Annotated in this window: 45 protein-coding genes, 1 tRNA gene, 1 pseudogene and 1 riboswitch (1 of these 48 running past the window's edge); of the genes and pseudogenes, 15 read left to right on the plus strand and 32 right to left on the minus strand. The window is 46.0% G+C overall.

What is annotated here, in order from left to right; translation table 11 throughout:
• From M3N64_RS03760 to M3N64_RS03780, 5 genes and pseudogenes are all read right to left on the minus strand, one after another.
• Positions 1 to 1,572, minus strand: partial view of an efflux RND transporter permease subunit gene (locus M3N64_RS03760; protein WP_249098249.1) — the start only. 1,641 nt of this gene lie to the left of the window's left edge; only the first 1,572 of its 3,213 coding nucleotides appear in the window; it begins with the start codon at positions 1,570 to 1,572; the stop codon falls past the left edge of the window.
• Positions 1,573 to 2,237: 665 nt separating this feature from the next.
• Positions 2,238 to 5,801 (minus strand): annotated as a pseudogene (gene nifJ, locus M3N64_RS03765) (pyruvate:ferredoxin (flavodoxin) oxidoreductase); the annotation flags it as partial.
• A 190-nt stretch (positions 5,802 to 5,991) separates the two neighbouring features.
• Positions 5,992 to 7,161: an ABC transporter permease gene (locus M3N64_RS03770; RefSeq protein WP_249098254.1), complete on the minus strand. Its 1,170-nt coding sequence runs from the start codon at positions 7,159 to 7,161 to the stop codon at positions 5,992 to 5,994.
• On the minus strand, positions 7,148 to 8,290 hold the full coding sequence (locus M3N64_RS03775) for an ABC transporter permease (protein WP_249098256.1): 1,143 nt from the start codon (positions 8,288 to 8,290) through the stop codon (positions 7,148 to 7,150). Before M3N64_RS03775 ends, M3N64_RS03770 begins: the two co-directional genes overlap by 14 nt.
• Before the next feature lie 13 nt (positions 8,291 to 8,303).
• Positions 8,304 to 9,233: an ABC transporter ATP-binding protein gene (locus tag M3N64_RS03780; RefSeq protein WP_249098259.1), complete on the minus strand. Its 930-nt coding sequence runs from the start codon at positions 9,231 to 9,233 to the stop codon at positions 8,304 to 8,306.
• Between the two features lie 175 nt (positions 9,234 to 9,408).
• Here M3N64_RS03780 and M3N64_RS03785 point away from each other — a divergent pair, with 175 nt between their 5' ends.
• Positions 9,409 to 10,479, plus strand: coding sequence for a sensor histidine kinase (locus M3N64_RS03785; protein ID WP_249098262.1), 1,071 nt, complete (start codon positions 9,409 to 9,411; stop codon positions 10,477 to 10,479).
• Positions 10,476 to 11,099, plus strand: a complete 624-nt coding sequence (locus M3N64_RS03790) for a response regulator transcription factor (RefSeq protein WP_249098266.1) — start codon at positions 10,476 to 10,478, stop codon at positions 11,097 to 11,099. The genes M3N64_RS03785 and M3N64_RS03790 overlap by 4 nt, the downstream gene beginning before the upstream one ends.
• 552 nt (positions 11,100 to 11,651) lie before the next feature.
• Here M3N64_RS03790 and M3N64_RS03795 read toward each other — a convergent pair.
• From M3N64_RS03795 to M3N64_RS03825, 7 genes are all read right to left on the minus strand, one after another.
• Positions 11,652 to 15,053: an AAA family ATPase gene (locus M3N64_RS03795; protein ID WP_249098269.1), complete on the minus strand. Its 3,402-nt coding sequence runs from the start codon at positions 15,051 to 15,053 to the stop codon at positions 11,652 to 11,654.
• A complete protein-coding gene (locus tag M3N64_RS03800; protein WP_249098576.1) occupies positions 15,040 to 16,245 on the minus strand; it encodes an exonuclease SbcCD subunit D in 1,206 nt (401 codons plus the stop codon). Before M3N64_RS03800 ends, M3N64_RS03795 begins: the two co-directional genes overlap by 14 nt.
• Positions 16,245 to 19,988: a helicase-exonuclease AddAB subunit AddA gene (addA, locus tag M3N64_RS03805; RefSeq protein ID WP_249098270.1), complete on the minus strand. Its 3,744-nt coding sequence runs from the start codon at positions 19,986 to 19,988 to the stop codon at positions 16,245 to 16,247. The genes M3N64_RS03800 and addA overlap by 1 nt, the downstream gene beginning before the upstream one ends.
• Positions 19,969 to 23,475 (minus strand): helicase-exonuclease AddAB subunit AddB, encoded by a 3,507-nt coding sequence (addB, locus tag M3N64_RS03810; RefSeq protein ID WP_249098273.1) that lies wholly within the window; start codon positions 23,473 to 23,475, stop codon positions 19,969 to 19,971. The genes addA and addB overlap by 20 nt, the downstream gene beginning before the upstream one ends.
• Positions 23,476 to 23,639: 164 nt before the next feature.
• On the minus strand, positions 23,640 to 23,930 hold the full coding sequence (locus tag M3N64_RS03815; protein WP_249098275.1) for a thiamine-binding protein: 291 nt from the start codon (positions 23,928 to 23,930) through the stop codon (positions 23,640 to 23,642).
• A gap of 18 nt (positions 23,931 to 23,948) precedes the next feature.
• Positions 23,949 to 24,386, minus strand: coding sequence for a peptidylprolyl isomerase (locus M3N64_RS03820; protein WP_249098279.1), 438 nt, complete (start codon positions 24,384 to 24,386; stop codon positions 23,949 to 23,951).
• Between the two features lie 38 nt (positions 24,387 to 24,424).
• Complete coding sequence (locus tag M3N64_RS03825; protein WP_249098281.1) at positions 24,425 to 25,069, minus strand: phosphatase PAP2 family protein; 645 nt, start codon at positions 25,067 to 25,069, stop codon at positions 24,425 to 24,427.
• A 114-nt stretch (positions 25,070 to 25,183) separates the two neighbouring features.
• Between M3N64_RS03825 and M3N64_RS03830 the strand changes: the two genes are divergently transcribed.
• The gene (locus M3N64_RS03830) at positions 25,184 to 25,630 is read left to right on the plus strand and encodes an OsmC family protein (protein ID WP_249098283.1); all 447 of its coding nucleotides are present in this window, start codon (positions 25,184 to 25,186) and stop codon (positions 25,628 to 25,630) included.
• Here M3N64_RS03830 and M3N64_RS03835 read toward each other — a convergent pair.
• Positions 25,627 to 25,944 carry a hypothetical protein gene (locus M3N64_RS03835; protein ID WP_249098285.1) on the minus strand — a complete coding sequence of 106 codons (318 nt, stop codon included), beginning with the start codon at positions 25,942 to 25,944 and terminating at the stop codon, positions 25,627 to 25,629. The two genes, M3N64_RS03830 and M3N64_RS03835, sit on opposite strands and share 4 nt — an antisense overlap.
• 158 nt (positions 25,945 to 26,102) lie before the next feature.
• Here M3N64_RS03835 and fabL point away from each other — a divergent pair, with 158 nt between their 5' ends.
• Positions 26,103 to 26,858: an enoyl-[acyl-carrier-protein] reductase FabL gene (gene fabL, locus M3N64_RS03840; RefSeq protein WP_249098287.1), complete on the plus strand. Its 756-nt coding sequence runs from the start codon at positions 26,103 to 26,105 to the stop codon at positions 26,856 to 26,858.
• A 67-nt stretch (positions 26,859 to 26,925) separates the two neighbouring features.
• On the opposite strand, the gene M3N64_RS03845 is transcribed toward fabL, so the two are convergent.
• Complete coding sequence (locus tag M3N64_RS03845) at positions 26,926 to 27,480, minus strand: superoxide dismutase family protein (protein WP_249098289.1); 555 nt, start codon at positions 27,478 to 27,480, stop codon at positions 26,926 to 26,928.
• Between the two features lie 128 nt (positions 27,481 to 27,608).
• Between M3N64_RS03845 and mscL the strand changes: the two genes are divergently transcribed.
• On the plus strand, positions 27,609 to 28,076 hold the full coding sequence (gene mscL, locus M3N64_RS03850; RefSeq protein WP_249098292.1) for a large conductance mechanosensitive channel protein MscL: 468 nt from the start codon (positions 27,609 to 27,611) through the stop codon (positions 28,074 to 28,076).
• A 391-nt stretch (positions 28,077 to 28,467) separates the two neighbouring features.
• A complete protein-coding gene (locus M3N64_RS03855; protein WP_249098293.1) occupies positions 28,468 to 28,746 on the plus strand; it encodes a hypothetical protein in 279 nt (92 codons plus the stop codon).
• Here the strand turns inward: M3N64_RS03855 and M3N64_RS03860 are convergent.
• A complete protein-coding gene (locus M3N64_RS03860) occupies positions 28,721 to 29,230 on the minus strand; it encodes an NUDIX hydrolase (RefSeq protein WP_249098295.1) in 510 nt (169 codons plus the stop codon). The genes M3N64_RS03855 and M3N64_RS03860 overlap by 26 nt on opposite strands.
• 322 nt (positions 29,231 to 29,552) lie before the next feature.
• Between M3N64_RS03860 and M3N64_RS03865 the strand changes: the two genes are divergently transcribed.
• From M3N64_RS03865 to M3N64_RS03875, 3 genes are all read left to right on the plus strand, one after another.
• Positions 29,553 to 29,879, plus strand: coding sequence for a YdbC family protein (locus M3N64_RS03865; protein ID WP_249098300.1), 327 nt, complete (start codon positions 29,553 to 29,555; stop codon positions 29,877 to 29,879).
• 277 nt (positions 29,880 to 30,156) lie between these two features.
• Positions 30,157 to 31,071 (plus strand): 1,4-dihydroxy-2-naphthoate polyprenyltransferase, encoded by a 915-nt coding sequence (locus tag M3N64_RS03870; RefSeq protein ID WP_249098302.1) that lies wholly within the window; start codon positions 30,157 to 30,159, stop codon positions 31,069 to 31,071.
• 264 nt (positions 31,072 to 31,335) lie between these two features.
• Positions 31,336 to 31,463, plus strand: a riboswitch (FMN riboswitch).
• Positions 31,464 to 31,668: 205 nt separating this feature from the next.
• On the plus strand, positions 31,669 to 32,271 hold the full coding sequence (locus M3N64_RS03875) for an ECF transporter S component (protein WP_249098305.1): 603 nt from the start codon (positions 31,669 to 31,671) through the stop codon (positions 32,269 to 32,271).
• A 151-nt stretch (positions 32,272 to 32,422) separates the two neighbouring features.
• On the opposite strand, the gene M3N64_RS03880 is transcribed toward M3N64_RS03875, so the two are convergent.
• Positions 32,423 to 32,518 carry a YjcZ family sporulation protein gene (locus M3N64_RS03880; protein ID WP_093673370.1) on the minus strand — a complete coding sequence of 32 codons (96 nt, stop codon included), beginning with the start codon at positions 32,516 to 32,518 and terminating at the stop codon, positions 32,423 to 32,425.
• A gap of 98 nt (positions 32,519 to 32,616) precedes the next feature.
• The gene (locus tag M3N64_RS03885) at positions 32,617 to 33,132 is read right to left on the minus strand and encodes an acyl-CoA thioesterase (protein WP_249098308.1); all 516 of its coding nucleotides are present in this window, start codon (positions 33,130 to 33,132) and stop codon (positions 32,617 to 32,619) included.
• Between the two features lie 380 nt (positions 33,133 to 33,512).
• Here M3N64_RS03885 and M3N64_RS03890 point away from each other — a divergent pair, with 380 nt between their 5' ends.
• Entirely contained in the window at positions 33,513 to 34,460 is a 948-nt protein-coding gene (locus M3N64_RS03890) for a 3D domain-containing protein (RefSeq protein WP_249098311.1), read from the plus strand.
• A gap of 186 nt (positions 34,461 to 34,646) precedes the next feature.
• Here M3N64_RS03890 and M3N64_RS03895 read toward each other — a convergent pair whose 3' ends face one another.
• From M3N64_RS03895 to lplA, 3 genes are all read right to left on the minus strand, one after another.
• Positions 34,647 to 35,744, minus strand: a complete 1,098-nt coding sequence (locus M3N64_RS03895) for a D-alanine--D-alanine ligase (protein WP_249098314.1) — start codon at positions 35,742 to 35,744, stop codon at positions 34,647 to 34,649.
• 301 nt (positions 35,745 to 36,045) lie between these two features.
• Positions 36,046 to 37,314 carry a M48 family metallopeptidase gene (locus tag M3N64_RS03900; RefSeq protein WP_249098318.1) on the minus strand — a complete coding sequence of 423 codons (1,269 nt, stop codon included), beginning with the start codon at positions 37,312 to 37,314 and terminating at the stop codon, positions 36,046 to 36,048.
• A 98-nt stretch (positions 37,315 to 37,412) separates the two neighbouring features.
• Complete coding sequence (gene lplA, locus M3N64_RS03905; RefSeq protein ID WP_249098322.1) at positions 37,413 to 38,402, minus strand: lipoate--protein ligase; 990 nt, start codon at positions 38,400 to 38,402, stop codon at positions 37,413 to 37,415.
• A gap of 227 nt (positions 38,403 to 38,629) precedes the next feature.
• Between lplA and M3N64_RS03910 the strand changes: the two genes are divergently transcribed.
• The gene (locus M3N64_RS03910) at positions 38,630 to 39,280 is read left to right on the plus strand and encodes a histidine phosphatase family protein (RefSeq protein WP_249098324.1); all 651 of its coding nucleotides are present in this window, start codon (positions 38,630 to 38,632) and stop codon (positions 39,278 to 39,280) included.
• A gap of 89 nt (positions 39,281 to 39,369) precedes the next feature.
• On the opposite strand, the gene hemH is transcribed toward M3N64_RS03910, so the two are convergent.
• The 3 genes from hemH to bcaP all read right to left on the minus strand — a co-directional run bounded on the left by hemH (position 39,370) and on the right by bcaP (position 44,462).
• The gene (hemH, locus tag M3N64_RS03915; RefSeq protein WP_249098327.1) at positions 39,370 to 40,320 is read right to left on the minus strand and encodes a ferrochelatase; all 951 of its coding nucleotides are present in this window, start codon (positions 40,318 to 40,320) and stop codon (positions 39,370 to 39,372) included.
• Between the two features lie 381 nt (positions 40,321 to 40,701).
• Positions 40,702 to 42,852 (minus strand): transglycosylase domain-containing protein, encoded by a 2,151-nt coding sequence (locus M3N64_RS03920; protein WP_249098330.1) that lies wholly within the window; start codon positions 42,850 to 42,852, stop codon positions 40,702 to 40,704.
• Between the two features lie 194 nt (positions 42,853 to 43,046).
• Positions 43,047 to 44,462, minus strand: coding sequence for a branched-chain amino acid transporter BcaP (gene bcaP / locus M3N64_RS03925; protein WP_368389888.1), 1,416 nt, complete (start codon positions 44,460 to 44,462; stop codon positions 43,047 to 43,049).
• A 273-nt stretch (positions 44,463 to 44,735) separates the two neighbouring features.
• Between bcaP and M3N64_RS03930 the strand changes: the two genes are divergently transcribed.
• A tRNA-Ala gene (locus M3N64_RS03930) sits at positions 44,736 to 44,808 on the plus strand.
• 413 nt (positions 44,809 to 45,221) lie between these two features.
• Complete coding sequence (locus M3N64_RS03935; protein WP_249098335.1) at positions 45,222 to 47,162, plus strand: ABC transporter ATP-binding protein/permease; 1,941 nt, start codon at positions 45,222 to 45,224, stop codon at positions 47,160 to 47,162.
• A 243-nt stretch (positions 47,163 to 47,405) separates the two neighbouring features.
• On the opposite strand, the gene M3N64_RS03940 is transcribed toward M3N64_RS03935, so the two are convergent.
• Both M3N64_RS03940 and M3N64_RS03945 read right to left on the minus strand, forming a co-directional pair.
• Positions 47,406 to 47,699 (minus strand): YggT family protein, encoded by a 294-nt coding sequence (locus M3N64_RS03940; RefSeq protein ID WP_249098338.1) that lies wholly within the window; start codon positions 47,697 to 47,699, stop codon positions 47,406 to 47,408.
• A 456-nt stretch (positions 47,700 to 48,155) separates the two neighbouring features.
• Entirely contained in the window at positions 48,156 to 49,511 is a 1,356-nt protein-coding gene (locus tag M3N64_RS03945) for a glucose-6-phosphate isomerase (protein ID WP_249098341.1), read from the minus strand.
• A 335-nt stretch (positions 49,512 to 49,846) separates the two neighbouring features.
• Here M3N64_RS03945 and M3N64_RS03950 point away from each other — a divergent pair, with 335 nt between their 5' ends.
• Complete coding sequence (locus M3N64_RS03950; RefSeq protein WP_249098345.1) at positions 49,847 to 50,077, plus strand: DUF378 domain-containing protein; 231 nt, start codon at positions 49,847 to 49,849, stop codon at positions 50,075 to 50,077.
• A 61-nt stretch (positions 50,078 to 50,138) separates the two neighbouring features.
• Here M3N64_RS03950 and asnB read toward each other — a convergent pair whose 3' ends face one another.
• Positions 50,139 to 52,025 carry an asparagine synthase (glutamine-hydrolyzing) gene (gene asnB / locus M3N64_RS03955; RefSeq protein WP_249098348.1) on the minus strand — a complete coding sequence of 629 codons (1,887 nt, stop codon included), beginning with the start codon at positions 52,023 to 52,025 and terminating at the stop codon, positions 50,139 to 50,141.
• 164 nt (positions 52,026 to 52,189) lie between these two features.
• On the minus strand, positions 52,190 to 52,393 hold the full coding sequence (locus tag M3N64_RS03960) for a helix-turn-helix domain-containing protein (RefSeq protein WP_249098351.1): 204 nt from the start codon (positions 52,391 to 52,393) through the stop codon (positions 52,190 to 52,192).
• A 171-nt stretch (positions 52,394 to 52,564) separates the two neighbouring features.
• On the opposite strand from M3N64_RS03960, the gene M3N64_RS03965 reads away from it, so the two are divergent.
• Entirely contained in the window at positions 52,565 to 52,927 is a 363-nt protein-coding gene (locus M3N64_RS03965) for a helix-turn-helix domain-containing protein (RefSeq protein WP_249098354.1), read from the plus strand.
• A 121-nt stretch (positions 52,928 to 53,048) separates the two neighbouring features.
• On the opposite strand, the gene M3N64_RS03970 is transcribed toward M3N64_RS03965, so the two are convergent.
• The 5 genes from M3N64_RS03970 to M3N64_RS03990 form a co-directional block, all read right to left on the minus strand.
• On the minus strand, positions 53,049 to 54,266 hold the full coding sequence (locus M3N64_RS03970; protein ID WP_249098358.1) for an NAD(P)/FAD-dependent oxidoreductase: 1,218 nt from the start codon (positions 54,264 to 54,266) through the stop codon (positions 53,049 to 53,051).
• Positions 54,267 to 55,559: 1,293 nt separating this feature from the next.
• Positions 55,560 to 55,925, minus strand: a complete 366-nt coding sequence (locus tag M3N64_RS03975) for a HesB/IscA family protein (RefSeq protein WP_249098363.1) — start codon at positions 55,923 to 55,925, stop codon at positions 55,560 to 55,562.
• Between the two features lie 69 nt (positions 55,926 to 55,994).
• The gene (gene dapF, locus M3N64_RS03980; RefSeq protein ID WP_249098581.1) at positions 55,995 to 56,867 is read right to left on the minus strand and encodes a diaminopimelate epimerase; all 873 of its coding nucleotides are present in this window, start codon (positions 56,865 to 56,867) and stop codon (positions 55,995 to 55,997) included.
• A 47-nt stretch (positions 56,868 to 56,914) separates the two neighbouring features.
• Entirely contained in the window at positions 56,915 to 57,145 is a 231-nt protein-coding gene (locus M3N64_RS03985; protein WP_249098366.1) for a hypothetical protein, read from the minus strand.
• A gap of 63 nt (positions 57,146 to 57,208) precedes the next feature.
• Entirely contained in the window at positions 57,209 to 57,538 is a 330-nt protein-coding gene (locus M3N64_RS03990; protein WP_249098369.1) for a DUF1462 family protein, read from the minus strand.
• Positions 57,539 to 57,671: the final 133 nt, after the last annotated feature.

The raw sequence follows: 57,671 nt of genomic DNA on the forward strand, positions 1-57,671 counted from the left end.
AATCGCGACAAGCAGTGAAGCAAGCAGCGAAAAGACAATGGTCAAAGCAAACGGAAGAAAAATCTGTCCGACAATTCCAGTTACAAGCGCCATCGGCAGGAATACGGCAATCGTTACAATCGTAGAAGACATGATCGGAATAAACATCTCATGGGTTGCCTCTCTGATCAACTCACTGCCGGACAATTTCTCTGTGCTGAGGGACATGCGTCGGTAAATATTTTCAATAACCACAATTGAATCATCAACAACGCGCCCGATCGCTATGGTCATCGCACCGAGCGTCATAATATTTAACGTGATGTTCATTTGTTTCAAAACAATGAGTGCGATGAGCAGCGAGAGCGGAATCGAGACAACCGAAATAAGCGTGGTTCGGATATTTCTTAAGAAAAGCAGAATAACCAGCATGGCAAATAAGGCGCCAAATATCGCTTTTTCAACCATTGTCTTTACAGATTGCTGAATCGGTTCTCCTTGATCCATCATGGATTCCGTATGAATGTTCGGGTAGGATTTCTCGAAAGAAGCAACTTTTTTCTTAACAGCATTGACTACATCGACCGTGTTAGCATCCTGTCCCTTGGTAATCGAAAGACCAATGGACTGTTCTCCGTTGGTTCTCGATATGGATTCGGCATCCTTCTGGAGTGCCACATCAGCCACATCTGAAAGCTGAACAGTTGGCAATGTCACAGATCTGGTCTGAGCGCCTTCTGCTCCGGATGCCGTGCTTTTTTGACCCGCAGTTGAGTTAATACCGGCATTGGAGGCTTGTTGAGTGTTCTGCTGAGACATCGACGCCTGTGCTCCGCCCTGTGCCGCTTGCGGCATATAGGGAATCCGAATCTTTCGCAAATCAGAAACGGAGTGAATATTTCCGCTGACCACTACGGACTTCTGGCTTTTATCTATGGTGTAGAGTCCAAGCGGTGCCGATACGTTATCTCCTTTAATCAGGTTAACAACCGCATCCTGATCCAATCCGTATTTTTTCAATTGTGCCGATTTGAAGGAAATCTGAACCTTTTCAACTTCCTGACCGGTCAGCGTCACTGATGAAACCCCGTCAATTCCCTGTACTTCGGGAAGCAGATCTTTTTTCACCCTGTCGCTGAGTTTGTTAAGCGACAGTTCTTTTCCAGAGACACTGACGCTATATACAGGCATCTCGTTCATACTGATACGTGCAACATTCGGTTTCTCTGCCTGATCCGGTAAAGTGATCTGATCGACGGCTTCTTTAATGTCACTAACCGCTTTATCCATATTCTGACTGTAATCATATTCCACAACAATCGACGACATACCCGTTGATGACGTCGAGCTTACATTCTGCACGCCCGGAAGCGCCTGGAGTTTCTGCTCAATCGGCTGCGTGATGCTGTTATCAATCTCATCCGGCGCTGCGCCCTGGTAGAACGTTGATACGCTTACCACCGGAATCGTGAAATTCGGCATTGTCTCCATTTTCATATTAGCGCCAGCATAAATGCCGCCGATAATAACAACGAGTGTCAGCAGCCAAACCGCCAACTTATTCTTCATTGAAAAAGAAATTATTTTTCGCACCAGATCAACTCCATTTTTTACTTTGTATCGCTTGCACTATTAATTAAAATACACGCGCCAAGGATTGCCAACGTGCTTAAGCCGTACCATCCATAGGACCTGGGGCTTATTCATCCTGACAAGCTTAACTGTTTAAAATGAACAGGGCATGAACAAGAAGAAAGCAGCAAAAAAATTTCAGCTAAGTAGAAAAGTCGAGCATTTGCCCGACCCTCATTTTCGCGTTGCGTGCAGGACGTACTTTCACAGGACGTATGCGTACTTAGCGAAAGTTTCTTTATAGTCAGCATAAATGCCTGTACTTTCAACCATGAAATATTGATTTATATCTTTTGATGTGCATCGTCGCTGCGGCTGCTCGCATCAACAGAGCCGACCACGGGCGCACCAGCTTGCTGAAAAGCAGATCTGGCGGCAGCGTGGCACTAATACCGGCTACAGGCTTACTTAAATGTATAAAATTTTCTATACAAAAAAGGGGTGCCTCAGAGTCAAAAAATTTCTGTGAGACACCCCTGTTTGTTAGAATCGCTGCAGACAGTAGATCATTAACCTTCCGCGCACCTTTTTGAAAATGTGCGCATTGCCTGCATTAGAAAGCCAGACCCGTAATGGGGCAAACTTTTATGACTGGCTTCTTACAAATCTTTAAGCACAGACCACTATGCTTTTAACGTTTCAATACCCGCTTTGATTTTTTCTTCCTGATCGGTTAAACGTGCATATCTGAAAAAACGAGTTTTCGCATCCTGCTTTGTTTTATTAAACAGCTGTTCTGCAATTTGCGGATTTATTCTCCTGAGTGCCGAAAAACGGGTCTGAGTCATCATGAATGCCGGAATATGGTCAAAATGCGGGCGCCTGAAATCAAGCTGCATCGGTGCCGCGCCTTTTTCCGACCGTTCGGGGTCATAGCGATACAGAGACCAATAGCCTGATTTGACCGCTTCATCAGCCTCCCGCAGCGCATGGCCCAATCCACCGCGCAAGCCATGAGAAATGCACGGAGTGTAAGCAATCACAAGAGAAGGACCCGGATAGCGTTCAGCTTCAATAAGTGCCTTAATCGTCTGCATCTTGTTTGCTCCGGATGCGATTTGAGCAACATAGACATTTCCGTAATTGATCGCCATCATGCCCAAATCCTTTTTCGCCGTTCGCTTTCCGGAAGCAGCAAACTGAGCAACGGCGGCGGCCGGCGTCCCTTTTGAAGACTGGCCCCCGGTATTAGCATACACTTCATTGTCGGTAACGAGAATATTGACATCCTCACCGCTGGCAAGCACATGGTCAAGCCCGCCGAAATCGATATCATACGCCCAGCCATCCCCGCCGATGATCCATTGGCTTGTTTTTATAAAGAGATCCCGCTGCTGATAAATCACTTCCAGAAGCGGATCGCTGTTCTTTTCCTTCAGTAACAGCTCCTCAAGCGTTTCGGCTCGCTGTCGTGTATTTTCGCCTTCATTCATATGCTCAAACCATTCACTCATCGCGTGCTTGAGCGGATCGCCAAGATCAAGTGTGAGCGCCTTCTCTATCTGCGCGGCAAGACGTTTGCGTCTTGTATCACGCGCAAGCTTCATACCGAGCCCAAATTCAGCATTATCTTCAAAGAGCGAATTGGACCATGCGGGACCATGCCCCTTCTCATCTGTCGTGTAGGGAACAACAGGACTTGACGCGCCCCAGATGGACGAACAGCCGGTTGCATTGGCGATCATCATTCGATCACCGAACAACTGAGTCAGCAGCTTGACATAAGGCGTCTCCCCGCAGCCAGAGCATGCCCCGGAAAACTCAAGCAGCGGTTTTTCAAACTGCGACCCTTGAATCGTCGCCTTTTTTACCGGGTTCGTTTTTGCCTTCAGAGTCATGGCAAACGCCCAATTCACCGACTGTTCCTGCTGTGCTTCCGCTGGTTTCATTCGAAGCGCTTCGCCAGCCTTCGGGCAGGCCTCAACGCATAATCCGCAACCGGTACAGTCTGCAACCGAAACCTGAATCCGGTACCTCAGACCGTCTGCCCCGCGCATGGTGCGAGTAATAAACCCTTCTGGGGCCCGTTCCATTTCCTCCGCGTCTGCCAAAAAAGGGCGAATCGCTGCATGAGGGCAGACAAACGCGCACTGATTGCAAAGAATGCACGTCTCCGCGTTCCATTCCGGTACTTGAAGTGCGACGTTCCGTTTCTCATAAACACTTGTACCAAGTGGAAGACTCCCATCTGCCATATTTTCTCTGATCAGTGTGCTGATCTTAATCGAGTCGCCTTCCTGACGATTCATCGGTTTTAAAATGTTAAGCACAAAATGAGCGTCCCGCGGTATCGAGGATACCGGAACAGAGCTCTTCGCATCGGCGGCGGATTCCCAATAATCCGGTACCGTGACTTCATGAAGCAAATGAACCGTCTGATTGATCGCAGCAACATTCAACTCGGCAACAGCCATCGATTTCCTTCCGTATGTATCGACTGCCGACTGTCTCAGCCACTCGATAGCCTGATCAAACGGTATGATGTTCGTCAGCCTGAAAAATGCCGTTTGCATAATGGTATTGATTCTGCGGCCAAGTCCGATTTTCCCGGCGAGCCCGATCGCATTGATCGTATAAAAACGGATTTTGTTTTTCGCCAGATAGACCTTCATATTATTAGGCAACCGCCGTTCAAGCTGCTGATCATTCCAGATCGTATTGAGCAGAAAAGTACCGCCTGGTTTCAATCCCTTTAATAAATCATACGTGCGCACATAGGATGCGGCATGACAGGCAATAAAATCAGCATGCGCCACTAAATAGGCAGATTTTACCGGCCTGCTGCCAAACCGCAAATGTGAAATCGTCAACCCGCCCGATTTTTTAGAGTCGTACGAAAAGTAACCTTGTACGTTGAGATCGGAATGATCACCAATTAATTTAATTGATGCTTTATTCGCACCTACAGTTCCGTCCGAGCCAAATCCCCAGAATTTTGCCTGAAATGTTCCTTCCGGTGTCAGATCCAGACTTGGAAAACTTTCCAGCGATAAATGGGTCACATCATCGTCGATGCCGATCGTGAAGCGTTGCTTCAGCGGTTTACTTTCCAGATGCGCATATACCGCCAGAATATCTGAAGGTGTCACATCCTTTGAACCGAGACCATAGCGTCCGCCAATAACACGTGGACGACGCTCACTGTCAAAAAAAGCGCTCTGCACATCGAGCAGCAGCGGCTCGCCCGATGATCCGGGTTCTTTCGTCCGATCGAGAACGGCAATAGATTTCACCGATACCGGAATCTTCTCAAGCAGCTTGTCTGTCGGAAACGGCCGGTATAAATGAATCGAAAGCAGCCCAACCTTCTCACCTTTTTCTGTAAGATAATCAACAGCCTGCTCAATGACTGACGTAACCGAACCCATGGCAACAATGACGCGTTCGGCATCCGGTGCTCCGTAATAGTTTACGAGATCATAATTCGTTCCCCGCAGCTTATTAATTTTACTCATATAATGGCTGACGATATCTGGAACTTTTTCATAGTAGCCATTGACTGCTTCGCGCTGCTGGAAAAACAGCTCCGGTCCCTGGCTTGATCCGGTTGCCGTCGGATGATTGGGACTCATGCCCCGCTCACGAAATGCGGCAACACGATCTTTATTCAGCATGTGTTTTATATCTTCATAATCAGGTACATCGATTTTCTGAATTTCATGACTGGTCCGGAATCCGTCAAAGAAATTCACAAAAGGAATAGAAGCGTCGATCGTCGAAAGATGGGCAACGATCGAAAGATCCATAACCTCCTGAACGCTTCCTTCCGCAAGCATTGCAAAACCGGTTCCGCGTGCCGCCATAACGTCCGAATGATCACCGAAAATACACAGTGCATTCGAGCTGACTGCACGCGCCGCTACATGAAAGACAGTCGGAAGCAGTTCACCTGCAATTTTATACATATTGGGAATCATAAGCAGCAAACCTTGCGATGACGTATAGGTCGATGTGAAGGTACCTGTTTTTAAGGACCCGTGGACCGTACCTGCCGCCCCCGCCTCAGATTGCAGCTCAACAACACGAACCGGTCCCCCGAAGATATTGTTCCGTCCTTCAGCTGCCCATTCGTCTACCAGCTCGGCCATAGGTGAGCTCGGCGTAATCGGATAGATTGCCGCCATTTCGGTGAACGCATAGGACACATAGGCGGCCGCGGTATTTCCATCCATTGTTTTTTTTCTAATCATTGATTCATTCCTCTCCATCCAGTGGCTGGCAGATTCTGATGTAGCAGCCAGCCGTTCCCATGTCTTGCCTCTTTTATTCTAGCTCCGTGAGAACATGGATGAACAGAAATGCTGTGATAAAAATCGCACAATTTATAAATTTAAGCCGTGTAAATCAACTTTAACAATCGGCATTTGAATGCGGCTGCATTTATTCCATTAATCGTTTTCGTTTGCCGACAACCAGTGACAGTGCCGCAAAAGCAGCGGTAAAAGTAAGTAAAATCAAAGTACTCGTAAATACCGGTCTGAGGTTTTGCCAATCAAAGTCCGTCAGTTTCGCAATTTTTGTATTTGCCTGGACATACCAGTAGGTTGGTGTAAAACTTGCAATTTTCAATACCGTGTCGTTTAAAAACTCCTGTGGTACAAAAACACCACTTATGAAACTCGGACCCAAAGTGAGAATATTGCAGACACCCGACATGGCACTCAGATTATTGAGCAAATTGCCGACAAGAAAACTGAGACTCGTAATACATGCAGTGAATGCTACAGCGTTCACCAGAAAATACGGCATATTCGGCGTTGTAAAACTTTTTGCATCCAGCAAAAAGCAAAAACCGACAAGCGCCACCAAGGCAACAGCAGCAAACAGCAGATCCGCCAAAATGATTTGCAGATTCACTTTCAGGGGACTGGATGGCGAACAGAAAATACGTCTCCGCAAATCCTGTTTATTGAATACGATCATCACCGTCGAGATACCCATGATCAGGATGGCAGACAGCGCGTAGGAAAGAAAATTGAAATAATACATGGAAAAACTGTCCTTCGTCTTCGCATGTTCATGTACATTCATGCGCACCGGTGTATCACCATCGAGGTTCTGTCTGAGTCGCTCTGTCAGCTGCTCCTGAGTCAGCCCGGGATCATGCCTCACATAAAGACGCGCCAGATTCCAATATTGCTGCACGTCAATATCGATGTACGCATTTTCCACCGATTCAGGCACAATCGTTTTCTCGATCTGCATCGTTCCGCCATCCAGAATGTTTTTCGTAAACCCTTTAGGAATACGCAGGACATAGGTAACCTGACGGAAAAACAAGGCATCCTGAAGCTGTTCTTTACTGTCTGGAATCGAAACAAAATCTGCATGCTTCGCCAGTTCCTGCCGGAAGCCCTCCGTTAAAGGCGTCTTCTCTTCGGAAATGAAGGCTATTTTCGCCTTTTGCTGCGTAAAACCATTGCCACTCGATTGATCATGCACACTGGTTATTGCGATCGTAACAGAAATAGCAACAAAAATGGCAACATAAATAAAAACCGCTAACCAATTTCTGCGAAAGATTTTCAGACAGAGATTAAAGACCGGCATATTTACGCCTCCTGACAATCAAGTAGGTTCCTGTGCAAAAGAGAAGGATGAAAATACACATCATGCCCATGGTCCGTACATAATGGCTAAGTGAATCATAGTAATAAAGCGCATAGAAAGCATCCGTGAGCAAATTGACCGGATTAAGCCATGCAAGAAATGGAACATATCTTGCAATCAGATATTTCATATCCATATACATCATGCCTGAGAGAAACGAACCAATCATTGTTGCAACAGTTAATATGGCAACTTTCATGCCCGCGCCTTTTTTAACAATCGCGCTGATCAGTGCTCCGAATGAGAGTCCGAGCACGCTTCCGGTCAGCGCCGTTAAGATAACCAGGCCTGCCCGGTTACCAAAACTGATATGAAGAGCGAAGTTAAGATAAGCCAGCAAAAGGAGCATTTCCGTAAAAAGAATAACCAGAGCAGCCGCGCTACCCGCGATAAATGCGAGAAGCTTATGCACAGGGGCGGTATTGACACGTGCCGCGCGATCCGAAATATCTGCCTGTATGTCCGTGACTTCTTTCATCCCCCAGAAGCTTCCATAAAAACAGGCCATGGCAATCAATGCATAAAAGTAATTCAGCATACTGTCCGGCTCCGAGTTGCCTCCGGCAGTTTCTTTAACATAGTTCCCCCGATTGCCAATATCTTTCAGTAATTCTTCCTTCAAGGAATCAGGATGATCCTGCGCGATCCGCTGTACGGCCAGCCGGCTCGAGCGATATTGATCTGCAAAGCTTTTCATAATACTTTGTTCAAGTTCTGAATCTTTAATAGTCAGTTTTACCGTTTCACCACTTGTAAAATAACCGGCTATTCTGCCTTTCTTCAACCATTGCTCGGCATCCGACTGACTCGTTGCATCTTTCAGATTGAAAAGCTTGTCTTTTCCTTTTGAAGCATCCTCGATCACAGCTTTAAACGGCGCGTCATACTGCTCTTCGCCTCCGTATACAACGGCTACATTAATCGGATGGAAGGCTTCATCCTTATTGATATTAAAAAAGGCCATGTAGAAGAAAGAAGCCAATATAACAGGAAAGACAAACGTCCAGAAAACAAGCTCCCGGTCACGGATCAGGTATTTGAATCGATAAACAAAGACATGTCGAAACATCCTATCATCCTCCTTAGTCGCGAAGCTGCTTCCCGGTAATCTCAAGAAAAACATCGTTAAGGGTCGGCAGTTCGGAATAGATGCGCCCGAACCCGATCTGCCTCTTCTTTAGAAAATCTAGCACGATCTCCAGATTATTGGACCCTTTGCCGGATTTGATATACAGCTGTCTGTCAATATGCTCGACAGAAACGATTCCGGGAAGCGTGCGTAGTTGCGACAGCTGTTCCTCATTAATGGAAAAGACTTCAACAGTGATCTTCTCTCCAAGCGTAATCATCGCTTTCAGTTCTTCCTTTGTTCCCGAAGCGATCACACGTCCCTTGTCCATAATGACAATTCGGGAACAAATCTGTTCAACTTCCTCCATGTAGTGAGAAGTATAGACAATGGTCACTCCCTGCTCGTTCAGCCGTTCAATCCCTTCCAGAATTTTATTGCGACTTTGCGGATCGACGGCAACCGTCGGTTCATCAAGGAAAATCAGCTTTGGCTTATGCGCAATACCGCAGGCGATATTCAAGCGGCGCAGCAGTCCGCCACTCAGCTTTTTCGGATAGAATTTACGGAAATCGTCAAGTTCAACAAAATGAATGGCTTCTTCCACAAGGTGTCTGCGTTCCTCCCTGTTTCGAATATAAAGGCCGCAAAAATAGTCAATATTCTCATAAACAGTCAGTTCCTCAAAAACGGCCACATTCTGCATGACGACACCAATCTTGCGCTTAAGGTCATAAGCGTCGGGAGCCATTGTTTTGCCAAAAATCTCAACTTCTCCCTTATCGAAGCTTAGTAATGATAAAATACAATTGATCGCCGTACTCTTGCCCGATCCGTTCGGACCCAGCAGGCCAAAAATCTCGCCTTCACGGACATCCAGAGAAAGATGATCTAATGCGACGAGCTCGCCGTACCTTTTCACAAGATTTTTCACGTGGATCATTGATTGACCAGCTCCTTTCCATCTGTACCCATTGTATCTTCTGTTGCAGGATACCATCAGTGCCGCCAATCATCGATTGACATGACAATTGTCATTATTTAAAGCCCTGATTGTCCAAAAGTTAAAAAAATGGTTAAATAAAAGCATCAATGCATTGAATCGGAGAGGGCTGGCTATGAGTCTGCTGATTGATAAATTTATTTTGCTGGTATGCTGTTCAGCCGTATACCTCACCGGTGAATCATTTACAAATCATGTCGTGCCCATACTGCTGGCAATCATTTTCACGTCCCTGCTGAGTTACTTTGAGCAGGAGCGCATGCGCATGCTTCTGGTCGGATTGTTTCTTATTCTGGGGATGTTTCTTCCGTGGTTGTGCATCTTTTTGCCGCTTATCTGCTATGAATTGTTTTTTTCTAAAAAACAATCGGTCAGCCTGCTCGGTCTGCTCCCACTGTCGCTGTTTTGGCCGAGTGCCGAGGTACAGGTCAAAGTTTCGATTTGTACACTGCTGCTGCTAAGCGCCTGTCTGAAATATCGAACACTGACTTTTGAGCACTTAAAACGTAAGTACTATCAATTAAGAGACACAACGAAAGAAATGGCGCTGCAATTGAAGCAACAGAATCAGAACCTGCTTATGCAGCAGGATGCGGAAATAAAGATGGCCACTTTAGGTGAGCGCAACCGCATTGCCAGAGAAATTCACGACAATGTCGGCCATCTGCTCTCACGTGCGCTGCTGCAGATCGGCGCGCTCGTCACCGTCAATCATCGGGGGCAAACCAGAGACGCGCTCGCCGCACTTAAAGATACACTTTCTGAAGCTATGGGCAGTATTCGTTCAAGTGTCCATGACCTTCATGATGATTCTATTGACCTTCATGCTCAGCTCACAGATCTTGTGCGTAAATTCACATTCTGCCCCGTCAGCTTCGATTATTCCATTGAGCATGCACCCCGGGGAAAATTAACTTACGCATTGATTTCAATTGTCAAAGAAGCCCTGTCCAATATTGCCCGGCATTCGGATGCTACGCTTGCGAAAGTTGTCCTGCGCGAACATCCGGCCTTTTATCAGCTGGTCATTGCTGATAACGGTCATGTCCGCAATCCAGATCTCGATCACGGAATTGGAATCAAAAATATGAAAGAGCGAACTGAGGCTTTTCACGGACATATAAATATCGAAATAAAAAATGGTTTTGAACTCTTCATCACGGTTCCTAAGGAGGGGTATAAATGATCAGCGTACTTATTGTCGATGATGACCGGCTTGTCTCTTCCTCATTAAAAACTATCCTTGAAGCCGATCCTTTGATTCATGTGGCAGGCACCGGAGAATCCGGACGGCAGGCGCTTGTGCTCTATCGAAAGCTCCGTCCGGATCTCCTGCTCATGGATATCCGCATGGACGCAATGACGGGCCTCGAAGCTGCGTCCATACTTCTTCCCGAGGATCCGCAGGCGAAAATCCTGTTCCTGACCACCTTCTCTGATGATGAATACATTATTGAGGCATTGAGAATTGGCGCAAAAGGATATATTTTAAAACAGAACTTTGAAAGTATTGTTCCTGCCTTAAAAGCCGTATACAGCGGACAGCGTGTTTTCGGTGATGCCATTGTCAGTAAAATTCCTGCGTTAATCAAACAGACAGGACAACCGAATTACGAACCGTTTGATCTCAGCAAACGTGAAATTACGATTATTGAACAGGTTGCGAGCGGCCGGTCGAATCGGGAAATTGCCCAACAGCTCTTTCTCAGCGAGGGAACGGTGCGTAATTATATCAGTTCGATTCTTGAGAAACTGGAGCTGCGTGATCGTACTCAGCTTGCCATTTTCTATTACAGGCATCAGTAAGCAGATTAGAAAGCTTGGCTTTGCCAAGCTTCTGGCGAAGGCAAAGACCGTAGTTGCACTTATACTATAATCTGCTGAATTTTAAACTTTCTTTATACGAAAAACCGGGCATTGCCCGGTCCTTACTTCCGCACGATGCAGTGGCTTCCACGTTGTGCACAGGACTTTCCACAGGATGTGATGGCTTTCGCGTTGCATACAGGACGTACTTTCACAGGACGTGATGGCTTTCGCGTTGCATACAGGACGTATGCGCCCTTAGCGAAAGTTCCTTATAGTTATTAAAAAAGTTCCTTACATTAGTGGAAGTTCCTTTTCAACCAGCGAAAGTTCCTTATAGTTATTGAAAATTCCCTTACATTAGTGGAAGTTCCTTTTACGCTGTAATCGAACTGGGTTCGTGTCTCTACAATACTGAATCGAGGCTTCAGTTGCTCGCCTGCCGCGGGCGGGCAGATCAGGATCGGGTCCGCATCAGCAACTGGAACAGTCACGCAGGAAGATGCTGAAATAACTCAAGGATTTAATGCCTTCTGCATGCCTGACTAGTTACTAAATCATTTCCATGTGTACCCTGCTTCCCCGTCCTGACGGAATTGCCGGAGTCACGATTAATTTGCGCGGCAACCGGTCACGCATCTCAGGAACATGGCTGATGACGCCGATCGCCAGTCGATGCATATGCAGTTTTTCGAGCGCTGTAACGACCATATCCAGAAGATCCGGGTCCAGAGATCCAAATCCCTCATCCAGAAAGAAAAATTGAAGCGGGACATGCCCACGCAGCTGAATCTGCTCCGAAAGGGACAGAGCCAGTGCGAGCGATGTTAGAAACGTTTCTCCTCCTGACAATGAGGAGACAGGACGTTTGATGCCGCCGTTCCCATTGTCTCGAATGATAAACCCGCCCTGCGCATCCACTTCGAGTACATAGCGGCCGTGCGTCAGTTCTCCAAGACGCTTGGAAGCTGCTGCACATACTTGCTGAAGCTGCTCCTGTGCGACAAATTCGACAAAAGCATTGCCACGAAAAATGCGCTGAAGTTTTTCAAACTGATCAAATGTTTTTTGATTTTTCTTGCGTTCGGACTCAAGCTGAAGAAATAATTGATGATTTTTCTCACGATTTTCCCGCTCTTTGACCGCAGCACCAAATGCCTCAGTCAGTGACTGAACCTTCATTTTCAGCGTTGTCCATTGTTGTGTTATTTTTTCCAGCACTTCCTGTGTCACTTGCCGTCCGGCAAGCTTTCCATCAAGCGAACGGATCTCAGAAGTTAATTTTTCTGTCTGTTCTTCATAGAGGCTGAGCGCACGCTTCATCGCATTTCGGCTACTCTCATCCAGATGAGCATGGGCAACCTGCTCACGCTCATCAAACTGAGATGTTTCCAATCGCTTTTCCCATTTTTCCAGTGCGATTTGCTGTGCATGCTCGGCACGTGATACACGATCAGAAGCATTGGCAAAACTTTTGTCAATCTGATGAAAGCGTTCAAGCAGTGCGTGTGCATGCTGATCGGCCTGCACATACTCGTTTTTCAGACGCTCCCTTTCCTGTTCTGTTTCGCGTACCCGTAGCTTCAACTCTTCTCGTTCATCTAATCCGAGTTTCTGCATCCGGAGACGCCATTGCTGTATCGATTTCTTTAATGAATCGGTTCGGCCGTGCAGCTCACTCAACTGACTGTCCAAGGTGCGCAGCTGCTCGCGATCTCGATCTGCCTTGAGTTCCAGCGGCTTCAATTGATCTTTCAAAGTCTGAATGCTTCGCTGCAGCAGCTCCGTTTTCTCATCGGATGCACGAATCACCTGGTCCTCCTGCGCCATCTGTTCAAAAGTCGGATAAAAAACTTCCTTCCATTGACGCAACCTTTTCTCAAATTCATGCTTTTTTTCCACCGCCTGAATCTGCAGCGCATTCATTTTTTCCTGATCCATGTCCGCCTGTGCCTTGACCTTCGAATACTCCGTTTCATTTTTCCTCATGTCTTCCAGCAATCGGCTGAGCTGCTCACCGATTCGCAGCTGTTCCTGCTTCTGTTCCTTCACCATTCGGTTAATGCGGCTGAGTGGCTCCTGAATGCCGGATGCTGCCCATTGAGTAAAATCGGCTGAGATCTCCTGATCTACTTTGCTTTCATTTTTTATATGCATTGCAGACTCTGGAAACATGCTGGCCTGCTGCTCCATCTGTGCAATCAGGAGACTCTCTTTTTGAATCTGGTCCAGCAAGGACTCAGAGGCATGCTGATAAGCATTCTGTCTGTCCTTTACTTCATTTTCAGTAATCGATAGATCGGCGGCAGCAGGATTCGGGTGGTCAAGCGCGCCACAAACCGGACACGGCTCACCGTCATGGAGTGCTTCAGCCAATTGCAAAGCAATTTTATGCCGGTTCATTTCTTCATACCGTTGATCCATTTTTTTATTTTGCATATCAATAAACGTCTGCAACGCGCCGCTCATACGGTTCGTTTCAATGGCCTGATTATAAATGAACTGATGTTGTCTGAAGAGTGTGCAGGCTTTTTCATTCATTGCCGTCCGCGCCTGCTCAAGCTCGTTTATTATCTGTTGGCAGCTTCGCCATGCATCACGAAGTGTCTTCCATTCTCCGCGCTTTTCTTCAAGATAACGCTCCAGAAGATCAATTTCTTTTTTCTCAGCAAGCGCTTGCTGAACACGCGCGCGATCCTGACTGTTTATACTGTACTGGGCCAGCATCCGTTCTTCATGCTCCAAATCCGCCTTCAGCTTGCCAAGCTGTGCCTGTTCCTGATCGGCCAACGCCAGAATGTGTTTCTGTTTCGCTGTTAACTCGGTTTGCTTCGCATTCTGCTCTATGAACAGCGCTTGTTCATTTTTCAACTGTGCCTGAATGGATATCCCCTGAATCAGACGCTGTTTTTCTGCCTCAAGTTCAGGTTCGCGTTGATCTCTGGCATGCTTCGCTTGTTCTCCTGCTTCCCGGGCGGCAGCCAGCTGCTCCTGCGCATGTGCCCGCTCGGTGATCTGCGCATTGTATGTATCTTTTGCTTCATGTGCTTCCTTTTCCGCATCAATCAGTGTCTCCATATATGGGATCAGCTTGTCAGCCGCTTCATCCAGTTTCAGCTTATCTTTTATAGCCTGGTATTTCATATCTTCCTGCTGCAGCTTTTGCAGTGCCCGCGCCTTCGCTTCCTTATCCTCAGTGAGCCCGCGGATCATTTCGTAATCGAGTTTTATTGTCTCGGTTTTCGCAAATGTTTCCCGGACGGAGCGGAGCTGACGTTCAATTTCCATACAATGCGCCCGCGCTTCCAGAACGGCCTGCTCTGATGCATCCCCAAGCATCGCCTGTTTTTCAGTAATGATCTCCAGTGCGTGTTTCCGTTCTTCAGCTGCCTCTTTCAGTTTTGTGCCAAGCTCATCTCCGTATTTTTCAAGATGAAACAGCCGCTGAAGCATTTGGCGGCGCTCACTGCCTTTCAAAGTCAGAAATTCAGCAAATTTCCCTTGCGGCAAAACAACCGCACGTGTGAAGTCATCATGGGTCAGTCCAAGGATCTCCTGAACTGAACGTGTCAGATCACGTTCTTTGTCCGCAATCACTTGGCGGCCTTTCCCAAATTTTAATAAACGGCAGCTGGCGAGGCGCAGACCGCCGTCCTTTGTTCTTTTATAGCTGCGTTCCGCGCGGTAACGTACAGGCTGGACACCGGAAAGTTCGAAGGTAAAACCAACTGACATCTGATCCTCAAGCTGATTCAGTATGCCATTTATATGATTTGCCGCACGCTCAACTGTTCCATACAGTGCCAGCGTGATCCCGTCAAGAACGGTTGATTTTCCGCTTCCCGTCGGCCCGAAAATACCAAACAGTCCGTCCGCGCACAGCGTTTCAAAATCAATGACCTGCTCCTCGCGAAAACTGTTCAACCCTTTTATTGTTAACTCAATCGGTTTCATGTTCTGCCCTCCCCGCCGCCGCTTCTCGTACCGATTCTTCTTCACTGATCAATCGCATAAACAAACGAACGAGTTCAGTGTCTGGTTCAGCGCCCGCGGTTTGTTTTTTGTAAAATCGAATGAAGAGCTCATCAATTGGCAAATGAGTTCGCATCGGCTCGACTGCCATATCATTATTTTCTTTGTAAACGGGCCGGATAGTAACAATACGCGGTCTCGCCTTGCGCAGCATCTGAATGTCATGCATGCTCATGGCATCATCAAGACGGATTTCAAGATCGATCCATGCCTCCGAATCACGTTGCTCATCGATCCACTGGCGGACCTGATTCATTCCACGATCCGCATGCCAGCGAACAAGCGGGCGACCGGATTTAAGCTCAATTTCACGAATTGAGCATTGCTGCTCCGGCGAAACATCGATAATCGTCACTGACTTGGACGAACCAGCTTCTGAAAAGCTGTAGGCAAGCGGAGAGCCAGCATAGCGTACCGGTACGGATGTGTTTTTTAATGTTTGCGGACGGTGAAGATGCCCAAGCGCAACATATTGAGCCTTGGGTGGAAAGATATTCGGATGAACGGTATAAGCGCCGCCTACCTGAATCGGCCGTTCGGAATCGGATTCTTTTCCCCCTGCGGCAAAAAGATGCGTCATTAATAGATTAACAGCCTCTTTTTCAAAAGAACGGGCATGCCAGTTGAAAAGTTCGGCGAGCCGGTCATTATATGCCAACTTGATCAGTTCCTCATCATTTACTGTACTCAGGCATTCGTTTAATCTGGATTCAGAAGGATAAGGAACACAGCTTAGTACAAGCTTTTCATTCTGACTCAAAACCGGTACGGTCACCGGCTGGCTGACAGGCTTGCCAATGATGGTGATCCCCTGTCTGCCGGCCAGCGGACCAGGCGCCTCCAGACGTTCGGGACTGTCATGGTTGCCGGCAATCACCAGCACTGGCCGCCTCCCGCCTGATGACAGTCGCTGTGCCGTCTCATAAAACAGCGCCTCACTGGATGCCGGTGGATTCACCGTGTCAAACACATCACCGGCCATTAAAATCACATCCACCCTTTCATCGTCGGCGATCGCGCAAAGTTCGTCCATCACCTGCTCCTGCTCTTCTTCACGTGAACGTCCTTCCAGTCTGCGCCCCAGATGCCAGTCAGCAGTATGAAGCAGTCGCATCATTCGTTTCCCCTTTCAGTCAGATCGACAAGACAGTCAATGTCAAAAGCATAGAGCAGAACACGTGCAATTTTTCGCTTCCATATTTTCTCGACGGCACGCCGATAAAGATTCAGCTGGATATGATACCGGCGTTTCAATTCAGCTGCCGCAGCTGCCTGATCTTGGAAGCGGCGGGACAGGCGGTCGGTTTTATAGTCAAGCAATATCAATCCTTCGGGATCTTCAATAATACAGTCAATGACCCCCTGCACAAGCACCATCTCGGATTGCTCCGCTTTATTCCATGACGGATAAACCTCGTTTGCCGAAAGCGCGAGACTGAACGGACATTCTCGAATCACCTTGCTCGCTGCCAGCATCTTTTGTCCGGCCGGTGATTGAAAAAATCGCATAACGGCCGGATAGTCAAGGCTTTCTTCCTGTGCGGCTGTGATGATTTCTTTTTCGACCAGAGTTACCCCCTGCTCCTTCAGCTGCCGTGCTGTGGCGGTTTTTTTCAAATCAAGATGCTGCATCAGTAAATGCAGCGCCGTACCGCGTTCAGCCGCCGAAAGTGAGCCATGCTGAAGAAACTGTGGTCGCTCACTGCCAATGAAATGCCAGCGTTCCGAATCGCGAAGCAATCGATCATCTGTTCCATCGCTGAAATAATCCTGCTGCACTTTTAACTCAGTAACTGTTTGCTTTGCCATTGATCCGGCAGCAGGCGCATACGGATACTGCCAGTTGAGCCGGGCAACCACTTCATCCTGCATTCCGGAATGTGAGGTAACCGGTTTTCCCTGCTTCACCTGAACGAACCGCCCATCATCGATCTTTCGCTTTGATTCGGTTGCACCCGCAAGCATGGAAGCCGCAATCCTTTGTACGGTCCACAACGAAGGATCGCCGGAAACCGCTGTCCGATCAGGCTTTTCCCCCAATAATTGATGAAGTGTATCGGATGAAGCGTGACGTGCAACAGACGGAAGCACCCAGTCGAAAAAACTGCTGGCGGAAGCGCGAAGATCATCGGGAAGCAGCCAGTCATGCTCGTGCAGCAGCATGCTGAATGGATTCATCTGTTTTTTCGCATCCTTAACCGTGCCGATCAGAATCAGTTTTTCTTTCGCGCGTGTCACGGCGACGTACAGAATACGCAGTTCTTCAGAGACCGCATCCGCCCTCATCCGCTCTTTAATCGCAAGATATGGCAGCGTCGGTACACTGGCTCTTAATTCCGAATTGATCCATTTCGTACCGAAGCCAAGATCTTTGTGGAGCAGTGCGGCTGCCGTTGTGTCACGCATATTGAAACGCCTGTTCATACCTGCAACAAACACAACCGGAAACTCCAGCCCCTTGCTCTTGTGAATGGTCATGATTCGAACGACATCCGCCTGCTCGCTCAATTCACGCGCTTCGCCCAAATCACCACCGTTCTCTCGCATACGCTCAATAAAGCGAAGAAAGCGGAACAGTCCTCGGAATGCGGTTTTCTCGTATTGCCTTGCACGGTCATAAAAAGCTTTGAGATTTGCCTGTCGCTGCGTACCACCGATCAGACCGCCAGCATAATCGTAGTAGCCGGTATCGCGATAAATTTGCCAGATGAGTTCAGCTACCGAATGAGTTCTGGAGAATTCACGCCATTCATTGATTTTCGAAAGAAATAAAGACAGTTTTTTCACGGATTCATGGTTGCCGTCCCGAACGAAGCGGTTCAGTGCCTGATAAAAGCTCGCTTCACGGTCGGCCATACGAATAGACGCGAGTGTATCCGCATGCACGCCAAGAATCGGTGAACGCAGCACAGCTGCAAGCGGTATATCCTGATCCGGGTTATCAATCACCTGAAGCAGTGCAAGCATGACCGAGACTTCTACCGTATCGAAATAGCCTCTGGTCAATTCTGCATAAGCAGGTATCCCGCGAATACCAAGTACATCCTTGATAACTGGGGCCGACGTGCTGGAAGAGCGGAGAAGGATCGCCATGTCACGATATCGGATCGGACGCATTTGTTTCAGTTCCCGGTCATACACCTGAAATGCGGGAGAAGAACCGTCACCAATCATTGCCTGAATTCGATCCGCAACAGCTTCCGCCTCCAGTTCTGCCGTCTCCATCTCGCCCGATTCCGCCGCATCCTCTCCCTCAGAGCCTGTCCGGTCAATCAGTTCCAGATCTACCGTCCGTTCCTCATTAGGATATTGGGCGCCGCAGCGCAATTCAGCGGCAGCATCATAATTCACGCCCCCGACCGTTTCATCCATTGTCTGTCTGAAAAGAAAGTTTACCGCGTCAATGACTTCCTGCCTGCTTCGGAAGTTGTTTGACAGATCAATGACCTGTCCCGGTGAATCAGGCTGTAAAAATGTTTTGTATTTCTCGACAAACAGGCCCGGTTCTGCCAGGCGAAAGCCGTAAATGCTCTGCTTGACATCGCCGACCATAAATCGATTGCCGCCATCCGCACTGTCTCTGGAGATCAGATTTAGGATGGCTTCCTGAACGCGGTTTGTATCCTGATATTCATCGACCATTACTTCTTGAAAACGTGCGCGGAACTGTTCCGCAACAACAGACGGCTGTTCCCATTCAGGAGATGCATCCGGTCCGCGAAGAACAGCCAGACACTCATGTTCAAGATCGGAAAAGTCGAGCACGGCCCGCCGCCTTTTCTCTGCCTTAAATCTTTTTGCAAAGGTTTTGACCAGTTCCGTGATCAACTGTACAGACGGTGCCATGTCATTTAAATCGCGCATGGCTTCCTCAGAAGAATGCGAAAACCACTGACCTTGCAGTTCAGCAAATTTTTTCTTGATTTTATCACGCATTTTCTTAACCTGTTCCTTAAGTTCCGTGTCAACCGATTTGTCACGGATCGCTTTCAGTTTGCCGAATGTCATGGCGCGGAAAGCTGATCGAATCGCCTCCCATTCTGTGCTGACCGATGATTGAATCTGCATCAGCACACGCAATTCATTCGTTAACATATCGGCATAAGCATCCGGCCCACCTGGCACATGACACAAGGCCAGCACTTTCTGATAGACGCGTACGGCTTCAGAAATAAATCGGGCCAGTGACCGTTTCAAATCGTTCATCCATTCAAAATGATCAATGGAATCCGTTCCCTCTGTCTTATAGGATTCGGAAATATGGTCCAGCCAATCATCCGGCCAGGGATGGCTCATGGAAAATTCATAAACGTTAAGCAGCATATGGCTCAATGCATCATCGTTTCGATCATTCGAGTAACGGTCAACAAGTCGGTAAAATTCAGGATTATTTGAAGCATAATAATCTTCAAGCAGGTTTTCAAGGACCTCCTCGCGTAGAAGGGCGGCCTCCGTTTCATCAAGCAGCCGAAACGCAGGATCCAGGTCAAGAAAATAGTAATATTGTTTCACAACGGACATGCAAAAAGCGTGCAGTGTCATAATGGACGCTTTGCCGAGCAGGCTTTGCTGACGGCGAAGAAACAGATTTTCGGGTTCCTTTTCCAGACACTCGTCAAGTGCACGCCCGATGCGCTCCCGCATTTCCGCGGCAGCTGCTTTGGTAAACGTAACGACCAGCAGATCATCAATATTTGTCCTCTGCAGCGGGTCCGTCACTTTTCGGATCATGCGTTCAACAAGTACCGCCGTTTTCCCCGAACCGGCCGCGGCAGCAACCAGCAGATCGTGGCCGCTTTCGGTAATCGCCCGCCATTGCGCGTCCGTCCATTGCCGCTCATTCTGTTTCATGTTCATCGGTCTTCGCCCCCAATTCCGCCACTTTCTTCAGAACGTTCTCGTCACTCATTTTCTTCAGCAGACGGTACTGGTTTCCGGGCTGTGACTGATCAAATCTGCAAACCGGACGGAATGAACAATGGGCGCACGGTACCTGTCCGTCAAACTTATATGGCGCAATCGTCACGTCTCCGTCAATAATCCGGCAGCCTGTCTCAGTCATGATCTGGCGAGTGTAGTGCCGAAGTGTCTCAAATTCTTCTTTCCCGGCAAGTGATGAATTTTTATAAAATTCACCATTCTTTTTAACACCGAACGGAGCAATTTCCGACTGGCCGCCATTCGCACTTTGATCGGTTAAACGCAGTGCCTCTTCATCCTGGAGCAGCAGGCCTTTCATTTTAAATCGTTTATAAAGTTCATGCTCCAGCTCATCTTCAGGCAGCCGTTCATCGAGATTCAGCACCGGGTTATGCACATGAAAATAGAGAACGCCTGCCGGATCAGCCTCGGCACCGAGCCATTGTCTTGAATAAGTAATGATCACATCAAGATAAGTCAGCATCTGAAGTGCGAGCCCGTAATATACTTCCGAGAGATTCAGATTTTTCGCGCCTGATTTATAATCAATCACTCTCAGCAGCAACCGTCCCTGATCATCGCGTGCACGGTCAACACGATCAATACGCCCGACAACTTCCATTCGCGCGCCGCCCTTTAAAGGGAATTCAAGCGCCGGAAGCGGTGCGCCCGGTCCGAAAGGAAGTTCCAGACTGACCGGTGAAAATCCGCTCAATTGGGCATGGCGGCGCATTACGCGGGCAACTCTTGCGACCACTTGCGTCAATTTGTGCTGCATGTACCGATAACGATTGGAGCTGGTTAAAATTTGCCGCTGCAAACGCGGGGCAAGATCATTAACGGTGTCAGCAGCCAATCGATCGCATTCTTCCGGAGACAGATCCTGCCAATTCCGTTTTGTATGCATGACCTGCGCAGTCATTCGTTTAATTGCCAAATGAAACAGTTGCCCAATGTCCGGCGCCGACAATTGAAAAACATCGCGTTCGTTAAGCTTTAACCCATACGCAGCAAACTGCGAAAAAGGACAGGAAACGAATTTTTCCATGCGCGACACACTGGTCTGAATCGTCTCTCCATACAACGCACGTGCTGATCCAAGACTCAGTTGTTCATCATTCCGTGCAAACAGGCTCGATATTGCCATTTGTGACGCATGTCCCCATTCGCGATGAGCGATAAACCAGTTATACGCATCCCACCATAATTCAGCGATCGGGTAACCGCTCCGCCATTCGCGAAGCTGTGCGGCAAGGAGACCGATTGTTTTTTGCGGTGCGCTGATCAGAGCGAGCTGCTCCAATTCCCTCAAACTTCGCGTCTCTCCGGGTGTCTGTCTCAGCACAAGATCAGGAAACAGCCGCTTGAGCCACATAATCAGCGGAGATGGGCGCAGTGATTCACCATCTTCCGAAGCAAGTGGAAAAGAAAGATGAATTCCATTTTTCGCTAAAGTCAGTGCGCGGTAGATCAGCTCGTTCTCAATGGACATCTGTTCCGTTTCACCGGCTCCGACGGTCATTCCTGTATCCTGAAGCAACTCGCGGTCTTTGCCCGAAAGCAAACCATGTTCTGAAAGTTTGGCCGGCAGAACGCCCTCGTTCACCCCGAGCAGGAACACATGCCTGATTTCCGTGGAACGTATCCGGTCCAGGCTCCCGATCAACACCTGGTCCAGTGCCGGAGGGACCATGGCAAACTCCAGGGCATCCAGACCGGCATCCATAATACTGATAAACAGATCCAGATTTATCCGCTCCTCGCCGGAAGCCTCGACACATTGATCCAGTAACTCAATCAATGCTTTCCAGACCTGACCGTGTTCCTTTGCTTCTGTCAGACGATTTTTCCGTTCATCACGCAAGGCCATCCGCTCCAGCTTTTCCGGTACGGCGGATGCAACCAGAAAGTCGTAGAGCGCCGTGCATTGTTCAGCAACCGTTACGGCCCCTCTCAGCTGCCCCTCCAGTGCGGCAAGCGGTTCAGCAACGATCATTCTGTACTTATTAATTAATCGTTCTGTTTTCATTTCCTCTGCCGATTGTTCTCTGTTTATTTCTTCAAGACCACGGTAAATTTGAAAATGCCACGGTTCGCCGTCCGTCCATTTTTTTCCATAAAAACCGTGTGCAATTATATAATTTTCCAATCGATTCAGGCCGTCGTGCGCTTCGTCCATATCCGCTTCAAGCGGAATCAGAAAATCTGTTTTAACGCAGCGAAACAGCGGTTCATACCGCCAGTTCTGCTGAATGGTTTCCAGAGCAGAGCGGATAAATTCGATCAGCGGATGGTGTTTCATCGGCATTTTCTGATCAATAAAGAAAGGAATTTGATAGTCTTCAAAAATAGTGACCAGTAAATCGTAGTAGTCATCCAGATTTCGGACGAGTACCGTCATGTCGCGAAATCGGCTGTCTCCGGACCGGGCATAGGCAATCAGCCTGCGTGCCGTCTGCTCCACTTCTTCCCGCCGATTTGCCGCTTCGGTACATGTTACGCCTTCAGTCTGGCCGCTTTTTTTCAATGGATATTGTCCAAAATGACCGATTAAATGCGTCAGTGCCGGAGCATCCGGTCTCAGAATCTGCTTTTTGACATGCACGGCCTCAATTGAAAGGCCGTCCAGCTCCGCGCGCTCTTTCAATTGCAGAAAAAGCATGGCGGAGTGCCGGAATACAGAATACTCATCCGGCGCATGTTCATAGGCTTGATCTGTACTTAACAGAATCGTCACGCGTCTGCATTGCTCCATAAGCCGTTCGGCAATCAGCATTTCCTGCGGTGTCATCGTTTGAAAACCGTCAATCCATACCTCTGCTTCTTTTAAAAAATCAGCATGATCCATACGTTCTGCCATCAAATTTAAATAGTCTTCGCTGTCAATATATTTTCCTTCCAATGCCTGTGAAAAAGATTGATAGATTAATGATAAATCATGCAGCTTGTCCCGCAGAAGCTGCTGTTCTGCATCATCGCCCGATAAATGCCGAATCTCATCCGCAATCTCTTCAGGTTCAAGGCGGAAGCGTTTAAATTCAATAAGCGTATCACTGAGCAGATCATAAAAACCGTTCTGCCGCGATGCTTTCTGAAACAGTCGGAGCTCTCCCTTTTTCTGTTCAACAATTTTTCGCAGAAGCATGGAAATGCCGGTTGCATTCAGATGTTTGCGCGTCGCCCCGCCCGCCTGCTGCAGCACGCGCAACGCAAGTCTTGGCAAGCTGTACACATTCAGGCGTGTCATTCCGCCTAATCCGGGCGTAGTGGCCAGCGCATATTCCATACTGAACGTCATATGCTCCGGTACTAAATAAATCAGCGGCGTCCCGTTCGGATTTTCGCGAAGACGGTCACGGATTTCTGCCAGTGCACCAGCGGTTTTCCCTGTTCCCGGCCGTCCCAATACAAATCGTACCGACATAACTCTCCCCCCGATGTCCTACCGGTAAAGGTCCTTAATAGTGTCTTAATTATAACATAGACAGAACATCAGTTCTTTTACAGAACGCCCAATTTATTTCGTACAATGAAGCAAAAACCGCGGACGTTCATTCATCCGCGGTTTTTGTGCGTTACAGGCTCAGATCATTTCCGGTATTTCCCGACCTTTTCTTCGATCGATGTCCCTTGAGGCCGAAAGTGGATTTTGACTTCTGCTGCCACTTCATCAGCTCCCGCTTCCACGGTTGCATGGATGGTTTTTTTGACAACTTCCAGGAGTTCGTCCAGTTCACCCTCAAGAATCGTTTCCATTGCGGTAACTTCATATTTTACTCCGGATTCCTGAATGACTTTGATGGCTTCGTCCACCAAAGCATAAGTATCCTTTTTCTTTGAAAAGGGAAGAATCTGTAATCCTACATTGCTGATCGGCATTGGACCGCACCTCCTGAATTAGTCTTCGTCCCAGACCTTTACCTTTTGCATGATGTCACCGTTTTCCATCGCCAGCACGGCTTCTAAACCGCTTGTTACTTGTCCGAAAACGGTATGCACACCATCCAGATGCGGCTGCGGTTCGTGAACAATAAAAAACTGGCAGGAGCCGGTATCTCTTCCTGCGTGGGCCATTGACAGCGCACCGGCAACATGTTTGTTTGGATTTCCATCTGTCTCGCATTTAATCGTGTAACCGGCATCGCCCATACCTGTTCCGGTCGGATCACCGCCCTGGCTGACAAAACCCGGGATCACGCGATGGAAAGTCAAGCCGTCATAAAATCCGGAATTCGCCAGTTTTTCGAAATTAGCAACTGTATTCGGGGCATCTTCGGGAAAAAACTTGATCGTAATGTTTTCCCCGTTTGCCATCGTTATTGAACCCTTTTTCATGGAGTTCCTCCGCTCTCGCGCGTTCTGCGCGGTTTGTCTCAACGTTTCCTATTATATACAAAAATAAGTGCAATTGCAGATAAACTGATCAGCACACCCCCGGCGCAGTAACCGGCAATAATATCGGTAAAATAGTGAACGCGAAGAAACGGACGGCTGAAACCGATCAGCAAGATCAGCGTCAATCCGACCACCGCCCATGCAACACGTATCCACCGTGTTTTAATCAGCGGCAGCATAAGCAGGATCAGCAGGCCATACACGGTCGATGCATTCATGGCATGGCCGCTCGGAAAGCTGTAACCGGTCTCATGCACGAGATGAGGAAACGGAGGACGATTCCGCATCACCCAGTGTTTCAGCACACTATTTGCATACCGCTCAATAAGAAAAACAGCGGGCAGTAAAATCAGCGGCATAAATTTTTTGCGCAATAAAAAGTAAACCATAAATAAAGCAATCAGAAAAAACAAAAAGTTACTTGATGCCATATTCGTTATTTTTTTAAAAAAAGAAATCAGTTCAGGTGTTCTGATCAAATCCAGGCTCTTGATTAGCATACGATCAAATGCCTGAATCGCGGGCTGCCGAATCACAATCACCAGAATTAAGAAAACAAGCGCACAAATCATCCCTGTCCATAACCATGGAACCAGTGCTTCTCCCCTTTTCTTTTCTCCCATCACCATCATCCTCCCACCTTGAGGCATTTGCGCCGTTTATCAGCACTTCTTATGCTACGATAAAGATATTGCTTAAGCATGTCTCTTTGTATATTATCTAAGGGGATGAACTTTATGACCGATTTTTCTTTCACTCTTGAAGGTTCTTGGACAGGTTCATGGGACGGTAAAGGCATGATTCAGACAGCAGGGCTGAATTCGGCCATCTCCGTCGACTCATCGATGTCCGGACTTGGGATCGGAACGAACCCGGATGAACTGATGATCAGCGCGCTTGCCTCCTGTTACATGATTACGCTCGGCATCCGTTTGAAAAAGGAAGCCATCGCATACGCGCGTATCGATATACGTACGGAAGCCGTCGTTACAAACGAAGGCGGTCTTCAACTGGACCGGGTCGTCCACCATCCGCGTATCTTTCTAAAAGAAACGCTCACCGATGAATTAACAGAGCGACTTAGACAGTGTATCCAAAAGGCGGAACAAGACTGCGTGATGGCCAAGGCAGTCAGAGGGAATGTAGCCATCCGGATTGACCCGGCGTTTACATCCCTGATTTAATCCGACTCGTTTTTAAGCAGTGCCTTACCCTTGCGCAAAGCAATCTGAGCAGCAAGTGCTGACTGCCTGGTTTGGCGCACAGCATCCTGAACTTTGCTTTTTTTCTGTGTAAAATCAGATTGAAGCCGCGAAATATTCAGTGTCAGTTCATTTTTTTCATTCATGATCGCTGCAGATTGTTTTTCAACATCCGCGCCGGTTTTGGCAATTCTGGCTATTGAATGGTTCATCAGCTTTACGTTTTTTACCGAATATGCAGCAAAAAGAATGAGTGACACGGCAACAAGCGTTAAACTTAAATAGACAATAATCATCGGAAAACGCTCCTTCCACAGTTAACTCTAAGTGTATCATAGTCGATTATGAAGTCCCGAACAAAAGAACTCGCATTTCATGATCTTGTTCTTTTTTTTAGTCATTTGCTATACTGAACACAGTTTTGTCAATCCAGATAGAAAAAAAGGAGATCAACATGGAAAATAAAGTGGCATTGATTACCGGGGGGACACGCGGTATCGGCAAGGCCATTGCAGAAAAGTTCGCTCAAAACGGGTACAATCTGGTTTTAAATTATGCGCGAAAGAGCACGAATGCAGAAGAAACAAAAGAAGCCATTGAAAGCAAATACAAAGTAGTCGTTCAGATTGTCAAGGCCAATATTGGCGAGCTGAAACAAATTGACCAGTTATTCGACACTGCTGAATCCGTATTCGGCAGACTTGATGCGTTCATCAGCAATGCGGCATCCGGTGTTCAGCGCCCGCTCATGGATATCCAGGAAAAACATTGGGACTGGACACAGGACATCAATGCGAAGGCCTATCTGTTCGCTGCTCAGCGCGCGGCAAAACTGATGACTAAGACAGGCGGTGGACATATTGTTGCTCTATCCAGCCTCGGCGCCGTCCGCGCCCTGCCGAATTATGTTGTTGTCGGCGTTTCAAAGGCAGCGGTGGAGGCTATCACGCGTTATCTGGCCGTTGCCCTTGCACCTATGAATATTACTGTAAATACTGTTTCCGGCGGAGCCGTGGACACGGATGCACTCAAACATTTTCCAAATCGCGCAGAACTGTTGGAACAGGCAGCAAAGCACAATCCTGCCGGACGGATTGTTGAACCTCAGGATCTTGCCGAAGCGGTCTATTTTCTCTGCACACCTGCCGCATTCATGATTCGCGGTCAAACGATTACCGTTGACGGCGGACTTTCGCTACTCGCCGAATAACAGACAGCACATTTTTTCATGATTGATACAGAAAAAGCAGAACCGTGATCGTAAACGGTTCTGCTTTTTATTTGATCACGCCGCATAATACCCGTGCCCCCGCATTTCCGGAGGGATCGGTGACCTGATCATCGCCTTTTTCATGAATGATCAACGCTGAACCGTCGGCGTCTCTTAAAGAATTCGGCTTGCCTTCCTGCAGGGTCACCATAGGATTAAACACGACAGTTTTCACTCTTCCATGACTGTCAGCAAAGATATTAGGCATATCGCCCGCATGCGGACCTTCAGGATTTTTCAACCCATGTTTTTTATGTTGTGGGTTAAAATGAGCGCCTGCCGACATAAAATCCGGCGGTGTGCAGCTGCCGTATTCATGAAAATGAATGGCATGGATTCCCGGTTTTAATCCTTCTGCTTCCAGTTCAATGCGTACGCCCCGCGGTGTTTCCGTTAACTTTGCTGTACCCATTTCTTCATTTTTCGCATTGAGCAGCGATACAACCAGTGGCTCATGGTTGCTGTCTTTCGCATTGGCCATCATTTCAGGATGATGTTCATAGATAACCATAGCGACAGCAACAACCGCACAAAGAAGATAAATTAATTTTCGGTAGCTCACCCGAATCAACCTCCCGAGTGTAGGATGTACCGATGTGCCGCTTTTTACTCACAATATTATTTTGTTTTCGTGTAAAAAAACGGTGAAAATGCTATGATTTTATTTATAAATGCACAGGGAGGATGCTTATGAAAACAACTTTAAATGAATTCAGAAAATTCCTGGCGCGCGGTAATGTCATTGATCTTGCAGTAGCAGTGATTATAGGGTCGGCTTTTGGTCAAATTGTAAGCTCGCTTGTCAAAGACATTGTCATGCCGCCGATCGGTCTTCTCCTTGGCCGTGTGGATTTCAGCAGCCTTTATCTGAATTTATCCGGGCATGCCTACAGCAGCCTCAGCGCCGCTCAGAAAGCAGGCGCACCGACCATTAATTATGGGCTTTTCCTTAACCATGTCATTAATTTCTTTATTATTTCCTTAGTGATCTTTTTTGCGATTAAAATTCTATCCAGAACAGCACATAAGCAGGAAACCGAGACGACAACAAAACAATGCCCCTACTGTTTGTCGACAATCCCGGTTAAGGCAACAAAATGTGCGCATTGCACCGCCGATCTTCCAGATCAATCTGCACAGCCAACTCATGCACAATAGAATAACCATCAGGAGGTGTCTCAAAAGTCGATTGACAATGGGACACTTTTTTCGGAATGAAGCGCGGATAACGCGCGGAGCATTGCTTCTGATCGCGAGACAAAGGAAAACCCGCAGATTTCAGCTTGTCCGAGCAGCCACAGCGCCGATACAAAGCTAAAGGCATAAATCAATAAATCATGATCGGAGATTGTGGACCGGGCTTTGTCCGGGCTTTCTTAGGTTCAAGTGATCATTTTTTAGTGTGAGGAAACATTTTTGCTCAGTCTTATGTATAATAGGGATTAGAAAACTGGCCAATTGGCAAACCCTGGCACAGACAGAGGCACCGTTGCACTTAAAGTGAACATTAAGGTATTAAAATGCTGTTTTTGTGAGGTTGAAATCCGGTATGCATCTTTTAATTGGACTTGGGATCATTTTGTTTATCTGCGGAATCGTTTTGTTCTTGCTTAGAAAAAAAATGGATTTACCTAAATGGATCGACCGTCGCGCAAAAAAAGCGCAGCCATGGTGGCTCGCTGTAAGTATGATGTGCCTGATTGCCGGCATCTATTCAATGGTTGCTCCGATACTGACGGTCATGATGGGCGCTGATTATTGGATTCTTCTTTATATCGGACTCATCGGGTGCGCGATGCTGCTCATTTTAATTCTGCTGCCTCACTGACACCAGAAAGTGTCAGCGCCCGAATTTCAGTATGCACTAACCGATCACCGTCAAACGTACAATGATAATCCGCAGGTGCTTTGGCGCGATTAAGTATCTCTTTTAAAAAGAAACGAATGGTTGGGACTGTCCCGAAATTACTCTGAGAAAGAATCCAGGATACCTCTTTCATTGCCAGTATCCCTTCCCTTGTCGCTCTTGGAAGATGTTCCACCTCGCCCGATGGAACATGCGCAGTAAAGACATACATCCCCTGAACCGGTTCCGATTCCCCGTGCCAAGTCACGATTCCACGGAAAAACGGTTTAACCAGCCTGATCCCGGTTTCTTCCCAAACCTCACGAATGACGCAGGCTTCCGGCGTTTCCCCCGGTTCCAGCTTCCCGCCAACACCGTTCCATCCGCCCTGCCAGGGTGCCTTCTGCCGGTTAATCATAAGTAATTGATTATCGTTTTTTATAAACGCCAACGTATACTTCAGCATGAATTCCGCTTCACTTCCTGAATATGTACTTTTCTCGTGTTTCTCTGTATGCAATTATTATAGCAAAAATGCAATCCGGCAATGAAAGATTAATTCATAAATAGAATGTAAAAAATTAATTTTGTTCTTCACCGCAGATGGATATATTCATAAAAAATGTGGACTTTGCGTACTTAAACGTAATAAATTCATAAAAAATTCCGAAAAACAGGTAATAAAGTCAGCCCGTAGCTAGAAAAAAGCAATTGACAGAACGTTTGTTTGCATATAAACTATTATCAGAACATTTGTTCAAAACTAACTTTTTAGAGGTGATTACTGCATGGCCGATTCAAATTCAGAAGTGACTTTCAGCATTGTAACGCATTATGGAATTATTGCCACTGAAAACAGTGGTTGGACAAAGGAGCTGAATCTTGTCAGCTGGAATGCACGCGAGGCAAAATTTGATATTCGCAGCTGGGCTCCGGACAAGAAAAAAATGGGCCGTGGCATTACATTGACCAACGTGGAATGCGATACACTAAGAAATCTGCTGAACAGGCACTTTCCCTCTTCATCCACTCCCCAGCCGCAAAATAGTCAGCCTCCTCAGAATACACATCAGACTTTAGACATTCCTTTGCCAACGCGACCGGTACAATCTTAACCCTATCCCGTTTTATATTTTCCAGCTTGTAATTTTTTCGTATCCGTACCTGGCTTTCACTTCCCCTAACAATGCCTTCTGCATGTTCGCTCGATTTAGCTCATGTGAACGCTAGAAACTCCCAATAACATCTTATTGACACCAAACGTTTAATTCCATAAACTGAAAAAGAAATCATGGCGATTTGGTGACAAAATACAACAAATAAATCTACAAAACTTGATTTCTTGCGTTCATTTGATAGAGCCTGACAAAAAATGCAGTGGGAGCGATCATAATGAGGGAATATGAACTGCAAAAAAATACCGGTTTTAAAAAATGGTGGCAAATGCTTCGGCCACATACACTGTCCGCATCATTTGTTCCTGTTGCGCTTGGAACAGCACTTGTTTTCCCTGTAAAGAGCCCAAGTCCATCTCTGTTTATCGCAATGATGACTGCCTCAATGCTCATCCAGATTGCAACCAACCTATTCAACGAATACTTTGACTATAAGCGCGGACTCGATGATACGGAATCCGTTGGTATCGGCGGGAGTATTGTACGAGACGGCATTCATCCAAAAACCGTCCTTCATCTTGCTTTTTCGCTGTGTTTCGCTGCAATGCTGATCGGGGTCTACATTTGCGTAAACAGCAGCTGGTGGATCGCACTTGCTGGGTCAATTTGCATGCTTACCGGATACCTCTACTCCGGAGGTCCGTATCCGATCGCCTATACACCATTTGGCGAATTAATCTCGGGTCTGTTCATGGGTGTATTTATCATCTGGATCTCATTCTTTATCCAAACAGGAATGCTGACTGTAAACTGTATTCTGATTTCCATTCCAATCGGTATTCTGGTCGGCGGAATCAATATGGCTAATAACATAAGGGACCTTTCCAGAGATCAGGCAAAAGGCAGACATACTTTGCCGATTTTATTAGGGCAGCCAAGAGCCATCACGATGCTTGCCTTTCTTTTTACCTTTTCATATATCTGGATCATTGGACTGATGCTTTTACGCGTGGAATCCGCCTGGCTGCTGCTTGTATTTGCCAGTCTGCCAAAAGCCATTCAGGCGACTAAGCTATTTCGGAACAAGACGAAAGCAATCCAGATGATGCCTGCAATGAAAGCAACGGCGCAGATGCAAACTCTGTTTGGTATTTTGCTCTCGATTGGGCTGTTAATTGATCACTTCTTTTAATTGCCTGCTGAATCACGCTGCCTTTCTCCTCTGGTTGAACTATTCATAATCGGCGCTTATTTTTCGCGTCCTTTGAGGCTCGCTTTAACTTATCGAAATAAGATATGAGCGCGTATGTTCGCCTTTCAGTTCAGCAAACGGACAAAAAAGCAACGACCGTGTCTCATGAAATATAATTATTAAACCCGTTTACCTGCGATCGAGAATAATCAGTTGCCCTTTTAATTTAAGCGGGTGTATAATGGCTTTGTTAATTGAATATGATAATTCCTTCAGGGCAGGGTGAAATTCCCGACCGGCGGTATTGACGAGAAGTCAGAGTCCGCGAGCCGCAAGGCAGATCCGGTAAAAAGCCGGAACCGACAGTAGAGTCTGGATGAAAGAAGGGTCATGTAGCAGTGTCTTTTTTTCTGTGCATGTTTTGTTGCACCTTTAACGATTGATTGTGTTTGAGCCCGAGGAAATATTCCCTCGGGCTCTTTTATTTGGGTGACGCGCGAAACCATTCCTGAAGAAATGTCCATCCGCTCAATCATCCAAGTTTACGTGACGCTGCGCATGAGCCCCAATAATCTATATCTTACGGGGGTATCTGAAATGAATGCTTCATTAAAGAAACTTGTTCTGATTTCGCTGCTTGCAGCACTTGGCTTCCTGATTATGCTGATTGCTTTCCCGGTTCCTTTGCTGCCAGTATTCCTTACCCTGGACTTCAGTGATCTTCCGGCACTGGTTGGAGCACTGATTCTTGGTCCTGGGGCGGGAATTGCAATTGAGGCAATTAAAAATTGCTTACATGTACTTTTAGCCGGCTCACTGACCGTTGTGCCGGTCGGTGAATTTGCCAACTTTGTCGCAGGCTCGATTTTCATCGTCGTCACCTGGCTTTTCTATCGACGTAAATCGACTGCTCTTTCGCTCCTTGCCGGTATGGGAACTGCCACCCTTTTAATGACCGTCATTATGGCCGTGGTAAACTATTATCTTGTTTTTCCGGGCTATGCGCTGTTCCTTGGTCTTAGCGTTGACGCTGCTGTCGGCATGGCTCAATCCGCAAACCGGAGCATACACAGCCTGCTCACACTGATTGTTTATGGCGTCATGCCCTTTAATTTACTTAAAGGAATCATTCTTACATTAATTATGCTTCCAGTCAGCGCGCGGCTGAAAAAATTCATTCAAAAACGTGCAGCTCTCTGACGTAAGGAAAACCAGGCAACCCTATCTGCAATCTTCGGATCTGTTCGTCGCTATGTCTGCTTGCTTCGCAGACACAGCGACGCTTCGATGCTTAAGCATGACAAAAGACACCCGCGTAAAAAACACGTGAGTGTCTTTTGTCATACAAACATTAATAGACGTAGGCAGTACCTACAATGATCAGCAAAATGAACAGAACAACGATTAACGCAAAGCTGCCGCTGTATCCGCCGCTTGGTGCACCCATATCGTCACTCGCTCCTTCATTTGATATTTATTGAGCATGCGTCTCGGCTCAATACTACATGGTATGCAGGTGTCTTTATTTGGTGTGGACATCAAGGATTAATTCCTCCACGGCTTTTCCAGGGTAAGCTTGTCGATAAATGTCTTCGTGTCTTTCCTTCGATTTTTACGGCGTAAATAACGGTCCTCCGCTGAATCGAAAAGAAAACGCTCCTCCTCACTTTCTGGAACCACTCCAGGTACCGGCTGCGGCTTCCCGGCATTGTCTAACGCGACAAACGTCAAAAAACAGGTCGTGCATAAATGGCGTGCTCCTGTTCGCAGATTTTCTTCAACGATTTTGACAAACACTTCCATTGAAGTATGATGTGCCCAGGTAACAAAAGCTTCCAGACATACAGCTGAACCGGCATGAATCGGACGCAAAAAATCAACGGAATCAATCGATGCAGTTACGACAAGACTTCGTGCATGCCGTGTGGCTGCAATTGCAGCAATATTATCCACATGCATCATGAGTTTCCCTCCGAAAAATGTACCGTGATTATTCGTATCATTCGGTAATACATGAACGGAAGTTACTGACAAGGACTCACTTGCTTTTTTTGCCTCCATAAATGAATCGCTCCTTAGACTAACTAAATATATCGATCTTTCCTGAAATTTCATTCGGATCAATTTACATATTCTGATTACCAAACATTTTATATCTATTGTAGCTCACTTTTATGGCTACCGATACAAAGCGGCCGAGAAAAACGCAAGATTTTTCCTTTTTGGACAAGCGATCCGAGAATTCTTCATGTACATTTTTTTCCATAAAAAAATATAAATTTTTAGCGAAAATTGTATTGACAAAATGAATAATATTGATCTAGTGTTACAGAACTGTAATGTTGTTAAAACATGCCTGAGATATTCACACGCTAGAATAACCCTTGTTGGATGGGAACCAAGTGCCAAGCACTTGGCTTGATCACCTAAGGAGGTTCTTTATGAATATCATTAAAAGGCTGACGGCCATGACGAGCTTAACTGTATGTCTCGGTATTTTGACGCCGACGACAATTGCTCTCGCCAAGACGGGCAGTACAAATGATAGCCACAATATCAAAAATAAGAATCCTGAACGCATTCATGCGGTAGGGTTCGCAGCAAACACTCCGACGAGTCAAACAGACAATCAAGAAGTTAACATAATATTCGGAAATAGTTTGCTTCAGCAAGGAGATTCCGGACCAAAAGTCGAGGAACTTCAAGCTGTGCTTCAAAAGCTGGGTTATTACAGCGGTGAAATTGACGGCAAATTCAGCGATCAGACGCTACAGGCTGTCAACGCGTTTGAAGCAAATCAGGGAAACAGCAAGCGCGGCCTTATCGGTTCTGACACAAAAACAGCACTCTATACAGTATATCGCCAAACCGATGAAGCAAAAGAAAATCAAAAACGGCTTGCTGAAATTAAATCCCAAGAAAAAAAAGAAGCCAAAGAGCGAGCACAAAAAGCCGCCGAAGCAAAGGCGAAAAAAATAGCTGAAGAAGCAGCACGAAAGGCAGCAAACGAGGCAGCGAAAAAAGCCGCCGAGCGTGAAAAAGAGGCCGCAAAAGATAAGGCAGACGTGGAAAACACCACGAGTCCTGCTCAATCACAATCTACTGCGCCATCCGGGAAAACCATTACCGTTGAAGCAACGAGCTATTCGCTGGGCGGTCGCTCAGCTACAGGTATTGACTTTCACAGCAATCCAGGCGCAAAAGTAATTGCAGTTGACCCGAGCGTTATCCCGCTTGGATCTCGTGTCAGGATTCCCGGATACGGTATCTACACCGCTGGTGACACAGGTGGAGCGATTAAAGGAAATCGTATTGATGTCCACTTTGCGACACGCGCACAGGCACTTAATTTTGGGCGAAAAACATTAACTGTTACCATCCTTCATTAATAAACCAAAGCTTGTCTGATCACAATCAGGCAGGCTTTTTTTATACTCTATGAACCATCCATGACTCGCTTAAGGAAGCAAGGACGCCGCTTGAACGAAAATACCACGGGATAGAACAGAGAAATGCCCGGCAGCGGATAAGCCACCGAGCATCCTCTTAACAGCAGCATTCAGGCTATCTGTTGGTTATTTTTCAATGCGATAATGAATTTTCTGCCTTTCAAGATGTTTTTCAATTCCGAGTTCAATCAGCTTCTCAATCAGCTTTCGATAGGAAAGGCCAGTATGTTGCCAGAGGAGCGGAAACATACTGAATTGCGTAAAGCCAGGCATCGTGTTCACCTCATTGATGATCACACGCTGATCCTTATCACGGATAAACACATCGACACGTGCCAGACCAGACAGGTTCAATACGGAAAAAGCACGTTTCGCAACTTCTTCCAGTTCTGCCTGAACTTTATCAGGCAAATCGGCTGGAATCACTAAAGTGCTCTCACCTTCCTGATACTTGGACTGATAGTCATAGAAAGATGCATTTTTCGTAATAATTTCACCTGGAACGGAAACAGAGAGTTCATGATTGCCGATGACACCGATTTCCACTTCACGTCCAACGATTCCTTCCTCAATAATTACCTTGGAGTCGTACAGGAATGCTTCCGTTACAGCGGCTGAGAGTTCTGTCTCGCTCAGGCATTTGCTGATACCGACACTCGAGCCACAATTTGCCGGCTTCACAAAGCAAGGATAACCGATCATATTTTTGATCTTCAAAATGACTTTCGGCGCGTCGTGATCCCAGTCATAGCGTGAAACCGATGCATACTTCGGACCTGGAATGCCATGAGCCGCGAAGACATCCTTCATGAGCACTTTATCCATTCCGACGCTCGATCCTGCCACACCAGAGCCGACATAGGCAATATTCAGCAGCTCGAACAGGCCTTGAACCGTACCGTCCTCCCCGTTCGGTCCATGAAGCAGCGGAAAAACAATATCCGGACGCCGGACATTTACCGGTGCTGATGGAGCGAGCCAATGCTGAACCAGCGCCTCCGCCTCTGCATTTTCTTTAAGCAGCAGCTGATCCTTATAAGCAAGCTTCTCAGTGATTTCATCTCCGGCAATCCATCTGCCGTCCTGCTTAATGTAAACAGGAAGCACGCGATATTCAGTTAAATCGATTGCATTGATAACGGAAAAAGCTGTAAGCAGTGAAATTTCGTACTCTGTCGATTTTCCGCCATATAAAACTGCAACTGTTTTTTTTTCATTTGCCATACTCAAATTCCTCAATTCCTTAGCTGTTTATGATTACCTGGCTTTGCCCAGCCTCTTGCCCGCGAAGCCGCCGTCGCACTTACAAACTTTTTATTTTCCTATAATATGGAACACCTGACTTCTTTGAGGCTGAAAGGCTTCACCCAGCTGGCTATTATTTTCTCTGCAGATCCAAAGAAAATTCTGGGGCGGCAGACTCCAGAAAAGCGTCAGAAAAGCTGCCTGACAATTACTTAGTTTAGCATAATCTTATCCAGAGCGAACTGACTTCCAGAAAAAAACATAATTTCTATCAGGCCGGCTATTTTCCAGTCCGTTCTGCGTGCTCCAAATAGTTTATTCGCTCTAACATCGTTGGGTGATCATACTGAATCCATTTTACGAGTGGCGGAGGATTCATCTCACTCAGGCTGGAGGCCGACAGCTTCTGAAAAGAGGAAATAGCCGCTTTTTTATCCTGAGTCATTTCGATGGCGTATTGATCAGCCTGCCGTTCGAAATGCCGTGAGGCCGCATTTTGCACTGGCTCTGCGGCAAACGACAAAAGTGACAGTATCAGCAGCAGCATGGGCAGCGCGGCCAGGTCACCCGGATGAAAGACATTTATTCTCGCACCCCAGCGCACACTTGCCCACAGATGTATTTTGGCTGCAAGCCAGAGAATGACGAGAAGGCCGCCAAGCGCCAGCACAGTCCCCCAAATAATATGATGCATCACATAATGTCCCATCTCATGAGCCATGACAAACAGAACCTCACGATGATTGAGGCGGTGGACCGTTGTATCCCACAACACGATCCGCAAATGTGAACCAATGCCATTCACATAAGCATTCATTGCATTGGTCTCATTTGACATGTCCACTTCATAAACATTGTGAGCGGGTATACCGGCCCTCGTCGCCAAATTCAAAATTTCCGATTTCAGCTCACCATCCTGAAGCGGCTGGAAATGATTGTAGAGCGGATCAATGACAACAGGCTGGATGTACATCATAAACAGAATAAACGGGATCGCCAGCAACCATGCCGGAAACCACCAACCCCGCGGGTATCTGCGAATCAAGAAAAAGACGGCACTCATACAGACAAAACCGGTCAGCGTGCTGATTGCTGTGCTGATCCCCTGATCCTTCAGCCAGTCCGTTAATGGCTGAACGGAGATGCCATAATACAATGATAGCTGATAAGAGGCAAAGTCAACCGGCAGGAATACAAGCGCTGTAATGAGCGTCAGCGCAACATAGCAGAGAAACAGCTGCACGAGAAAAAAAGGTGATAGCCGCTCTGCATGTTTCCTGAGCCATAGAGAGATACCGCCAATCAGCACAATTAAATAGATTCCCCAGTCAAGCGGAATCGCTGCAAAAGAAAGAAAATGCCGCCATGCATTTAAATGATCTGCTTCCCCCAGCTGCTGCCGGCTCATAAACAAAGAAGGGTCAACTGCAGTTCCTTTCATCTTATCCGGTATACCTGATTTGACTAAAGTAAAAAAGTAGATGGCCATGACAAGCAAATAGAGTGTATATAAAGCGACAAACCAGAAAATCAGTTTTTTTCTCCTCAAGCAGCATCCCCTCTTTCACAACTTAAAGTAACCCGCCCCCATTAAGGACGGGCTGCCTACTATCAACTTAGTCGGCGGCACGCTCGTTTAGAACTGATTTAAAAAAGAGCCGACAGAAGTTCATCTTTACTGATTTTCCCAAAGTAGTAGTGACAATCGATGCTTTTCAGTTCTTTCGAAAGAATGTCTGGTTCGTATTTTATGCCAGTCAGCCGTTTTTCGAATTCGTGAATATCTCCGACGCCAAAAAAGTCTCCGAAAATGGACAGGTGTTCAATGATTCCCTTTTTTACATTTAGACGAAAATCAACGCGCCCTCCGGGAAAACGCTTCGCTTTATGTACGTTGAATTCAGGCGATTTCCCATACACCCAGTCCCAATTCCGATAGCGCTTTTTTGCAATATTAATAATGGATGTCCAATCCTCATCAGTCAGTCTGTATTCCGGTATGTGTTCCGCACCCTCAAAAATATAGTGAAGCAGCTGCACCTTAAATTGATGTATATCCATATCTTCTGCTAAATGCTCACGAATATTAGTCACACGGCTGCGCACTGATTTAATGCCTTTCGATTCGTATTTTGCTTTATCAGGACGCAGTGCCTGGGAAACATGATCGAGGTTGACGTCAAACAGCAATGTTCCGTGGCTGAAAATACGTCCCTGGGTGACAAACTGAGCATTTCCTGAAATTTTTTTCCCATCAACAGTCATATCATTTCTTCCTTCAAGCTTTGCGTCCACACCCATATGACGCAGTGCACGAATCACCGGTTCAGTGAATTTCTTATAGTTATTAAAGCTGTCACCATCGTCCTTAGCAATGAAGCTGAAACTCAGATTGCCTGGATCATTATATACTGCTCCTCCTCCGGACAGACGGCGGGTGACTGTGATCTCATGATTTGTAATATAGTCCATATTAATTTCTTCCATTGTATTTTGGTTACGGCCAACAATCACCGTCGGTGTCATTCGATAGAACATCAGATAGGTTTCATCGATTGACAGATTGTTCAATGCATATTCCTCAAGTGCGAAATTCAAGGTTTGATCAAGCAGATCATGATTATTTAAATAGATCATTTTTTTCTTACCTCCATCACTATGAATGAATCTCTTTATTCATCTTAATTCCGGGACCACTTTCCGTCTAGCAATATCATATATACTGAAATAAATTCATAATGATTATTCGCTCATCTCTTGCTCACTGCTTTACAAATACAGTGAAATTAAGCTATTCTGAGATGGGCAGATTACCTATGAACGGCAGACTTGTTTTTTATTGCCTGCCGATTGGGAGGTTTCTAATGAAGACCATTTATTTCGTGAGACATGGACGGACATTGTTTAATCACCTGAGTAAAGTACAGGGCATTTCCGACACGCCACTGACAGACATCGGCGAGCAGAAAGCGACTGAACTTGGCGAGCTTTTTAAATCACAGGGAATCTCCTTTGATGCAGCCTACTCAAGTGATCTCGGACGTACCAGACGAACGTCCAGGCTGATTATCGACCATTCTTTAAATCCTGATCTCTCTGTTATAGAAACAAAGAATCTCCGTGAGATCAGCTTTGGCCAGTTTGAAGGCGATCACAATGATCAGATGTGGAAAGCAGTCAGCAAGGCAATGGAGGATCCCGATTTGCGCGGTGACTCTCCGGATGAAGCTAAAATCAATGCTCTGGCTGCATTGAAGTCATTAGACACGACCGGGCTTGCAGAAAGCTATGATGATGTTAAAAAACGGATTCAGGCAATCCTTAGTACTATTGTACATGGCGAAGAAGAAAACATCCTGGCAGTCAGCCACGCTTTATACATAGCCTGTCTGATTTATATGCTTTCTGAAGGAAAAATACACGTCACTTCTATTGAAAATACGAGCGTTACCAAAATCATTTTTGAAAACGGCGTGTTCAAAATTGCCTATATTGGAAGAACAGAAAATTTATAATGGCCTTATTCAGCAGAAAAAATCCACCAGTGAAATTGCACTGGTGGATTTTTTCTGTCACCCGATCATTTTAATGAATCGTGTGCTGCTCATTGCGCAGACACGTGCAAATCCTGGCATGCATTCAAAACAGCCGAGGCGAGCGCATCAATGAAAAGCGGATCAGTATCAGGCATTTGCGGCCGATAGTAAGCGGCGCCCAGAGACTCAACAAGCTGACGGCATCTCTGATCGTTGTCATAGAGCACTTCCAGATGCTCAGAGACAAAACCGATCGGACAGAAAATAAAATGTGTGTATTTTTTATCCCGCCTTAAGCTTTTAATTTCTTCAAGAACATCCGGTCCAAGCCAAGGTTCTCCGGTCTTGCCCGCACTTTGCCATGCCTGAGCATAATTACCGATTCGTGCAGCGTCAACAATGGCAAGCGCTGTCTGCTTAACCTGCTCCGGATAGGGGTCGCCATCTTTGAGTATTCGTTCCGGAAGGCTGTGGGCGGTAAACAGGACAACGGTTTGATCGTGTTCATTTTGCGGTATTTGATCATAAATGGCTCGAACTGAATTAGCCCAGAATTCTATGAATTTCTTTTCCGTGAACCAGCTTTTCAGTGACACGATGCTGATTCCTCCAAGTTCTGCTGCTTTGGACTGAGCACGGTCAATATAAGACTGGACACTAAAACGAGAGTAATGCGGCGCAAGCGCTAACGAGACCGCCTGCTTCACTCCGTCTTTTTCCATGGCTGCAACCGCGCCTTCGATAAATGGCTGTATATATTTCAAACCGAGATAGGAACGAAACGTATACTCCGTCTGCAGCGCATTCAGGCGTTCTGCCAATGCATCGGCCTGTTCCTGTGTCAGTCTTGCCAGTGGGGACACGCCACCGATTGCTTCATAACGACGTGTAAGATCGTCAATCTGTTCGTCACTGGGCCTTCTTCCATGCCGGATTGCGGTATAGTAAGGAACAATATCTTCCTTCTTGTATGGTGTTCCGTAGGCCATAATCAGCAAACCGATCTGCTGTTTACTCATTTCTTCCAACACCTTTCTCATTTTAGAAAAACCTGGCTTTGCCAAGCTTTTGACATGGGCGAAGTCACCGTCGCACTTATACGATAATCCGCTGAATTTTAAACTTTCTTAATAGTATTAGAAAAACAAGGCTTAGCCCGGTCTTATGTTCACGGAATACGATGGCATTCGCGTTCCGCGCAGCGTGTACTTTCCAAAGGACATGATGGATTTTGCACTTCAACAGAAGGTCCTCTACCTCTTTCATCATGTTCACAAACGCTCAATGCTGCACCTTATACGATACCCCTTTAAGTTATATACGCACGGTCGGACACAAAGGACGGACAACTACTTATATTTTATCTCTTTTACTCCTCACTGACGAGAAATTCACGTCTTCTATAAATTTGAAAACCAGTTCAGTTGAACGGTCGGTGAGGGCTTTCCTGCTTTTCCTGTTTGTGAATTGTATGGAACAACATAGTAACGGTCACTGCTCATTGGATTGACAAAATCAATGCGATAGGTATTTTTTCCTTTAACTTCACCTTTAAGCTGACTTTTTCCCTTACTTTCCGCGTAAACGCGATACACAATCCTCTTGTCACTCGCCGCATCCCAGGTCAGCTGCAGTGCGGGAAGAGCGTATTTGCCGAGTACTCCCTTGGCTGTAAGCTTCGTCACCGATGCCATGCGGATCGGCGAGTCAAGGTCCGTAACACCATCGGGCTTCTGAAAGGCAAGTCTGCTTTCGTTCGGAGTAGCATTAATTACCGATTTAAACAGACGTACGGCATCATCGCTTGATCCGGTTAAATAATTCTTTTTATTGGTTTGATCGTATCCAATCCACACAGCGCCAACTGTATCCGGAGTATAACCGACAAACCATGCATCACGCAGACCATTTTTCGTATAAGCTGTAGACCCGGTTTTTCCGGCAATGGAGGCCTGGCTGTAACCTGCCTGCCCCGTGCCGTTTTTCATCACCGACTGCAACATGCGCGTCATATACCAGGCGGTTTGCTTTGAGAAAATTTTCTTAGATGTCGGCCTGGCTTCTCCGATTTTTTTCCCTTGATGATCATATATTGCCTGAATAAAGAACGGCTGTGACTGGTTCCCATTATTATCAAAAGTTGTATATGCCGATGCCATTTGCAGCGGAGACACACCTTTGCTCAGTCCGCCAAGTGCAATCGCCAATCCGTGATCCGGCAGGTCAATCCCCATTTTAGACAAATATGATTTACCTGTTGTGACACCGATCTGATCCAGAAGCCAGACGGCAGGCGCATTCTGCGAAACGGTAATGGCATCATACATCGTCATCTGTCCATTATACCGGCCGCTGTAATTTGTCGGTTTGTATCCGTTATAACTGGTTTTCTTATCCTGAAGCATGGAATATGGCTGATATTTTCCTGTATCAAGAGCCGGTCCATATACCGCGAGCGGCTTAAAAGCAGAACCAGGCTGACGCCTGACACCTACCCGATTGTAACTGCCGCGTACATAGTTGCGTCCGCCCTGAGCCGCCAGAACACCACCATTTTTATTCATCAGAACAAAAGCACCTTCCGGAGACTGATTGGGGTTGCTGCCCTGAAAATAGACATTATTTTTAAATGCGTTATAGGAAGCCGTCTGCGCTTCCCGGCTCATGGGAACAACAATTTTGTAACCACCGCGAATCAGGTCGTCTGAACCGATATGATATTGCCGGGCTGCTTCCTCTTTGACCAGATCGAGATAGGAATCAAATTCAGGATGTGTTGGAATTTTATGCACATTCAGCCCGAGCGTTTTTCCTTTTAAACGGACGGCTTGTTCAGCTGATAAATAGCCATTTTTTTGCAGTAAAGACAGAACAAGATTACGCCGCTCCAATGCCTTATCAGAATGCATAATCGGCGAATAGCCGTTGGGGCCCTTGGGCAGTGCAGCGAGCAGTGCTCCCTCATCTTCCGTCAGCTGGCTGGCATCTTTGTTAAAGAAAAATTTTGATGCCATTTGTACACCGTAGATTCCATGACCGAAGTAAATCTGATTCAGGTACATTTCCAGAATCTGCTTCTTACTGTACTTCCGTTCCAAGCTGACCGCAATCGCCGCTTCTTTAAATTTTCGAAACCATGTCTTTTCGTTGGAAAGATAAGCATTTCGTGCGAGTTGCTGAGTAATCGTACTTGCACCTTCAGCCTTATCACCAGCCATCAGATCGGTAACGAGCGCACGCATCACTCCACGGAGATCAATCCCTGAATGTTTATAAAAGCGAATATCTTCCGTGACAATAAAAGCGTCCTGCACATGCTGGGGTATTTTTTTTAGAGTGATCGGATCTCGGTTTTCCGCATACAGACGCGAAAGCTCGTGTCCCTGTTCGTCAACCACTACAGATGTCCGGCTCAATACTAATTTTTCGTCATCTGTATAATGATTGCCGATCAGCAGAACAAAAAAATAGAAAAGTAGACCAACGATTGCCGCTCCGATCACGAAATAAGCGGCCTGAAACATTCGCGTTTTCAGCTTGCTTCGATCCATTTTCCTTCACGCCTTTCCACAAAACCCAATCAAACTTACTATGTAGTCTTTGCAATTTCTCTTAACACATTAGCAAAAAATAATAAATTGCGCAGCATTTAGAAAAAATTTTGACAGGATAGGGACAAAAAAACAGCCTGGATCCTCTAAGGACACAAGCTGTTCTGACTGATAAACAGGCTGCAGTCATATGCTTATTCGACTTTTTCCTGACCGGATGAAACCACGCCTTGCTGCAATGCACTGTGGCGTCTGCTGTACAGGAAATAGACAACCATGCCGATGGCAAACCAGACGACAAAACGAATGAGCGTTGCCGCCTGCAGATGGATGATCAGATAAAGACAGGAGAGCACTGCCAGAATAGGCACAACGGGTACCCATGGGGTTCTGAATCCACGTTTTAATTCCGGTTTTCTAATACGCAGCACAATGATACCGATCGCAACAATGACGAAAGCAAAAAGTGTCCCGATATTTGCAAGCTCGGCAACAATGCCAATGGGCAGAAAACCAGCTGTAATAATCGTTACGACAGCAACAAGCAAAGTGGAAGTAACCGGTGTCTGATGCTTTTCACTCACTTTTCCAAACAGCTTAGGAATCAAGCCGTCACGTGCCATTGCAAAGAAAATACGTGTCTGTCCGTATGTGATCACAAGCAGAACAGAGGTAATGCCACAGATCGCGCCAACCGACACAAGAGCAGAACCCCAGTTAATTCCGATTTGCTGGAGAGCAAAGGCAACCGGAGCAGAAGTATGTTTAAAGGCGGTATATTTCACAACGCCGGTCAGAATACCGGAAACAACAATGTACAATGCCGTGCAGATGAGCAGAGAAAAGAGAATTCCGCGCGGCAGATTTTTCTGAGGATTCCTTGTCTCTTCGGCTGCAGTAGAAACCGCATCAAATCCAATGTAAGCGAAGAAAATAACAGCTGCACCGGAAACAACGCCATTAAAACCAAACGGCATAAACGGATGCCAGTTCGCCGGTTTTATATGCCAGACTGCAAGAACAATAAATAATGCAATGACAATTAATTTAATTGCAACAATAATGCCGTTCAGGTTGGATGTCTGACGGATACCGGAAATGAGCAGCCAGCTGATTAAAGCAATGATAATCATTGCTGGAAGATTGACGACACCACCATCAAGCGGGGCCGAAGTAATGGCCTTAGGAAGATCAATCCCGATGCTGCTCAGCAGAGTAACAGCATAACCGGACCATCCGATTGCAACTGCACTGATCGCAACTGCATATTCAAGAATCAAATCCCAGCCGATAATCCATGCCCAGATTTCTCCAAGAGCAGCGTAGCTGTATGTATAGGCACTTCCGGCCACTGGAACGGTTGAAGAAAACTCGGCATAGCACAGAGCGGCAAAAAAGCAGGCCAAACCGGACAATATAAAGGAAATAATCAGAGCCGGACCCGAATAGTTAGCTGCTGCTACGCCGGTCAAGACAAAGATACCTGTACCGATAACTGCACCGATCCCAAGCAGAGTCAGGTCTGTCGCGCCAAGCGCTTTCTTTAACCCTTGCTTTCCTTCTGTCTCAGCGATCAGGCTGGCAATCGGTTTCGTTTTAAAGATACTCACTACCAACGTCTCCTTTTAAAATGGATTGAAAAATAATTTCAAAGACAATTATACCTTAAATGTTAGAAAAATTAACATCAAATCCACTGATTTTATAAAAAAATTTAAATATTTTATTGACTTAATCATTTAATTTTATTAAAATTTATAATTTCCTTTATTTTTATAATATAATCATTATCATGATTATTGTAATAAGTATGTTTAGACAGAATTGTTTTATGTGTTGACCTGCATTGTTCTGCGCAGTATAATCTGTGTCGTAATCTTTTTGGGGCATTAGCTCAGCTGGGAGAGCGTTGCCTTCGCATGGCAGAGGTCAGGGGTTCGATCCCCCTATGCTCCATTAACCGCGCTGTTAAGGGATTTTTAAGCAAAAGAGTGAAAATCTGCATAGCGTTCAAGAACAGACCTGTTCTTGATTCGTTTTGAACCTCTGAGGGTAAGTTTTCAGAAACTTATCCTCGGAGGTTTTTTGTATGCTTAATGTATCGTTGGCGCTTCAATCCAACTTGTCCAATTAAATGACAAATGTCATGCTTCCTTCGGATGAAAATCACTAATACCGGATTCTTTTCATTGCTACACTGATTACAGACAAATGACGCAAGATCGGTCTTCAGGCTTATATTATTCTGCTCCAAAGGCTGATCAATTTCCGGCTGGCAGCTCGTACAATAAATTTATGAAAGGGCAAACCGCAAGATTGAAACCCGCCGCTCTGCAAGGTGGGAATAGACAAATAACTGGAGGACAGCAATGAGTTATATTGAATTAAGGGACATTCACAAGTCGTACAAGCTTACAGGAAAACAGAAATTTCCGGTTTTACATGGTATTGACCTGCAAATGGAGCGCGGTGAATTTATCTCCATCCTTGGTGAATCCGGTGGCGGAAAATCGACGCTGATGAATATTATCGGCGGAATGGACAAGGATTACAGCGGTGACGTACTGATTAACGGCAAAGCGTTGCATGAGATGAAGGAAAAGGAACTGGACGACTATCGAAAAACGAATGTTGGTTTTATCTTTCAAAGCTTCAATCTGATCAATCATATGAGTGTTCTAAGCAACGTACTGATCACGTTAAAAATGACATCCATGTCGGAAAAAGAACGTATCGCTCATGCCAAAAATTTGCTGATCACGGTCGGACTGGGCGATCATTTGCACAAACGCCCCAACCAGCTCTCTGGTGGACAGAAACAGCGAGTCGCCATCGCCAGGGCACTGGCGAATAATCCGGATATTATCCTGGCTGACGAGCCAACCGGAGCTCTTGATAAGAAAAACAGCGAACAGATTATGAAGCTTCTCGATGATATAGCAAAACAAGGTAAACTGGTGATTACCGTTACACACTCGCAGAAAGTTGCCGACTACGGGACACGCATCATCAAAATTGACGATGGACAGATTGATGACGATATTCGTCTGAAAGAGGCTTATCCTGTTCCCAAGCATCGTGAAACATCAAAAACAAAAAATTTAAGCATGGCGGCCACGTTCAAAATGGCTCTGGATAACATTCGCCATAATCTGAAACGCAATATTCTTGTGACGATTGGCGGGGCAATCGGCATATTCAGCATCATCGTCATGCTAGCTCTCGGTAACGGTGTACAAACATATATTCATGATGAAATCATGAAGACAATCAATCCGACAGTTGTACAGCTGACAAAGAAAGGCATCAGCCAGCAAGATGGTGAGAGCAGCCAGATAAAAAAATCAGCGGCCGTCTCAAGCAGCGATCTGGAAAAAATGAAAAAGGTCAAGCATGTGACTTCTGCCGAAAAAGGACTCTTTCTTTCTGCGACTCGTGTCAAGGTTGGTGACAAACTGGCCGTTCCGCAGTACTTTCAAACAGTCGACAGCGCCGTTCCTGAAAAAGATCTTGCGAAAGGCAGCCATCGCCCCGGGAAAAATGAAATTGGGCTGAGCAAGGATGTTGCAAAACAACTGTCCAGAAAGCCAAACAGCCTGATCGGAAAAACAGCGACTTTCTATGTAACAATCACCGATAAAAACCAGCAGCCGATTGTCATGCAGAAAAAGTTAAAAATTTCCGCTATTTTCAACGGAAACGCTCAAATGGGCCTTTTGACTGCTGATTATCAAACGCTTCAGGAAATGTATGACGCGCATCACCTGACTTTGAAAGCGAACCTGGCAACAGTCAACATTGATCAAATTGAACATGTGAAAATCGTTCAGGATTATTTCAAAAAACACGGCTATACCGTTCAGGGCGCCGGAGCGTTTCTGGATTCATTGAACCTGTACATCTCGCTCGCTTCTTACGTGCTGGCAGGTATCGCCGGGATCTCTTTGCTCGTGTCCGCAATTATGATTATCGTCGTGCTTTATATCAGCGTAACCGAACGGACAAAGGAGATTGGTATCCTTCGCGCGATTGGAGCAAGACGCAAGGATATTCGCCATCTGTTCTTTTCGGAGGCCAGCCTGCTTGGCCTTTTCAGCGGCATCATCGGCGTTGCGCTTGCCTCAATCGCTGCGTCCATCGGCAACGCCATTGCCCGCCCGCATATGCATGTGGCCCTGCTTGACGTTACAGTACCGTTCGTGCTGTTTGGTATACTTGTCAGCGTCGGTATCAGCGTGATTGCCGGACTTGCGCCTTCATCAAAAGCGGCCAATCTCGATCCGGTCGAATCTCTGAGGAAGTTTGACTAAATTCAGCCACGCTGATTCCGCAATCCTCTCGAGCCACCGCTTTAATGCTCAGGCATAATAGTATTTTGTTGGTTTGGATGAAAGTTATATACTTTCAAGCTGTTAGAAAGATTTGGCTAAGCCTGGTCCTTTGCCGTTGATCCTGCATCTGACGGACACTCCATCTGCTCGCTAGCCGCGGGCGCACTTAAAGTGTAAATTGAAGCGCACTAAAAAACAACGGATCGTTACTGATCCGTTGTTTCATTTTATCTTTAAAATGGCTAATATCTTTTGAATGCCAAAGCCAATGATGCTATATACAATTAACGCAAAAACAGCGGAAAGATCAAGGGTATGTTCATTAAATATGATCGGATGAAAGATTCCCTGAAATGGTTTAAGAATCGGCTCACTCAAGCTGTTCAGGAAATTAACGAAGGGCGTCGGATTGGCACCAAAAAACTGAAGTAAAATATATAAAGCAATCACGACTTGAACAAAAGTCAGCAAAATACTGATCAATTTAGGAAACATGCCTGTATTTTTTCGTTTCACTTGTCCGCTTCCTCTCCTCTACAATTGTTCCCGGCAACCTTGTCTGCAAAATGCATTACTGATTTACATGTTAAGGGATAATGCAATCTCAGTCAAACAGAAATAAATGGATGATGTTCGTTAAATGAACGCTGCCGAGGTATCCATTTCCCAAAGTCCTGCCTTGGATGAAAAGCCGATTTTAAATATTTGCCCCATTAAAAGAGGAATCTTTCCACTCGGACCCTTTCAATCATGAAAAGGCGGACTTCTTAGTCTGCTGAAAAATCAGAGTTAAAGAACAATACCTGATGAAATTGGTTTAGCTGAAAAAGGAGTGCCCTGTCAGCCATTTTTTATGACCACAGGGCACTCTCCTTGTCAGTTTCTGAACCTTATCTGAAAGACACTTAGACGCTCGCACAATCATGAAACTCGTCCTGGTTCCGGCCGTCTTTCACGAGGTTGTGCAGCGTATCAGCGTACAAGCCGTGCTTCCAATGCTGCTTTCTCAGATTCATAGCCCGGCTTGCCAAGCAACGCAAACATGTTCTTCTTATACGCTTCAACACCAGGCTGATTAAACGGATTCACACCAAGCAGATAGCCGCTGACCGCCACTGCCTTTTCAAAGAAATAAATCAGATAACCGAAATGGTAGGCAGTTAATTCAGGAACCGTCACGACAAGCTGAGGTACCTGACCATCCGTATGTGCGAGACGGACCCCTTCAGCTGCCTTTTTATTCACGAAGTCCATCGTTTTGTCTGCAAGGAAATTCAGATTATCCAGATTTTCTTTTTCTGCATTGATGGTCACGTCTTTTCTCGGCTGATCGATGAGTACAGCGGTCTCAAACATAACCCGGCGTCCCTCCTGCACAAACTGGCCGAGTGAGTGAAGATCCGTACTGAAATCGGCAGAAGAAGGATACAGGCCTTTAAAATCCTTACCTTCGCTTTCACCGAACAATTGCTTCCACCATTCAGAGAAATAGTGCAAATGCGGTTCGAAATTGACCAGCATTTCCACTGTCTTGCCCTTATTGTACAGAATATTGCGCACCGCAGCATATTGATAAGCAGCATTTTTGTTCAGATCCGGTTCGCTGAAATCATGCTGCGCATCACGCGCACCCTTCATCAATTCATTAATGTCGATACCGGAAGCAGCGATTGGGAGGAGACCGACAGCAGTAAGTACTGAGAAGCGTCCGCCAACATCATCCGGAATCACAAACGATGCATAGCCCTCTTTATCGGCGAGCGTTTTCAATGCGCCCCTTGCTTTGTCCGTTGTCGCATAAATTCTGCCCCTTGCTTCTTCCTTGCCATATTTGCTTTCAAGGAATTCACGAAAAACGCGGAACGCAATGGCAGGTTCAGTCGTTGTTCCCGATTTTGAAATAACGTTAACAGAAACGTCCTTGTCTTTAAGTACGTCAAACAATTCATTTAAATAGGTAGAACTAATACTGTTGCCGGCGAAGAACACTTGCGGGGTTTTTCGTTCTTCTTTCGGCAATAGATTGTAAAACGAATGATTCAGTGTTTCAATCGCCGCTCGGGCACCCAGATATGACCCACCGATTCCAATCACGACAAGTACATCTGAATCTGATTTAATTTTTTCGGCGGCTTTCTGGATTCTGGAAAACTCTTCTTTGTCATATTCGGTAGGCAGGTCCAGCCATCCCAAAAAGTCATTGCCTGCTCCCTTTTTTTCATGAATCGCTTGATGGGCGGCAGAAACTTGTCCGGCCAGATAATCCAATTCATGCTGCGCAAAAAAAGCGTCGGCATTGCTGTAATCAAAAGCAACTTTCTTGCTCATCGTTCATCGACCTCCAATATCATAATCATTCCTTCTTAACTGTACAAAACCATGTAGGTAAATTCAAGTCACGACTCACTATATATGAAAATTCTTGCAACCGATTTCACTTATTCTCCATATGTTTTCCGGAAGACTTTGCTTAAGAAGCATACTGTGCTACTTAAACGGCTGGTGCATTTGCAAAAATGCGGCGGTTGTAAACTTGCAGAAAAATGTACCGAAAAAGCAATGATAAAAGCGAATACTGCCTTTCAAAAAAAAGAATGATCGATGAATAGCGATGGGAAAAAAAGCCATGCTATTAATGCACGCACATAAAAGGAGGAACAGTTATGAGCGGTTTGCAGAAAACTTGCCTCGTATTACTTATCATTGGCGGAATTAACTGGGGGTTGGTCGGTTTCTTTCGCTACGACCTGATCGCCTCGCTCTTTGGAGGGACGGGAGCTGCGATCTCGCGGCTCATTTATGCAATTGTCGGCCTTTGCGCGTTATATTGTCTGACCATCCTGTTCCGTCCAAATGAAAGTCTGGCGCGTGACCGTGAAACACAGACACGCTAAGACAGGCAGCAAAAAAGGGATCCTCGCGCATTTAAGCGAAGATCCCTTTTTTCATTTTGCGTTAAACCTGAGCAACCGTCCTGGGTGCAACCAAAAGGGTCTTTTCAACAAAAATCTGATGCCAGATCATAAAGGTCAGCACCGCCCAAATTTTACGGCTGTTGTCCGCCTTGCCGCTGCAATGATCATCCAGCAGCTTCAGGGCATAGGATTTATTGATATAGGCATCCGTACCACTGTTGTGAATAATCTGAATGGCCCAGTCATGCAGTTCATTTTTGAGCCAGATGCGTATCGGCACGGGAAATCCGAGTTTTTTTCGAAATAAAATGGAGTCCGGGACAATACCGCGCATCGCTTCACGAAACGCATATTTCGTTGTCCCTTCGCCTGTCTTAAGGGCACCAGGAAGCGTTCTCGCCGTATTAAATACCTCTTTATCCAGGAAAGGAACACGGAGCTCAAGTGAATGCGCCATAGTCATTCGATCCGCGACAACGAGAATGTCTCCGCGAAGCCACGTCTCAATATCGACGAGCTGCATCTGATCCAGCTTGCTGTTTGCTGCTGACTTCCTGTAAATTGGATGCGTGATTTCAGTAAATAATGCCTGAGGTGAAAATGTTTTCAGTAAAAACTGTTTCTCCGTTTCATTAAAGATAAACGCATTACCGACATAGCGTTCCGAAAGCGGCGTTGTCCCGCGAAGAAGATAGCTGCGCCCCCGTACCCCTTCAGGAAGTTTTTCGGCAAGTGCATGAAGAAGCGACTTTCCTGGGCCTGGAAGTGCATCGAACCATTTTAATGAAAGGGGCTCACGATAAATATTGTAGCCGCCGAACAGCTCGTCAGACCCTTCACCGGAAAGCACAACTTTTACCTGTTTTCTTGCTTCACGAGCAACAAAATAATTGGGAATGGCCGCTGGATCGGCAACGGGATTATCCATATGCCAGATAATTCGCGGCATCTCTTCCATACACATTTCCGGCGTAATTTCAAGCGCATCGTTTTCAACACCAAGTTTTTCAGCTGAATCTCTGGCAACGTCAATTTCGTTATATCCTTTGCTGGCAAATCCGACTGTAAAGGTTTTGATGTGTTCGTTAAATCGTTTTGCCAGGGCAACAATTGAAGTGGAATCAATACCGCTCGACAGAAAAGCACCGACCGGCACATCACTTCTCATATGCATTTTTACTGAGTCAATTAAAACATTCTGAATTTTCCGTTTTGCCTCATCAAGTGACTGACTGACCGGTGCAAAGCCTGGTTTCCAGTAGGCAACGTTCTGCACCGGTTCTCCTTCTTTTTTTAGCAGATAATGTCCGGGTTCCAGACTTTTAATGCTTTTAGACATTGTGCCCGGTTCAGGTACAAACTGAAAGGTCAGATAATATTGAAGCGCCTTTTCATCCAGCGCATCATTCGTTTCGCCAAAGAGCAGGCTTTTCATTTCGGATGCAAAAAAGATACCATCCTCTTTTTCCGAATAGAAAAAAGGTTTGATGCCAAAATGGTCACGTGCGGCAAAAAGCGTGCGTTCGCGTTTATCCCATATGATAAAAGCAAACATGCCACGAAGATAACGGACGCACACTTCACCGCGATCCGCATACAGAGCGGCAATAACTTCCGTATCCGACGTCGTATTAAATCTATAGCCTTTCTCAATTAATTCATTGCGAAGCTCAACATAATTATAGATTTCACCATTGAATATAATGTAGTAGCGTTCATTCTCATAAGGAAGCGGCTGATGCCCGCCGGCAAGATCAATAATACTTAATCTTCGAAAGGCGAGCTGCACCTGATCGTCCGTATAATAACCGGCATCATCCGGACCTCGATGATTGATCATTTCCGCTCGCTCAGTCATCGCGTTTTGTTCATGATGATCCGGTTTCAGATGAGGATCTTTTGCCAAGTATCCGCAAAATCCACACATAAAAAGTCTCCTTTCAGAGATCGCCGTTAACGATTCTCGAGCAGATTCTCTGCCTCTTGCACAAATTTTATTCCGATATCTAAGTTTATCATTGAATCGGACAAATTCAAAGCAGTGACAGCGCTTCCTTATTTCTTATTTTTTTCTCTGCCCGGATGCATTTCTTATTGATCGGTAAAAAGTTCCTGAATCGGCACACAAAGCACACTGGCCACTTTTGCAAGTGTTTCCGCACTGATCTTGCTTCTGCCGCTTTCCAAATAGTAATATCCATTTGCGCTTTGATAGCCAAGCCGTGCCGCCATCTCTTTCAGCGACATTTGCGATTCTCTTAAACTTCTCAATTTCTTCAGATCAACAGTCAGCATAAATAGTCACCCCTCTTATTACCTATTTGGAAATTTTTCTTTAGATTATAGCATTTTCTTTTATTATCGCGCAAATAAATTTCCTATTTGTCAAACATCGCAATATAAAAAAGAGAACATGCTAAAATTTCTAGTGTTTACAGCAACAACGAAAGAGGAGGATCGCGTTGTATGGGAAACACGCTAGGGAGCAGGATTCGATTTCTGCGTGATGAAAGGCAGCTTTCGCAAATGGAAATGGCTCGTCAATTGAATATTTCCAATGCCCAGCTCAGCCGATACGAATCCGGCGCCCGCAAACCTGATCCGGACATGATTGTCCAGATTGCCGATTATCTCAGTGTTTCCGCTGACTACCTTCTCGGACGAACGGAACGGATTAATGAAACGAAATCGCTTTATGAAAGTGCTGAAGATCATGCGCTTTTAAAAAAGGTTAAAGAAATGCCTGGACTTGATCTGCTCATTGATCAGATGAATCAGAATCCTAAAAAGGCTGACCGGCTTCTGCAAATCTGGAAATGGCTGAAATAATTGATGTACCTATCAAAAAAGTTCCGAATCCCTATTAATTAAAGGATTTGGAACTTTTTCCAATGCCATCACAACTCATTTTCTCTATTATTTTCCTGTCTTAGTTTTCGCTCCCAAAAAGTCAAAGAAACTTCAGCTTGCCTTTTTTCAAAACAAGCCCGACACCGCCAAGCATCAGCAGATAACGGTCGTCAATCACTTTCTTCATTGCAGCCGCCGGTTTGCCCGTCAGTTTATGATCAAATACGACACCGATTGCTTCTTTTTCGCCAAGCGAAGCAACCGTACCCTTCGGTTTATAGACAAAAGGTTCGGTCGGTTCTCCATGTAAGATATGTTTGAAATTCTTCGCAAGGTTTTCTGCTTCCTGAATGGCAATCTGCGCCGTTGGCGGATATGGTCTTTCCGCATCAGGCGGGAAAACAACGGCAACGTCGCCGATTGCAAATACGTGGTCGTCCTCCGGGGAACGAAGATCCGGGGTCACCTGAATCTTACCGCGATTGGTTTCAAATCCGGAATCTTCCGGAATATGGCTTGCTTTTACACCGCCGGTCCAGACAACCGTTCCTGCCTTAATTTCTTCGAGTTCTTCGCTGCCTTTCAGCTGCACCTTAACGCCTTCAGGTGTTGCTTCCTTGATAAAGGTATTCAGCTTAAATTCTACACCTTTGCTCTCCAGATATTTCTGTGCGTATTCAGCAAGCGTGCGATCAAACGGAGGCAGTACAAATGGCATGCCTTCGACATCCACAATCCGGACCTTTTTTGGATCAACATCATATTCCCTGCAAAGTTCAGGGATACGATCTACGAGTTCGCCCAGAAATTCAACGCCACTAAGTCCCGCACCGCCAACGACAATTGTCAAATCGCTGTCCTTTGCGTCCGGATCACTATTGTAGCTTGCAAAACGATATTCGATGTGCTCGCGAATCTTGCGCGCGGTATTCACGCTGCGAATCGCAAAGGCATGTTCGTCGAGCCCTTTAATTCCAAAGGTATTGGATTCAAAACCAAGTGCAATGACCAGATAGTCATAATCGATTTCGCCGTTTTTCAGAATAACCTTGTTGTTTTTATGATCAATTGACCGCACGGTATCCTGCACAAAATGGACGCGATTCGTATTAATGACATTTTTAATCAGCATTCTCGTGCGGTCATGATGAATCGTACCCGCAGCTGCTTCGTGCAGCCACGTTGTCTGATAATGATAATTATGCTTGTTCACTAGTGTAATGTCTGCTTCGTCCGCACTTAACTCTTTTGTAAGGCGCACGGTCGCCATCATGCCACCATATCCGGCGCCAAGAATCACGATTTTTGGTTTATTCATGGTTTATTACAGCCACCTTTTCTTTAGCATATTAAAAACACGTGCCTATGATGCGTACTCCGGACTTGCCTGTCCGCATTTATATCTTTTCGTTAAGCTTTGTTAAAATCCGCTGCCGTTTTAAATTATTTGCTGCCCTGTGCCTGCTTACTGCGGGTACACCGCGATCCTTCTCAGAAAACCGAAAATCTGCGAGATGCCGCTTGCACCTGCCAACAGCACCTGTCCCGCAGGTGGCACGCACACATTGCTGCAGGTCAGAAAAACAGCAGTTAGAAACCAAAATTAAAATCTCCTTATTTATAATATGTCTTTTTTGTTAACAATTCAAGAACAAAATGTGTCGAAAAGGCTGGTAAAATAGGAAAGAATTGAACTGCTGAGCAACATCATGACATTTTGAAAATTCTTTGCAGATTCATTACAATTGGCAGGCTTTCTATATTTAATTTTCATTGATAGTATTAGTATTGAATTGATTTTGGTTAGTCGCATTTTATAGGTAACACCGTAAACACATCGCCCGTATCTGTTTTAGAGCTACTATGCCCCGCAGAACCTTTTGAATTAGCCATAAAAGCGAATATAGTCAGATTCCCGCATTCATGGAAGAGCTTTTGGATTTTGGGAATTGAATATGTATTGGAGCGATTCATTTGAAAAAATTTCTTGCCGGATTCATTATTGTTTGTCTGTACTGTTTTCCCTTTGTTCACTTCTCGATGAATCAAGATTATTATAAAGGTTCGATGCGTGGATACATGCTCATGCTCATTTTCATTTCCTTGCTTGCCTTCTTAAGCAAAATCTTTTGTAATATAATCCCTTTAATCCTTGGAAATATTTTATCGGCCTTTTTTTCGTACTATTTTGTTACCAATACAACCAGCCATGTTCAATGGGCGTGGTACTTCAAGCCTTTTGGGCCTGAATGGGTATTTATTATTGTCAGCATACTTATATGGATCCCTCAGATCACCATTTTCATTTTTGCTCGGAAAATATATAACAAAATAAAGCACCTGCTTCCCTTTTGACATCCATTAGAACCGAGACTATCGTATCGTCGAGGTGCCGTTTCATTTTCCGAGCTACACTCAAATTTTGCATACGAATCGTTCAGGCAAAACAAAAAACACCTCCCAGCGATTAGGTTCATCACTAGAAGATGATTCAAAAAACAAATTATGTTAGAGATTATGCCCATTGGTTCATGAATGATCAGCAATCAGCATTGCAAAATCTCTATTTTTTCATCTGGAATCAATCGTCAATCCAATCATCATTTTCAAATCAACAGTCACATTGTTTCGCAGGCTGTCCTTCATTGTCCGCCGTTTTAAACGAATGACCGCATCCGCAGGTCGAAATGGCATTTGGATTGTCAATAGTAAAACCGCCACCGTCAAGATTCTGTTTAAAGTCGATCGTTACACCATCAAGAAGGGGCGCACTGTTTTGGTCGACAATGACTTTGAACCCTTTCCCTTCAAATGCAAGATCGCCATCAATCATTTTATCGTCAAATCCCATGCCGTAAGTCAGTCCGGAGCATCCGCCACCGCTGACACCGACACGCAAAAACAGATTTTCTCCTGGTTCGCTGTCCAGCATTTCCCTGACACGAAAGCTTGCAGCATCGGTCAACGTAATATTCATCCTTATCAGCTCCTTTTCGATTTATTCATATTATAACGTGATGTGACCTTAATCACAATCACAACCGGTTTATCTTTGAAAATAAGTGCCTTCACAAATCGTTTCTGCTTCCCCGGTCATCAGCACATGGTTATTGTCTGATTGCCAGATAATCCGCAGATCTCCCCCGTCAAGATGTACGGTCACCGGTGTATCCTGATCCAGACGCTGTTCCAATATTGACGCAACCACGGAGGCGCAGGCTCCGGTTCCACATGCCTGAGTAATTCCTGATCCGCGTTCCCACACCCGATACCTCAGTTCGTGACGGGAGATTGGTGCAATAAATCCGATATTTGCGCCGTTGGGGAAAAGCGGATGTGTATCGGCCAGCAGGGCACCTAATTCATGAATCGGTGCCGTGTCAATATCTTCCACAAAAAACAGGGCATGTGGGTTACCCATTGAAACAGCTGTAAACGTGTATTCCTTCCCTGAAACAGTCAGCCGGTCACGGATCACCCGCTCACCGCCGCCCGCACCAGCAACCGGAATACGCGCGCGTTCCAGAACCGGCTCTCCCATATCAATGGTTACCTGCTCAACAACCCCATCCCGCACATGGACCTCCGCCAGCATCAGACCTGACCGGGTTTCAATCGCAAATCGCCGCTCGTTAACCAGATGATGTTCATAAGCATACTTTGCCACACATCTGAGTCCGTTCCCGCAATTCATTGCCTCAGAACCATCTTTATTAAAAATACGCATCTGAACGTCTGCCTGCGTCGATGGAAGAATAAGGATTAACCCGTCGGAACCAATGCCCTTAAAGGGGTCCGCCACCTGTTCGGACAGCTGTGGATATGATGCAATCATGCTCAAATCATGTGAGCATCCGTCCAGATATATATAACAATTGCCCAATCCGTGCATCTTTGTAAAAGGTATCGCCCATCCCATTGTTCCGCCCACTCCAGTTTCTCTTCATAGTCACGCGCGCATTCCTTTTAGCGCAGCGCCTGCGTTGCCCAAATATAATCCCGGTCCATCAACGCGATCACAATACTTTCATGACAGCAGGGCATGACAATATGTGTCTTTATCCCTTGAAAAGCGCCCTCAATCGCCTCTTTTTTTATGGAAAGCAGGACCGGTGCATGATGACAGAAGGGACATTCCTCAAAATAAAGATCATTGGCCACTCGTTCATAGGGCCAGCTGTGATGAAAATCAAGCATAGGACCCCTCCTTTTTCAATGCCTCACTTATAATCACAAAACACGATTTTCTCAGGCTGCTTTTCAGTGATTCTCAGTGTCACTTATTTTTGAACATTGATTTTTTCCCTCATGCAAATACTTGACAATCGGTTTCAGCGCAACAAAGCCTTCTGCCAATACCTTGTCGCAAGCGACGACAAGCGGATAAAAATATTCATCAGTAAGAATTTTATCACAATATACTTGATCTGCCTCAGTTTCAGGATGGTGAACATCAATATATCGGACTGAAACTTGCTCGTTAAATTTGCGTGTCAGCGCTGCACGCAGCCATTCGGCGGTCGATTTGGCTGGTGGGGCCTGAACGCAGCTCGCGCATACCGTTTCCGCTCCATAAACCGTAAGCTCCAATCTGTTCACCTCAAATGCAATCAGTTTATTTATTAATATAGCAAATTAAGCTGCTTTCGTCACTGATCATTGCTTTATGGACCAGCAATAAGTCTGCGCCTGCTTATGAATAGATTTTCCTGAAAAAAAAAGA

Origin of the sequence: Sporolactobacillus mangiferae (genome assembly GCF_023336505.1) — a bacterium.
GTDB classification, from domain to species: Bacteria; Bacillota; Bacilli; order Bacillales; family Sporolactobacillaceae; genus Sporolactobacillus; species Sporolactobacillus mangiferae.

Excerpts from the sequence above, each read along its gene's own strand:
- M3N64_RS03975 (WP_249098363.1), bottom strand. The coding sequence starts at position 55,925 with ATGAATATTACGTTGACCGATGCTGCAAGCTTTCGTGTCAGGGAAATG.
- M3N64_RS03815 (WP_249098275.1), bottom strand. The coding sequence starts at position 23,930 with ATGCCGATCAGCAATGTAGGATTACAGATTCTTCCCTTTTCAAAGAAA.
- M3N64_RS03825 (WP_249098281.1), bottom strand. The coding sequence starts at position 25,069 with ATGGGAGAAAAGAAAAGGGGAGAAGCACTGGTTCCATGGTTATGGACA.
- M3N64_RS03860 (WP_249098295.1), bottom strand. The coding sequence starts at position 29,230 with ATGCTGAAGTATACGTTGGCGTTTATAAAAAACGATAATCAATTACTT.
- M3N64_RS03890 (WP_249098311.1), top strand. The coding sequence starts at position 33,513 with ATGAATATCATTAAAAGGCTGACGGCCATGACGAGCTTAACTGTATGT.
- M3N64_RS03895 (WP_249098314.1), bottom strand. The coding sequence starts at position 35,744 with ATGGCAAATGAAAAAAAAACAGTTGCAGTTTTATATGGCGGAAAATCG.
- M3N64_RS03885 (WP_249098308.1), bottom strand. The coding sequence starts at position 33,132 with ATGGAGGCAAAAAAAGCAAGTGAGTCCTTGTCAGTAACTTCCGTTCAT.
- addA (WP_249098270.1), bottom strand. The coding sequence starts at position 19,988 with ATGAACATGAAACAGAATGAGCGGCAATGGACGGACGCGCAATGGCGG.
- M3N64_RS03780 (WP_249098259.1), bottom strand. The coding sequence starts at position 9,233 with ATGATCCACGTGAAAAATCTTGTGAAAAGGTACGGCGAGCTCGTCGCA.
- asnB (WP_249098348.1), bottom strand. The coding sequence starts at position 52,025 with ATGTGTGGATTTTGCGGATACTTGGCAAAAGATCCTCATCTGAAACCG.
- mscL (WP_249098292.1), top strand. The coding sequence starts at position 27,609 with ATGAAAACAACTTTAAATGAATTCAGAAAATTCCTGGCGCGCGGTAAT.
- M3N64_RS03770 (WP_249098254.1), bottom strand. The coding sequence starts at position 7,161 with ATGCCGGTCTTTAATCTCTGTCTGAAAATCTTTCGCAGAAATTGGTTA.
- M3N64_RS03910 (WP_249098324.1), top strand. The coding sequence starts at position 38,630 with ATGAAGACCATTTATTTCGTGAGACATGGACGGACATTGTTTAATCAC.
- M3N64_RS03870 (WP_249098302.1), top strand. The coding sequence starts at position 30,157 with ATGAGGGAATATGAACTGCAAAAAAATACCGGTTTTAAAAAATGGTGG.
- M3N64_RS03775 (WP_249098256.1), bottom strand. The coding sequence starts at position 8,290 with ATGTTTCGACATGTCTTTGTTTATCGATTCAAATACCTGATCCGTGAC.
- M3N64_RS03795 (WP_249098269.1), bottom strand. The coding sequence starts at position 15,053 with ATGAAACCGATTGAGTTAACAATAAAAGGGTTGAACAGTTTTCGCGAG.
- lplA (WP_249098322.1), bottom strand. The coding sequence starts at position 38,402 with ATGATCTATTTAAATAATCATGATCTGCTTGATCAAACCTTGAATTTC.
- dapF (WP_249098581.1), bottom strand. The coding sequence starts at position 56,867 with ATGGGATGGGCGATACCTTTTACAAAGATGCACGGATTGGGCAATTGT.
- M3N64_RS03950 (WP_249098345.1), top strand. The coding sequence starts at position 49,847 with ATGAGCGGTTTGCAGAAAACTTGCCTCGTATTACTTATCATTGGCGGA.
- M3N64_RS03970 (WP_249098358.1), bottom strand. The coding sequence starts at position 54,266 with ATGAATAAACCAAAAATCGTGATTCTTGGCGCCGGATATGGTGGCATG.
- M3N64_RS03820 (WP_249098279.1), bottom strand. The coding sequence starts at position 24,386 with ATGAAAAAGGGTTCAATAACGATGGCAAACGGGGAAAACATTACGATC.
- M3N64_RS03785 (WP_249098262.1), top strand. The coding sequence starts at position 9,409 with ATGAGTCTGCTGATTGATAAATTTATTTTGCTGGTATGCTGTTCAGCC.
- M3N64_RS03985 (WP_249098366.1), bottom strand. The coding sequence starts at position 57,145 with ATGCTTGATTTTCATCACAGCTGGCCCTATGAACGAGTGGCCAATGAT.
- M3N64_RS03875 (WP_249098305.1), top strand. The coding sequence starts at position 31,669 with ATGAATGCTTCATTAAAGAAACTTGTTCTGATTTCGCTGCTTGCAGCA.
- M3N64_RS03880 (WP_093673370.1), bottom strand. The coding sequence starts at position 32,518 with ATGGGTGCACCAAGCGGCGGATACAGCGGCAGCTTTGCGTTAATCGTT.
- M3N64_RS03790 (WP_249098266.1), top strand. The coding sequence starts at position 10,476 with ATGATCAGCGTACTTATTGTCGATGATGACCGGCTTGTCTCTTCCTCA.
- M3N64_RS03800 (WP_249098576.1), bottom strand. The coding sequence starts at position 16,245 with ATGCGACTGCTTCATACTGCTGACTGGCATCTGGGGCGCAGACTGGAA.
- M3N64_RS03945 (WP_249098341.1), bottom strand. The coding sequence starts at position 49,511 with ATGAGCAAGAAAGTTGCTTTTGATTACAGCAATGCCGACGCTTTTTTT.
- hemH (WP_249098327.1), bottom strand. The coding sequence starts at position 40,320 with ATGAGTAAACAGCAGATCGGTTTGCTGATTATGGCCTACGGAACACCA.
- M3N64_RS03960 (WP_249098351.1), bottom strand. The coding sequence starts at position 52,393 with ATGCTGACTGTTGATCTGAAGAAATTGAGAAGTTTAAGAGAATCGCAA.
- M3N64_RS03855 (WP_249098293.1), top strand. The coding sequence starts at position 28,468 with ATGCATCTTTTAATTGGACTTGGGATCATTTTGTTTATCTGCGGAATC.
- addB (WP_249098273.1), bottom strand. The coding sequence starts at position 23,475 with ATGTCGGTACGATTTGTATTGGGACGGCCGGGAACAGGGAAAACCGCT.
- M3N64_RS03935 (WP_249098335.1), top strand. The coding sequence starts at position 45,222 with ATGAGTTATATTGAATTAAGGGACATTCACAAGTCGTACAAGCTTACA.
- M3N64_RS03920 (WP_249098330.1), bottom strand. The coding sequence starts at position 42,852 with ATGGATCGAAGCAAGCTGAAAACGCGAATGTTTCAGGCCGCTTATTTC.
- M3N64_RS03865 (WP_249098300.1), top strand. The coding sequence starts at position 29,553 with ATGGCCGATTCAAATTCAGAAGTGACTTTCAGCATTGTAACGCATTAT.
- M3N64_RS03830 (WP_249098283.1), top strand. The coding sequence starts at position 25,184 with ATGACCGATTTTTCTTTCACTCTTGAAGGTTCTTGGACAGGTTCATGG.
- M3N64_RS03835 (WP_249098285.1), bottom strand. The coding sequence starts at position 25,944 with ATGATTATTGTCTATTTAAGTTTAACGCTTGTTGCCGTGTCACTCATT.
- M3N64_RS03965 (WP_249098354.1), top strand. The coding sequence starts at position 52,565 with ATGGGAAACACGCTAGGGAGCAGGATTCGATTTCTGCGTGATGAAAGG.
- fabL (WP_249098287.1), top strand. The coding sequence starts at position 26,103 with ATGGAAAATAAAGTGGCATTGATTACCGGGGGGACACGCGGTATCGGC.